Here is a 57,671-nt window from a genome sequence, read left to right as displayed (position 1 = left end):
GCGGAAAGCGGAAGTCGGCGGCCGGGAGGTCTTTTCGGTCGGCGTGCCGGCGGGAGACCGGACCGCCGCGGTCCAGCTCCCGGTAGACCAGGGCGAACCCGACGATGTTGGAGCAGTGCGATGACGGCGGGCCAGCGGTGTTCGGCCCGGGCGGCGGGTTTCTCGTCGAACGACGTCTGATGAGTCTTGGGATCCGGAGTGTCTGCGCGCGGTTGCGGCGCGTTGTTCGACGCGGGCCAGGAGCGTGTCTCCTTATTGTTGGCGGCTCCGGTCCCGAGACTTGATCGGCGGGACCGGCGCCTCCGTCGGCTTAGACCGACTGTTCCGGCCGCCACACACCGAAGCGGTTGCCCTGCGGGTCAACGAGGTGCGCGAACTCGATGGCGCCGTTGTCAACGAACGGTACGGCGACGCTCGCATCGAGCGACTCGGCTTGGTCGATCGCGGCCTTCACGTCGTCGACCTGCACGTAGAAGATCGCCCAGGCGTTTCCGCCCAGCGATGTGGTGTCCCACAGACCGCCCTTGCCGCCGTTTACCATCCGGTAGCCGGCCGGCGAGGGCTCACCAATGGTCCAGTCGAATAGTGAGCCGTAGAAGCTCCGTGCGGCATCCGGGTCTGGCGAGCCGACCTCGAAGTAGTTCACTACGGCGGCCATCGCCGTCTCCTTTCCATGTCGACCACAAGCGCTTGGCGGACCGCCCGCCGGACCCCTCGGCAGTGTCCTCGAATCGCTAGGGCAAGAGCTTGTACAGATCGATGACGGTCTCTTCCGGAGGCGATGCGAATCCGCCCTCGATGCCCTGCTGCATCCGGGGAAGGAGGATGCCGTCGCGGAATTTCTCCCAACTCTCCTTCGACTCATGGACAGCCATGATCGTCCAACCACCGGCAGAAGAGCCTGCAGCATGGAAGATCTGACCGTCGGGCAGGCGCCCATCGCCTGGGTGAACAGCGGCAATTGAGGCCTCGTATTGGTCCTTGGTGCCGTCTGGGAAGAAGTGCACGATTCCGTAGGGCGCGGCGTCCATATCTGCTCCTTGGATGGTTTGGTTTGGTTGGACATGCCAACCAATAGACCCCGCCACGCTGGATGTCAATGGCGGCCGGTGCGGTGGGCTCGCCCTAACCGCCCCAAACCGAGGACGAGCCGGAGTGCCCGGTGATGATGCTCTGGTAGATCAGGAACAGCCCAGCCAGCACGCCCGCGGTCAGGAGGGCGATCCTGATCGGTCGGGATTCCTGGAGGCCTGCGAGCGCGGGCACCCGCTCGGCCAGCGGCGCATACGTGGCTGCGAGCATCAGCACCACCACAACAAGGAAAACCACCGCGGTGTATTTGAAGATGTCACCCTGCCGGGCGTGCGCCTGGATCATTGCGGTGGCGCCCCGGGTGGCCTGCAACTGCTCGCCCGCCTGGGCCGTGATCAGGGACAGGGGAGCGAGGATCAGCGTAAGCACGCCCAGCGGCCACGCCAAATAGTTCCGGGTCCTGGCGGCTAGGCCGTAGACGACGGCGCCCAGCCCGGCAAGCGGCCCGAAGACCACCACGGCATGGACGAGAAGAATGTGGGCCGGAAGGCCGCCGATCATGATCACCGGTTGCTCCTTGCAGGACGGTTACCGCATGTCAGGACAGGTACTGCGTGCTGTCACGCTAGCACTAGCCAGAGGCCAAGGGCGCCAAGAACCACGCACGAACCTGCGGTCCACAGGATGGCGCTGATATCAGGCGCGAGATGCCCCGCCGAGATGCCGCGGACGCCGCGGCGGTACCGCACCCGCTGGGTGAAGTAGATGGCGCCGCCGGCCGCTACTGTGACGGCAAAGAGCGGCAGGACCAGCGGCCCGTGTTCCGGAATCCAGCGTAGGAAGATGGCGCTTGCGGTGACCATTGTCAGCATCGTCCGGCCCCATGCCAGCGAGGTGCGCTCCGGCTGCAGCCCCGGATCGCCGTGCAGCGGACCGTCAGGCGCGTTGTGGGTCATGTTTCAGGCCAGGACGACGACGGCGATCACCACGGCCGCTGCCACGGCGCAGCCAGCGGCGAGGAGCGGGGCTATGAGCGGCAGCGGCAAAGGACGGTTGGTGCGCAGGCTGCCTTCGACGCGCAGCCAGCGCACGGCGGCCCCGGCACTGAGGATCATGCCGAGCAGGAGCAGCAGGACCGAAAGCCCGCGGCGCACCGGCTCAAGGAAGACGTCCGAGGTGAAGGCCTCCACGGCGATGCCCCCGGCCAAGAGCGCCAGAGAGGTGCGGATCCAGGCCAGGAAGGTCCGCTCATTGGCCAACGTGAAGCGCGGGTCTGGCTCGGTTCCTCCGGGGAGGAGCTTCTCGGCGATCCTGCTTCTGTGCGGAGTGGGAGACGGTGCAGCGGCCTCCGGTGCCCGGTCCGGGGCTGAGCTTGGACCTGGGTCAGGTGGGTTTGTCGGCACGGTCAAAGTCTAGCCGGGGCGGTGTCCGTGCTTGACGCCCCTCGCGGCTTCCGCATATCCTGAACGAACGGTCGGTAATTATTTCCCAGTACGCACGTGAATGCATAGGAGCAACCATGGCATCGCAGAATCTGCAGCCAGTGCCTGAGGCACTGTCCCCGGAGGAACAGGAGCGGGCGGCACAGCTCGAGGCGGAGGGGCAGGCGTACTTTGACCGCGTCATGGCCGACGACTCCCGGATCGAGCCGAAGGACTGGATGCCGGCCGCGTACCGCAAGACCCTCCTGCGCCAGATCTCGCAGCACGCGCACTCGGAGATCATCGGCATGCAGCCGGAGGCCAACTGGATCTCCCGCGCGCCGAGCCTGAAGCGCAAGGCCATCCTCATGGCCAAGGTCCAGGACGAGGCCGGCCACGGGCTCTACCTCTACTCGGCCGCCGAGACGCTGGGCCAGAGCCGCGACAAGATGACGGACGACCTCATCGCCGGCAAGGCCCGCTACTCCTCGATCTTCAATTACCCGGCACTGACCTGGGCGGACATGGGCGCGATCGGCTGGCTGGTTGACGGCGCCGCCATCTGCAACCAGGTGCCGCTCTGCCGCGCGTCCTACGGCCCCTACGGCCGGGCCATGGTCCGCATCTGCAAGGAAGAATCCTTCCACCAGCGCCAGGGCTTTGAGATCCTGCTGGAACTCTCCAACGGAACCCCCGCGCAGAAGCAGATGGCCCAGGACGCCGTGAACCGCTGGTACGCACCGGCACTGATGATGTTCGGCCCGCCGGATGACGATTCACCCAACTCCAAGCAGTCCATGGCCTGGAACATCAAGCGCTTCAGCAACGATGAACTGCGCAGCCGCTTCGTCGGCATGATGGTGGAGCAGGTCAGGGTCCTCGGCCTCACCCTCCCGGACAGCGAAGTCCGCTTCAACGACGAGACCAGGAAGTGGGAGCACGGCCCGCTGGACTGGGAAGAGTTCAAGGAAGTCCTCGCCGGCCGCGGCCCCTGCAACGCCCAGCGGCTTGAGCGCCGCCGCGAAGCGCACGACGACGGCGCCTGGGTTCGCGAAGCAGCCGCAGCTTATGCGGCAAAACAGGCACGCAAGCACGCAGAGAAGGAATACGCAGCATGATCCCCAACGACACCCCAACCTCGCAAGTCCCCAGCCGCCCCCTAGACTCGCAAGCTCGTCCAGGGAACCCTGCGGCTGTGGGCCCACGGCCGGGGACCCCTGTCGTCGGGGCCCCCCAGGAATCAACAACCAGCGTTTGGCCGCTCTGGGAGGTCTTTGTCCGGTCCAGCCGCGGCCTCTCGCACGTCCACGCCGGCTCACTGCACGCGCCGGATGCCGCCATGGCCCTGCGCAACGCCCGCGACCTGTACACCCGCCGCAACGAGGGCGTGTCCATCTGGGTGGTCCCGGCCGACGCCATCGCCGCCAGCGATCCGGACGCGAAGGGTTCGTTCTTCGAGTCCCCGCAGGGCAAGGACTACCGGCACGCCACGTACTACACCAAGAGCGAAGGGGTGAAGCACCTGTGACCACTCCCGAAACGCACACCGCAGAAACCACCGGCCACGGCGACATCTCGGTTGGCGTCGCCGGCAGCGGCGACTCGTCCGCCAGCGCCACCCGCATCACGCCCGGCAACGCGCTCCGCCCGGAGGACATCGCCCTCGAGGTCCGCACCGGCCTGGTGAAGCCCTCCGAGGACGTGGCCGAATACGCCCTGCGCCTCGGCGACGACGCCCTCATCCTGGCCCAGCGTCTGGGCCGCTGGATCTCCCGCGCCCCGGAGCTGGAGGAGGACGTGGCCCTGGGCAACATCGCCCTGGACCAGCTGGGCCATGCCCGCTCCTTCCTCACGTACGCCGGGGGAGCGTGGGAGAAGAGCGAGGACGATCTCGCCTACTTCCGCCGCGAGCACGAGTTCCGCTCGGCCCACCTGTTCGAGCAGCCGAACGGTGACTTCGCCGTCACCATCGCGCGGCAGTTCGTGGTGAGCTACTACCAGTTCGAGCTGTACCGCCGGCTGACCCAGTCCACGGACGCCACGCTCGCCGCCATCGCCGCCAAGGCCGTGAAGGAAGTGGACTACCACCGCGACCACAGCGCCCAGTGGATCCTCCGCCTGGCCCTCGGCACCAAAGAGTCCCGAGCAAGGATGACCCACGGCCTGAAGCTGGTCTGGCCGTATGTGGGCGAGCTCTTCGTGGATGATGAGCTGACCACGCGCCTGGCTGGAGCCGGTGCCGCCGTCGAGCCTTCCAGCCTGAAGGCGGACTTTGACCGCCTTACCGGCGAGGTCCTGGCCGAAGCCGAGCTGGAGGTGCCGCAGACGCCGGTAGCGCCTGGCGGCGGACGCCGCGGCAAGCACTCCGAACACCTGGGCTACATCCTCGCCGAGATGCAGGTGCTGGCCCGGGAACATCCCGGAGCAAGCTGGTGACTGCCGTGTACGTCCAGGAATCGGGCACGCGGAGCGTGGACGCCAGCGCCGAGCAGAAGGCGCGGGCCATCGCCGCCACCGTCTGCGATCCGGAGATCCCCGTGCTCACCATCGAGGATCTGGGGATCCTCCGCAATGTGCGGCTGTTCGACGACGGCGGGCTGGTGCCTGCTGTGCAGGTCACCATCACGCCCACGTACTCGGGCTGCCCGGCGATGGACGCCATCCGGGACGACCTCAAGGCCGCCTTCCACAAGGAGGGCTACCCCAGCGTCCATGTGGAGCTGGTGCTGGCCCCGGCGTGGACCACGGACTGGATGACGGACGCGGGCAAGGCCAAGCTGCAGGAGTACGGCATCGCCCCGCCCAGCGGCAGGGCCGCCGCCGGGGGACACTCCGGCCCGGTCCGGCTCAGCCTGGCCGTGAAGTGCCCGCAGTGCTCGTCGCTGAACACCAAGGAACTCACCCGCTTCGGTTCCACCTCCTGCAAGGCGCTGTACGTGTGCCAGGACTGCAAGGAACCGTTCGACTACTTCAAAGTTTTGTAAGGAACAGGTGCTCCCATGCCCGTTGTCCGCCAGACAGCCGCCGAATCGGCGCAGGCCACCGGCCGCCGTCGTCCGTCTTTCCACAGCCTCACCGTCGCGGAGGTGCGCCGGCTCACCGAGGACGCCATCGAGGTGACCTTCGCGGTGCCGGCCGAGCTCGCCGGGCACTTCGACTACCTGCCGGGCCAGTACGTGGCCCTGCGCACCACGCTGCCGGATGAGACCGGCGAGCCGAAGGAAATCCGCCGCAGCTACTCCATCTGCGCCGAGCCGCGGAGCTTCGCGGACGGCACCAGCGAGATCCGGGTGGCCATCAAGAAGGACCTGGGCGGGCTGTTCTCCACGTGGGCAAACGCGGAGCTGAAGGCCGGGGACACCCTGGACGTCATGAGCCCCATGGGCGCGTTCGTCTCCAAGCACGGCCGGGACGGCCAGGCAGTGGACCAGAACGTCATGAACTCCATGAACAACCCGGAGGAGCTGGCCGGAAACGTTGCCGCAAGCGGGGCAGGGAACTTCGTGGCGATCGCCGCGGGCTCGGGCATCACGCCGGTGATCGCGATCGCCCGCACGCTGCTGGCCGCGAACCCGGACACCCGGTTCGACCTCATCTACGCCAACAAGGCCGCCATGGACGTGATGTTCCTGGAGGAGCTCGCGGACCTGAAGGACAGGTACCCGTCGCGCCTGGCGCTGCACCACGTGCTGTCCCGCGAGCAGCGCATCGCGCCGCTGCTGAGCGGCAGGATCGACGCCGAGAAGCTCCGGGCGCTGCTGGGCACCGCCATCCACGCGGACGACGTCGACGAGTGGTTCCTGTGCGGGCCGTTCGAACTGGTGCAGCTGTGCCGGGACACCCTGGCCGAGCGCGGCGTGAAGGCCGAGCATGTCCGCTTCGAGCTGTTCACCTCCGGCAAGCCGGACCGCCCCGAGGGCAACGCCGGCCGGCCCGTCATCGAGGACGAGTCCAAGGAGACGTTCAAGATCACGTTCAAGCTGGACGGCCTGCAGGGCGACGTCACCAGCCCCACGCACGCCCGGGAGTCCATCCTCAACGCGGCGCTGCGGGTCCGCCCGGACGTGCCGTTCGCATGCGCCGGGGGAGTGTGCGGCACGTGCCGCGCCAAGTTGGTCACCGGCACCGTGACCATGGACGAAAACTACGCGCTGGAGCAGGATGAACTGGACAAGGGCTACGTCCTGACCTGCCAGTCCCACCCGACGAGCAAGGAAGTCACAGTCGACTTCGACGTCTAGGAGCCGCCGACCCCCGCCGGTCGAGCCTGTCGAAACCCCCGCTCGTTGAGCCTGTCGAAACCGAGCATGTCGAAACCCGAAAGAAGGAACCAATGATCTCCCTCTCCATCGCCAACGGCATCGCCGAAGTCGTCCTCAACGCCCCGCACAAGCTCAACTCCCTCGACGAGCAGGCCCTCCGGGATTTAACACAGGCGTACGACGACGCCGCTGCCGCCGCCTCGCGCGGTGAGGTGCGGGCGCTGCTCCTGAGGGGAGAGGGGCGCGCCTTCTGCGCGGGCCGCGACATCGCCGGCGTGACTCCGGAGAACGACGACGCCGAGGCGTACCTGGGCGGGCTGGTGCAGCCGCTGCTGCAGAAAATGAGTGCCTTCCCGGCGCCGACGTTCGCCGCCGCTCAGGGAGCCTGCCTCGGCGTGGGTTTGGGACTGCTGCTGGCCACTGACGTGGTGTACGTGGCGGAGAACGCGAAGTTCGGCTCGCCGTTCGCCAAGCTGGGGGCGACGCTGGATTCGGGCGGGCACTGGTACTTTACCGAGCGCTTGGGCATGCACCGGACGCTGGACCTGATCTACACGGCCGAGCTCATGACGGGCGCCGAGGCAGTGGCCAAGGGTATGTTCAGCCGTGCCATCCCCGCAGACGAACTGCTGGACTCCACCCGCGCCATCGTGGCGAAGGTGGCGACCGGCGCGACGGGCGCGTTCAAGGCCAGCAAGGAGCTCGTGGCGCACATCCGCGACCAACGCCTGGGCCTGTGGACCTCAATGAAAGAAGAGAACGCCGAGCAGGCGAGACTGTGCAAGAGCGAAGACTACGCGGAGGGCTTCCGAGCATTCCAAGAAAAGCGCGAGCCCAAATTCGCCGGTAATTGAGCCCCGCTGGTTGAGGGTGGCTTCAGAGGAGTACCCGTTCCGGCCTGCTTGACGATTCCTGCCGCAAAAATGCACCCGCGCTGGGGATAACAGTCGGGGACCTTGATGCTGACAGGGCACTCTAAGTCCAACAGAACGCCGACGCGGCAGTCGGCGCAACAGCAACAAGGGATGCAAGGAAGCAGGGACGCCATGGGTCAGGCAACAACTCTGGACGAGGTCACCGCCGTTCGTACCATCACCGATCAGCAACGGGCGGACTTCTACGCACACGGACTCGCCGGCTGCATCGACAGATTGACGACCCCGCTTCGCCAGATTGGAACTTCCGTCCGGTGGGAGACACCGCACCACGGAATGGAAATACCGGCAACCGCCGCCTCGCTGCTCTACCACTCTGCGCAGGAAGTTCTCAGCAACGCGTTCAAATACTCCCAAGCCACCCAGCTGACGGTCCGTTTGGCGGCTGTCTACCATGGCATCCGACTAACCATCACGGACAACGGCATCGGCTTCGACGTCCAGTCCCTCCACGGCGCGCACCACGGGTTCGGTGTGCGCCTCATGATCATCGCCGTGCACGAAGCCGGCGGAACCATCACCATTGACTCCGGTCCAGGGAACGGCACCCGAGTGACCATCACGCTTGCCTTGGACTAGTGGCGCCAACGATCGGGGCCGTGACGAACGCTAGCTTTACGTCCGGGCGCGCCCTCGGCGGGCGACGGCGTCGATCGTCACTGCCGCAACGAGAACCAGCGCGGTGACCACGTACTTCGCCGGCGCGCTGTAGCCCTGCAGGCCCATGCCGTTGTCGATGGTCGCGATCACCAGCCCGCCGAGGACCCCGTGTAGTACCTTGCCTCGCCCTCCGAACAGGCTCGTGCCGCCGATCACCGCCGCCGCTACGGCGTAGAGCACCAGCGTGCCGCCGTCGTACGAAGTGGAGACCGAGCGGAGCCGGGACGCGTACACGATTCCGGCGATACCGGCGGTGAAGGAGGCGAGCATAAAGGCGACTGTCCGGATGCGCGCGAGGTTCACGCCGCCCCGCCGTGCGGCCTCGGCGTTGCCGCCAATAGCGTAGACGTAGCGGCCAAACCGCGTGCGGCCGAGCAGCAAAGTCCAGACGGCGAGGACTCCGAGCACCACGAGCAGCACCCACGGCAAGCCGCTGATTTCGACCAGGGTGCCGCGGTTGGTGTTGCAGAGCAAGACGACGGCCACACCGGCGGCAATCACCGCGGCGATCTTCAGGGCGCTCACGCTTGCCGGTGGAGCGACGAGTCCCGTGTTTCGCCGACGGGCGTCTCGCAGCCACGTCCAGGCGCTGAACACACCGGCGACGACGAGCATTACGATCCAGCTGGTGACCGGGCTGAGGTTGCCGCTGGCGATGGCGTTGATGACATTGTCGTTGACGGGCACCACGCCGCCGCTGCCGAGGATCATCAACATCACGCCGAGCCAGCCGAGCTGCCCGCCAAGGGTCACGACAAATGACGGCAGCCCGAGGCGGGTGATGATCGTTCCATGCAGAACTCCGATCCCTGCGCAGGTAACCAGCCCAACCGCGATCGCCGCCCACCACGGCCAGCCGGTCGACTCCTGGACGAGTTCGGCCATGATGACGCCGCCCACGCCACCGACGTACCCGATTGACAGGTCGATCTCGCCGAGCAGGAGCACGAAGACCTGGCCCATCGCCAGCAGCATGAACACGGAACCTTGAATGAGCAGGTTCACCATGTTGCCGGGGGTCAGGAAGTTCGAGTTCAGCGATTGGAACAGTACCGAGATCAGCAGCAGCCCACCGAGCACCGGCAACACTCCGCTCTCGCCGCCCCGAACCCGCGCCAGCGCCGCGCGGAAGTACTCGGGTAGCGACGTGGCGGTGATGTCGGGGTTCAGCGCCAGTGCGGCGTTTCGCGCGGCAGCCGCGGTCGTGGGCTCCTCCTGGAAGGCAGCTGCGGCGGAGGGGAGCGGCCCCTTGGCAGCGGGAATCGGGTGTTTCGACGGTGGTGACGGCGCGAGTTCCGGCCTTGTCCGATCAGAGATGCCTGTGGTCATCAGGTCGACCACGATCTGCCGGTCCATTTCCGTGATGGGCCGAACGTCCACGAGCCGCCCCAGCCTGAGCACGGCGATGCGGTCTGCGACCTGGAACACGTCGTTCATGTTGTGCGAGACGACGACGACGGCAAGGCCGCGGTCCGCGAGCTGGCGAATCAGGTTCAGGACGACCTCTGTCTGGGCGACGCCAAGCGCCGCCGTCGGCTCGTCCATTATGACGAGCTTCGAGTTCCACAGCACCGACTTCGCGACCGACACCGATTGGCGTTGCCCACCGGACAGGGACGCAACGGGCTGGCGGATGGAACGCACGCTGGTCACGGCCAGGCTCGCCAGCGTTTCCCGAGCCGTGATCTCCATGCTCTCTTCATCGAGGAGAAAATGGCGTAGGCGCTCCCGGCCGAGGAACAGGTTCTGCACGATGTCGAGGTTGTCGCACAGTGCCAGGTCCTGGTACACGGTCTCGATGCCGAGTGCTGCGGATTCGTGCGGCGAGTTCAACCGCACGGGCTTGCTTTCCCAGAACAGCTGGCCGTCGTCGGGGGTGTGAATGCCGGCCACGCATTTGATCAATACCGATTTGCCCGCCCCGTTGTCGCCCGCCAGTGCGGTCACCTTCCCGGCCGGCACCTCGAGGGTGATGTCGACCAGGGCCTGCACCGGCCCGAAGTTCTTGTCGATCCCCACCAGTCGAAGCAGTGGCCCGGCGTCAGGGAGGGGCGACGTTTCCGGCTGCGGTAGCGATTCAGGAGTCACGCCTGTTCCTTTGGTGAGCGCTGAGGGTCGGGTCGACCCGGTCATTCCCTATTCGACTTCAGGAAACGACCGGGTCGACGGTTGCGAACTACTTGATGTCCAACTAGTTCATTGTTCGAACTACTTGCTGCCGGCCCTACTTGATGCCGGCCGCCGTGCACGCGTCCTTCAGCTGCGAAATGCACAGAGCGGGGACCGTTACAGCGCCGTCCTTGACGACAGTCTCGGCCATGTTTTTCGTGGTCACCCACAACGGGGTAAGCAGGACCGATGCGACGTCGGTTTTCGCGGTGTCGTCCGTCGTCTTGCCGTTAACCAAGGTAGAGGGAACGCTCATGCCCGCCCGCAGGTAGAGCGCCACCGCTGCAGCGGCCTGGGCTTCAAAGTAGATCGGCTTGTACACCGTTCCGCACTGGTAGCCCTTCAGGATGTTCTGCAGGCCGGACAGAGAGGCGTCCTGGCCCGTGGTCGGGAAGGTCTTGGCGGGGATCTCCTTGCTCTGTAGGTACGCGATCACCGCGTTGGCGTTGTCGTCGTTTGGCGTAACGACCGCATTGATGTTCGGGTGGGCGGTGTACTGCTGGGCGAAGGTTGTCTGTGCTACTGACGGTGTCCAGGTGCCCGCGGGCTCGCCTACATTCACGTACTCGCCACTGTCGAAGTGCGGCTTGAGCACGCCCTTATAGCCTTCGGCGAACAGCTTCGCGTTGTTGTCGGTCGGGTCGCCATCCATAATCAGGATGTTCGGCTTGGTGACCTTCCAATCGGCGATGCAACTGACCTCGCCCTCGCCGATCAGCTTACCGACCTTGACGTTGTCGAAGCTGACGTAGGTGCGATCCTTCGCGCCTCCCTTGACGAGCCGGTCATAGTCGATCACTTTCACGCCGCGCGCGGTAGCGGCGGCCTCGATGGCCGCGCCCGAACCCGAGTCGAGAGCGTCGACTAGCAGCACGGATGCCCCGGCCGTGATGTCAGCCTCGGCCTGCGTCTGCATCGTGCTCGCGCTGCCCTGCGCGTTGTCGATCTTGAACTGGGTGGAGTCGAGTCCCGCCGCCTCGAACGCCTTCTTTAGGTACGGGGCGTCGAATGTGACGTACCGCGCGGAGGTCGTGGTGTCGGGCAATAGGACGCCGATCATGCCCTTGCCCTGCGAGGCGAGAGACGTGAGTTGTTTCATCGCCGAGAAGTCGGCTGTGAACGCATCCGCTGAGATCTGCGGTACGGCTCCTCCGGAGCCCGTGGCGCTTGGCGTCGGCGATGTGCTCGGGCTTGTGCAGGCGGCGAGTGCAGTGATGGCGAGGGCTGCAATGAAGGTGGTTCCGACGCCTCGTGCCGGGACCTTCATGTGCTTCGACATTTCTTTCCTTCCATTGTTTGCGATTGCAGGCGACTTGGCGGGGCCGGGCCGGGATCGGGCATTGTCGCCGGGCACAGGTCGACGCTGGATCGCGGCGATTTTCACTAACCGACGCCGATATGTCAGCACCGAGCTGACTGGAAACTCAAGGTCCAGCGACTCGAAATCACGGGTCCTTTCCGGGCGAATATGCCGGTCATTTCCTGCATGTTCGTCAACGTTGTTCTATGACTACGTTCTAGACCCGAAGCCTGCTATTCGCAAGGCGTCGGCAAGTGCGAGTTTCCGGGGTAATTCGTTTGTGGCTTGATTTGCGGTTTCAGTCCCCAGGGCCATAAGCGCCACCGTCCGTCGCAGGAACACGACGTGCAGAATAGCCACCGCCGCACAAGGATAGCCACAAGGTTTCCGCAGGATCCGCGGGAGTCGGGCGGTTCCCCGAATTCCGAAAGTAGCCTTAACAGATGGCCATTTCAGACCCCAGCCCTCGCGAAGGATCCGCTGGCTGCGTCCCGTCGCAGACGCTCTCCAGAGCAGACCCGGCGACGGTCCTCCGAAACGACGGCGACCGGCAGGCCCTCATCGATCCGGCAGTCCTTGAGGAACTGGCGGAGCAACTGCAAAGCCCGGACGTCGCACACCGGTTTGCCCGTGACTACGCCGCCCTGTGGGAACAGCGGCAACATCGTCTGACCACTGCACTAGAGGGCCAGGACCGCGCGGCGGCGCTGGATGCTGTCATCAGCCTGAAGATCTCTTCCGCCATGGTCGGAGGGAAGCGCCTGGCGGGCATCGCCGGGAAGCTGCAGAGCCTCATCCAGGCAGGCGACCTACACAGCGGACAGGCGCTCCTGCCCGTGGTGGCAGACTCCGGAAGGGCGACGGTGAACGAACTGAATCTCCGCTACATCCTCAAGAACCGCCAGTAGCCACCGCATGACCGCAGTCCGCCGTTACGCTGGCCCTTCAGGGGTGCCCTGCCCGAGCCGGTAACCTACTCCGCGAATCGTCTGCAAATAGCGGGGGCGGTCCGGATCATCCCCGAGCTTCCGGCAGAGATTGCCGATGTGCACCTCCACGGCGCGCTCATCGGCTTCACTGACATAGGCGTCGTCACGGTAGAAATCCCCGCGCTCCCGTGGCCTCTTGCCTGGGCCGGCGCATCATCGTGGCTATTCGGGCCCGCAACTCCCGGGGGCGGAACGGTTTGGTGATGTAATCGTCGACCTCGGAGTTGAAAGCAGTCACCTCGTCCAGCTCCTCCGTCCTGCCGGTGAGCATCACGACGTACGCGTTGCTGAAGGCGTTCCGCCGTTACGGCGGACATTAGCTGTACAGACCCGGTTGGTTGGTGACGCGGCTGATGCTTCTGCGGGTTCTGATGCGGGGACAGCCGCCGCGGCGCGCTCTGCCCGTTCTTCCATGGCCTCGGCAATTGCGACGGCGAGGGCTGTTGTGAGCCGTGCGGCCGATCCGGCGCCTTCCTTGGACAGTATGTAGAACGTCTCCCGGGATTGTGCGAAGTCTTTGGGGTTGGACTGGCGGCGGGGGTCCGTGGCCACGGTTGCCCCGGCAACGGGTGCCCAGCGCAGTATGTCGAAACCGTCGACACCGCCCGCTGATCATGCTTGTCGAAGCCCTCGAGACCCACCGCTGGTTGAGCTTGACGAAACGGCGGATCGAAATCAGCCTGTCGGCCCCCGCTGATTGAGCCTGTCGAAATCAGCCCGTCTCAGCCAGTCCTCCACAACACCCAAAACCCAAATCCCCAGCATCGCGCCGCTTGTATTCGCCACAATATCCATCGCGCTGGGGACCCTGTCATGCAGAAACAGCATCTGTCCCAGTTCCATCCCACAGGACATCAAGAACGCGCTGAGGACAATCCTTCCGCGGTGGGAGGCCGGGAATGCCAACGTCGCCAGGGCCCCGATGGGCGCGAACATGAGGATGTTGGACGCGAATTCCACGAAGCTGTAATTGATCAGAATCGGCAGCCCGACCTTGTGCAGTGCGAAGAGTACGGTCTGGAGCCGGCCCGCGACTGGCCGGTCTACCGGCGATGGCCAGAATGCTACTCCCGCGAGCCCCACGAGGTAGATAGCCAACAGAACGCGTGCCACGCGTTCTGTGTTTGACTGACCCCACTTACCCATATGTACGAAGCTACGCGAGCCACGGGATACCCCGAAATCTTGAGCGTGAAATTTCGCATTCTGCGAGTCAATTTATAGAGTTCGTCCATGACTACATTGGGGAAATCAGTTCGTAAAGCAGTTATTCCGGCCGCCGGTTTGGGCACGCGTTTCTTGCCAGCCACCAAGGCCATGCCGAAGGAAATGCTGCCGGTCGTGGATGCACCGGCCATTCAGTACGTGGTCGAGGAAGCCGTCAATGCCGGCCTGACCGACGTGCTGATGATCACCGGCCGCAATAAACGGGCTCTGGAGGATCACTTCGACCGTGCGCCTGCCCTCGAGCGCACCTTGGAACTCAAGGGCGACCAGGCCCGCCTGGACGCCGTCCAGCACGCCGCAGGCCTTGGACCTATCCACTACGTCCGCCAGGGCGAGCCCAAGGGCCTGGGACATGCCGTCCTGTGCGGCCGTCAGCATGTCGGGGACGAGCCCTTTGCTGTCCTGCTGGGTGATGACCTCATCGACGAGCGGGACGAGCTCCTGACGACCATGATGGACGTCCAGGCCAAGACCGGCGGTTCGGTGATCGCACTTATCGAGGTGGAGCCGTCCCAGATCAGTGCCTACGGCTGCGCTGACATCTCGGCGATCGCTGGCGAGGAATATGTCCGAGTCAATAGCCTCGTTGAGAAGCCGTCCGTCGACGAGGCGCCGTCGAACCTGGCCGTTATCGGCCGCTACGTCCTGCATCCTGCGGTGTTCGACGTCCTTGAGGAGACCGAACCTGGCCGCGGCGGCGAGATCCAGCTGACAGACGCGCTGCAGACGCTAGCCGCTGGCGAAGGTGAGGGAACCGGTGTGTACGGTGTCGTGTTCCGCGGCCGGCGCTATGACACCGGTGACAAGCTCAGCTACCTGAAGGCCGTGATTACGTTGGCGACAGAACGCGCTGAGTTCGGCGAGGACTTGAAGTCTTGGATGAAGGAATTCAACGGCTAACGCCAAACAATTGGGACGAATAATGCCCGGCGCGAATCTCGCGGCGGGCATTTTTTGGATGGTGGTTCGGATGGGGATGGAAGGAAAAACAAGAAGCGGTTGATTCTCCGTAATCCGGAAAATCAACCGCCTCTTTAGGAGCTTTTGGTACCTGGTGCTTAGGCAGAGGCCTCAGCGTTGGCACGGCGGCGAACTACTACCACCGAGGCAGCGCCGGCTACCAGTGCGCCGCCACCGACCAGTGACCACAGGATGAGGCTGGAGTCAGCACCGGTGTTTGCGAGCCCTGCTCCGGTGTTGGCCAGGCCAGCGCCAGTGTTGCCACCGGTGTTAGACAGGTCAGTGCCAGCAGCACCTGCGACGGTGACGGTCACCGGGTCGCTGGTGAACCCGGAGTTAACGCCGGTTGCAGTGATCGTGTAGGTGCCAGGTTCGCTGATGGTCAGCGGCAGTGCAACTGCACCTGCAGCGTCAGCAGTTGCATTGAGCTCCTGTGCTGCAAGGAGAACGCTGATCTTGCTGGGTACGGAGCGGCTGGCACCGCCGGCGATGCTTGCGCCAGTGGCCGCAGGAGCGGCGCCCGGCGTGACACGGATGATAAGCGGTTCGCCAGCGAAGAAGCCCCTGGCGGAGAAGGTGAAGTCTTCGCCAGGGCCAACGACGCCATCTGAAACGGCGGAGTTGGCGGGCGGAGCCGGGTAGTTGGCGGCAACAGCCGGCGCGGTGCCGGTCAGTGCGATGGTTCCTGCAAGCGCGAGCGCAGCAATAGACTTTTTCATTTGTCCCCCCTGAGACCTTTTAACACGGATGTCACATTATTGTGGAGATTCCCCATCCCCATGTGACCGTGGGGTGAATCTCGATGTCTTGCCCAAAAAGAGGCTATCACCCCTGCAAGGGTGACTCCAAAGTGAATCCAGACACTTTACATATTGTTAATGAGCTGGCTACGGAGCCGGAACGCATTTCGGCGGAATCGTGTCCAAAACCATGTCTTTCAGCGCCTGAACCGTTGGCGTTACCGCTAGTTGAGGCTCGGTGTGCTGCACTATCTTGCCGAACGTGAATTCGACCACAGTGCTTTGGCCAGGGGCAAGACGGATGGTGGCTGACCCTACTGGACGGCCGCCGTGCCTATGCGAGGCGAAGCCAGTTTTCTTTCCTGCCACGAACGCTGTTTCCACGTTCGACTGGACAGGGCCGTAGGCAATGACGTTCGTCTGAACGCTACCTGCCGGGACTCCGAAAGCGCCGCCGCCAGTCACGTATTCGGGCAGGGACGTTGCCGCGTCCTTGGGTGCCGTGTTGGTGCTAACGATGCGCACCTTGACCTCGGCGTAACCATTTGCCGGACACTCCTCGACCAATTGCACTGTTCGCTTCACGTGGTAGTCCATTTTTGCACCGGTGCCGTCGTTGAAGTAGACACCGAACTGTGCGGGGGAGATGCTGGCACCCGTAATGGCGCCACCAAGCGGGTACTGAGAAATAACAGCTTCCTCGTCGGCTTTGGCGGACCACATGAGGATTCTGCGTTCGGATGCTCCGCGAGTGAGTCCGTCGATGAGTTTCTTGGTATCGCCACTCCCTGCGGAAATCTTGGAAAACACTTCTTGGGCGACACCGGCGAAATACTCATCTTGCATGTCGGGATCGGCGATTGTCGAGTAGACATCTGAAAGCAGTGTCGGAACCACGTTCTTGGCCGTGAGTTCCAATGGCAGATCTCCGGCAATGCCTTGGAGCAGCGGCTCGCTGATGGTAACCGGACCCGTGGCACCGAGTATGTAGCTTAGTGCCACCGGGTCTATCGAAATCACGCCGTCCAGTTGCTCACCGGTCTTCCGTTCCCACATTGCCTGGGCGGTCTTGGCTGCAGTCGGGAAGTCAGGTGTGAGATTGACGTCCTGCATGAACTTGCCGAGGCGTGTGGAGTAAATCAGACTCTGATCCGCATCAACGCTCATGACCGGGCTAAAGGCGCCCATCGCAGTCGCGCTCGTCTGGGATCCTAGTGACAATTTCCCTTTGTCTACGGTCAGGACAGCAAGCGCGCCTGGGATGCCGCCAGTCGCGCGCAATTCGGCATTGTTCTGGATGAGCAGGAGGTAGCGGTGTGGAGCCTTCTCGCCCATCATTCGCGGCAAAATACTCGCCGCCCCCGCTGCAGCGTCGAGCCCATCACGGAGCAAACCGAGTTGCTCTCGGGCACGGACAAGTGGAGTTGCGATTTGAGGCATTAGGGCGTCTGCGTTGACGGCATTCAGGCGATCCGAGGACTGCCGCACAGCGTGAGCCGCAGAAGTGAGCTTTGGTTCGGCGGCAGCCAACGGTGCCAAATCCATGCCCTTGCCGTGCGGCAGTAACGACTTCCATTCGAGAGTCTTGAAGACGCTAATTAGGGGGGCGGCCCCCAACTGGACCACGTCATCTGCAGAGGTTGCGACCTCGCGGGTGGCTTGGAAGTTGGCTCCTAGCCAAGGCAGCGCCTCGGCCATTGTCCACAAGGGATCGGCGGCTGCCTCGCGTGCCGTTGCCGTATGTGCTTGTAGATCCCTAACCGTGTTTGTCGCCGCAGTTGCATTGTCCTGAAGTACGTTGTCCCGGAGTTGCGGCACCAGTTGGTTGACGGCATTCAACTCAGTGCTGATAGTTGAGGCTTTGAATCCAAGCCAGGCAGCACTGGCTATTGCCAGGCCAACTAAAGCGGCCAACGGGACGATCGCGAACAAGAACCGACGGCGGCGCCTTGCAGGTGGGCTTGTGTTCTTATCTGCGCCGGCGGAGAAATCGGACTCTACGTGCGGCCGCGGGGTCGACACCTTACGCCCGTCCGAGTCCACGATAAGTCCAACCGGCTGCACGCCACTTTCCTGGATCGAGAACGTTGCGTCCGTCGAGAATACGCGGAGAATTGACTCGGCTGACGAGTGCGTAGGGATCTAGGCTCCGGTATTGCTGCCATTCAGTCAGAACAAGCAACGCATCAGCTCGGGATATGGCGTCGTGCAACTCCGGTTCGAAATGCAGTTCCGGAAACCGCTTCGCTGCATTTGGGAGCGCTTTCGGGTCGGTCACCGTAACCACGGCACCCTGTAATTGGAGCTGGGCAGCAATGCTGAGCGCCGGGGAATCCCTAACATCGTCGCTTTCCGGCTTGAAAGCGGCACCGAGCACGGTGATTCGCTTGCCCAGGAGCGTGCCTTCGCACAGCTCACGTGTGAGTTCTACAACTCTCGTTCTGCGTCGCATGTTTATGGCGTCGACTTCACGAAGGAATGTCAGTGCTTGATCGGCACCCAACTCACCTGCCCTGGCCATGAATGCGCGTATGTCTTTCGGGAGACAGCCACCACCAAATCCGATTCCGGCGTTGAGGAACTTTCTGCCGATGCGGTCGTCCATGCCGATAGCGTCCGCAAGTCTAGTTACGTCCGCACCCGCGGCCTCGCAAACTTCTGCCATGGCGTTGATGAATGAGATCTTTGTTGCGAGAAATGAGTTGGCGGCGGCCTTGACCAGTTCGGCTGTCGGATGGTCAGTTATGAGCCGTGGAGTGCCGGAGGCTAGCGGCGTTGCATACACGTCATCGAGCACGGTTATGGCGGGATGGTCCTCCGAGCCATCCTCGACCCCATAGACGAATCGGTCGGGCTGAAGAGTGTCTGACACGGCGTGACCTTCACGCAGGAATTCCGGATTCCATACTAAGTGAGCCGTCGGTTCCTGGTCTTGCACTAGCTTTGCCAGACGTGCGGCAGTCCCCACGGGAACCGTGGATTTACCTACCACCACATCGCCAGCGGCCAGGTACGGCAACAGCCCCATGGTAGCGGCGTCAACATAAGTCATGTCGGCGCCGTTTTCCCCCTTCTTCTGTGGCGTACCCACACAAATGAAGTGGACATCGCTGCCAGCCGCAGCAGACATGTCGGTTGTAAATGATAGACGGCCTGTTTCCTGTACGTCGCGAAGAAGTTCCTCCAGTCCCGGTTCATAGAACGGCGCCCTGGCTGACGAGAGCTCGAAGATCTTTCGCTCGTCCACGTCGATGCCGACAACTTCATGTCCTAGTTTTGCCATGCAGGCGGCGTGCACAGCACCTAGGTACCCACAACCAATGACCGAAATGCGCATATTGATGTTTCCTTCCCCGAGAGGGCCGTCGTCCGCGTACGAACGTGTTCTAGTAGGCGCCAGTGCTGTGAAAGACAGCGCGGACGGTCCGGAGGATAATGACGACGTCGCCAGCGAGCGACCAGTTTTCGACATAGTACAAATCGAGACGTACGGAATCTTGCCACGATAAATTGGATCGACCGCTAACTTGCCAAAGACCGGTGAGACCTGGCTTGACCAGCAATCGTCGCCGAACATCGTGCTCATAAGCCTCCACCTCTCTTGGCAAAGGCGGTCGTGGTCCGACCAGACTCATGGATCCGGCGAAGATATTGAAGAGTTGAGGCAGTTCATCAAGACTGTATTTCCGAAGGACCCCGCCCACACGTGTGACTCTGGGGTCGTTCCTAATCTTGAATAGCACGCCATTGCCTTCATTGCGGTGCTCAAGATCCGCGAGCCGCGCTTCAGCGTCGACCACCATTGACCGGAATTTGAGCATGTTAAAGGGGGCGCCCTCAATGCCCACTCTCTCCTGCTTGAAAAGCACCGGACCGCGGCTGTCTATTTTTATTAGGATGGTCAAGAGGACCATAATGGGTGCCGCGATCAGGATGAGTGCGCCGGAAACAACGACGTCGAACAACCGCTTGGCAACTCGCTGGCCGCCTTCGAGAGAGGGCGTCGTTACATGGATAAGGGGTAGCCCAGCCACCTGTTGGGTGTGGATACGTGGACCGGCAATGTCGGTGAGTGCGGGGGCCATGATGAGCCCCACATTGCGAGACGCTAGCTCCCACCCAAGATGCCTAAGGGTCTGGGGATGCAGCTGCACACCAGCCGAGACAGCAACAGCGTCGGCTCTGCACGCATCAATGGCGTAGAGGATCGAGTTTATATCGGCATCGTGGCCGAGGATCGGAAGACCAGAAATCGGCTCGAATGAATGCTTCTCGGACGAACCGGGCGTATAGGCAGCTATGGGAAGGTAGCCCGCGTGTTTGGCGCCGACGAGTGTACTCGCGAGATGCGCCACGGCACTGGGTCCACCCAAAACGAGAAGACGGGACATGCTGTTGCCACCCTGACGGCGGACGTTCAAGTGCTGACGAAGCAGCCAACGGGCAAGGATCAGTCCAACTACCCCGACCGGTAGGGCAATTCCGACATAGCCTCGGGCGGTGTCAATACGAAGAACGTAAGAAAATATAGCGACGAGGCCAAACAACCAAAGCGAAGCCGCGGCAACTCGTTTGTATTCGTCAGGTCCTGATCCCAGGACGCGACTTTGTCTGCTGTTCCATGCTCCCAGCATCAGCCACCAGGCCACGATCAGAGCTATGGAAAGCCACGCGTAAGTAATTTCCTGACCATGAACGACGAAGCTTGGCTCAAAACCAAACCTCACGATATATGCGCCAGCAATCGCCCAAGTAATCACAAATGCGTCAACGACACGCAACGTGCGGGACGTCCGCACGCGCCAATCTGGCATCGTCCCCAATTAGCATCCCCAAAATTAGTAAGTCAAAGTTCCGCGGGCGATTCACCCGTCAGACTATAGCGTGGTGCCGTTCCTCCTTAATGTTTCCCAGGCAGGGGCACAACCTCGGGTCTCTAGCGACGGTTGACGTAATCCTGTAGCCGGCTTTCGGCGAGCGGCACGATGAACCCCGTGCTCTTGATCTTCGAAAGATCCAGAACACTATTCAGCGGCCGCGGTGAGACGGCCTTGCCCTTGAAGTACTCCTCCGTGCTGACACCCGTGACGGCGTCGCGCGGCTTGCTGGAAAGCTCATAGACGTCCGCGGCGATGTCCGCCCACGACTGCTGGTCGCCGTCGTTGCTCAGGTTGTAGACGCCGTAGTCCGCGCCGCTCGCCAGCAGGTGCCGGATGCCGGCGGCGATGTCCTCCGTGAAGGTCAGCCGCCCGATCTGGTCATCGACGACGGACGGTTCGATGCCGCGCTCCGCGAGCGACGCCATGGTCCGGACGAAGTTGTTGCCCTCGCCGATAACCCAGCTCGTGCGCACGATGTAGTGCCGGGGAACAACGCTGACGACGGCGTCTCCCGCGGCCTTGGTCTGCCCGTATACGCCCAGCGGTGCCACAGGTTCGGCCTCGCCGTGCGTCGTGCGGGTCCCGTCGAAGACGTAGTCCGAGGAGACGTGGACGAGGGTCAGATCTTGCTCGACGGCAGTGCGGGCCAGCCGCGCCACGGCCGTGACGTTGACGGCCCAGGCAGCGGCCCGGCCCTCGGGCGTCTCCGCCGCGTCCACGGCAGTGTAGGCTGCCGCGTTGATGACCGTGGAGTAGTTCTTCCAGTTCCGGTCCGTGAAGGAATCTTCGCTGCCCAGGTCGAAGTCACTCCGGCCGGCAAATTCGACCGACGCGTCGCCGTCGTACAGTTTCCGCAGGGCCTTGCCGAGCTGGCCGTCCGCGCCGACCACGAGCATCTTCTTGGCCGGCATCGGCACCACGTCCGCGAGGCGGGGGTGTGCCTTGTCCTTGTCGGATAGTTCGGCCTTCTCCAAGGGGATGGGCCAAGTGATAGCGGCAGTCTCGTCGGCCAAGTTCAGGAAGGTGTACTGGCCCTGCGCATCCGCGGACCAGTGGTCGTTGACGAGGTAGGTGTAGGCGGTGTTGTCCTCCAGGGTCTGGAAGGCGTTGCCTACGCCCCGGGGGATGAAGATGGCCTGGCTGGGCTCCAGCTCCGCGGTGAAGACCGCGCCGAACGAGGGTCCCTCACGCAGGTCCACCCAGGCACCGAAAATCCGACCCGTGGCCACCGAAATGAACTTGTCCCACGGCTCTGCGTGGATCCCGCGGGTGGTCCCGGCCTTTTCGTTGAACGAGATATTGTTCTGCACCGGGCGGAAGTCCGGCAGGCCGAGGGCCACCATCTTTTCCCGCTGCCAGTTCTCCTTGAACCAGCCCCGGTTGTCTCCGTGGACCGGAAGGTCGTACAGGACGACGCCGGGAATCGGGGTTTCGTGTGCTGTGAGCTTTTTCGAGAACTCGGTCGCCATGGTCTACTGGCCCTGTTCCTTGTACTTGGCTTCCGTGGCCGCCTTTTGCGGGCGCCACCAGTCCTCGTTGTTCCGATACCAGGCGATGGTGTCCTCGATGCCGGCGTCGAAGTTGGAGAAGCGCGGCTCCCAGCCGAGTTCCTCGCGGAGCTTCGTAGAGTCGATCGCGTAGCGCAAGTCGTGGCCGGGCCGATCTACGACGTGGTCGTACGCATCGGGGGCCTGGCCCGTGTGCTTGAGGATCAGTTCGACGACGTCCTTATTGTTCTTCTCGCCGTCGGCCCCGATCAAGTATGTCTCGCCGATCCGGCCCTTTTCGATTATCGCCAGGACGGCGGAAGAGTGGTCGTTCGCGTGGATCCAGTCACGGACGTTCTCGCCCTTGCCATAAAGCTTGGGGCGGACACCGTCGATCACGTTGGTGATCTGGCGCGGGATGAACTTCTCCACGTGCTGGTAGGGACCGTAGTTGTTCGAGCAGTTGCTGATTGTCGCCTGCAGGCCGAAGGACCGCACCCAAGCGCGCACCAGCAGGTCCGAGCCGGCCTTGGTGGATGAATACGGGCTGGACGGGTTGTACGGGGTGTCCTCCGTGAAGCGCTCCGGATCGTCCAGTTCGAGATCGCCGTAAACCTCGTCGGTGGAGATGTGGTGGAACCGCTTGTTGTGCTTGCGGGCAGCCTCGACGAGCGTGTAGGTGCCGATGATGTTTGTGTCCAGGAACGGGCGGGGATCGTGCAGCGAGTTGTCGTTGTGCGATTCCGCTGCGTAGTGGACCACCACGTCCGCGTCGGCGACGAGTCCGTCGACGACGCCGGCATCGCAGATGTCGCCATGGACCAGCCGGAAACGGTCCTCGGGAAGGCCGGCCAAAGACTCGATATTGCCGGCGTAAGTGAGCTTGTCTATGACCGTGATCTGGTCGCTTGTGTTTTCCAGCACGTAGCGGACGAAATTTGAACCTATGAAACCGGCGCCACCGGTTACGAGAAGATGCCCCATGAAGTATGACCTTACCGGTTTGCGGAAGTGTTACGAACACGAAATGATTTGGCCCATGCGAGGAATAATCTTAGCTGGGGGAACTGGATCGCGACTGCACCCGATTACCCTCGGCATCAGCAAGCAACTTGTACCGGTCTACGACAAGCCCATGATCTATTACCCTCTATCCACCCTAATATTGGCTGGAATCCAGGACATCCTGATCATCACTACACCGCACGATGCTGAGCAGTTTCAGCGACTACTTGGGGACGGCTCGCAGTTCGGCGTAAACCTCACGTACGTTCAGCAGCCCTCGCCCGACGGGCTAGCCCAGGCATTCACCCTCGGTGCAGACCACATTGGCGATGATTCCGTTGCCTTGGTGCTCGGTGACAACATCTTTTACGGACATGGCTTAGGAACGCAGCTGCGCCGCTACTCAGACATTGAGGGAGGCGCCGTATTCGGATATTGGGTGCAGGATCCGAAAGCCTATGGAGTAGTGGAGTTTGACGACCACGGACGCGCGATCTCCCTTGAGGAAAAACCGGAAAATCCCAAGAGTCACTATGCGGTCCCCGGCCTCTATTTCTACGATAACGACGTAGTGGACATAGCAAAGAATCTCCGTCCGTCGGCGCGCGGCGAACTCGAGATTACGGACGTCAATCAGACTTACTTGGACCGCGGAAAACTTCAGGTCGAAGTGCTCCAGCGGGGTACGGCATGGCTAGACACAGGGACGTTCAACGACCTGAATGACGCGTCCAACTTCATTAAAACCTTGGAGAACCGGCAGGGTCTCAAAGTCGGCGCACCTGAAGAAACTGCCTGGCGTCAGGGTTTCCTTACCGACGACGAGTTACGCCAACGAGCCGAGCCGCTTGTAAAGAGCGGCTATGGTGCCTACCTCCTCAGCCTTCTTGTCTGAGCATTGAAGCGTTTACCCAACCAAGCGACCGTGCAGAATCAACCGGTTGAATCTGTGTCGAAACTGCGTGCAGGCTAGCACCATCAAATAGCGCTACTGACTTGCCAGTTGACACTGAGAGATCCTGGCCACCCAGCAAAATGTGGCTGAAGGTTAGCCAAACAACAAAGTGCGACGAAGGCCAATCACGCCAACGCTGAGAAGCTAGCAATATTGAGACAAGGAACCAAAAAATGTCGAAGTCTGTGTCAATCATAGGAACGCGGGGCTATCCAAGCTATTACGGAGGCTTTGAGACTGCCGTAAGAAAACTTGCTCCATTCTTCGTCGCCGGTGGTTGGACTGTGACGGTCTACGGCCGCAAAGGTGCTACGAAGATTGATGATTCGTCGAGAGATCAGCGAGTTCGTTCAGTCGAAACCTGGGGCCTCGAGAACAAGTCCTTGAGCACTTTGACTTTTGGACTCACTTCTGTACTGCACTCCTTGGTGGCGAAGCCGGACGTCGCCTTGGTCATGAACGTTGCAAATGGATTTTGGCTCCCTCTGCTCAAGCTGCGTGGCATTCCTACTGTTGTGAATGTTGACGGAATTGAATGGGAGCGAGCGAAATGGGGCAGGCTGGCAAAGTTTGTCTTCAAATTGGGCGCACGATTTACTGCACGATTCGGCTCCGTGCTGGTTAGCGACTCCGTAGAGATTCAGCGCCGATGGAAAGAAGAATTTGGCCGTGAGAGCGTTTTTATTCCCTATGGTGGCGACGTATTAGAGCCTCTGGGTGTCGTTCCCGGCTTGGAGCCCGGTAAGTATGTTTTGATGGTGGCGCGCTTTGTACCTGAAAATACTGTTGCCGAGTTTTTTAGTGCCGCGAGGCGCATCGCAGTCGATCATCCGGTTGTTATCGTCGGATCGGCGGGGTATGGCGGCGAACTTGACGATACTGCGAAGCGCCTTAGCGACGAATTTCCGAATGTAACTTGGTTGGGACACGTCAGCGACGATCAAAAACTCATGTCTCTCTGGCAGCATGCCGGCGCATACTTTCATGGGCACAGCGTCGGGGGGACCAACCCCGCCCTGGTACAGGCCATGGCCTGCGGCGCCCCCGTAGTAGCGCGCCGCACGGTTTACAACCTCGAGGTTTTGGGCCTCGAGGATCATCTTGTCGCTCCTGAGTCAGACGCAATAGAACGGGCTATCCGGGACATGCTGGGCAACCCGGACCTTCGCGGGGCCGCCAGTTCGTTCAACATGAATCGAGCCAAGGAAAAGTACAACTGGGCCGATGTCTGTGGCGCTTACGAGAGAACAATCCGTGAAGCCGCCGGTTCTGACGTGAAGAAAACCTCGGCATCCGTCGAATCTCGAATGACTTCCGGTCCCGATACACTGAATATGAATGTAGATCAGTAGCTGGCGACTAGGACTATGAAAAGTGAACGAGCCTCGGTTGATATGTCTTCTTCGTATTCAAGTATTCGGATCCGCCCTGAGCTGAGGGCAGCGCAGGTTGAGCGGGCTCGGCGGATGACTCCTGCTTTAACTTTGTATTTTGACGAGAAATATGATCTTGGAAAAACCGTGATCCCTTCGTCTTTCCGCAAGGTTAGTCTCTTTGAATGCATTCGGATTCTCGCCTCCACGGAGGCTGACGTGTTGGAAATCCCCGAACCGCTCTGGCTTCGCTTTGCCGCAAAGAATCTACTGTTGTCTGGGGCCTGGAAACTTTTTGGACTCATGGGGCGACGACGGCGAATTTCGGTAGCTTACGCCATAGAAAACAACGATTTGAGAAATCTCATATCACCCACCGGAGCCTGTCATCCTCTCGTGGAAAGAGCCGCACGTGCAGCTGCGGGCCTTTTCGTTCGGTTGACAGTTGATCGTTTTGTATTCGGTAGTGCGGCTTCTAAGGTTCTGTACCACTCGCTAGACGGCGTGAGCAAGATTCCACACAGGCTAATCGAGGAGTTACCGGCCAGGAGCACTCGTCCGGTTCCTTTGGACTCCACTGCTGAGAGTCGTCTTCGCGCAATATTTGTGGGTGAGCTAGACGATCGGAAGGGCATCCTCGATCTGACGGAGGCCTGGACATCCGTGGAACGGGCCGTTCCGCAAGCGTCGTTGACCGTCGTCGGCGGGGGAAAGTATGCCACCGCAGTCTCACAGTGGTGTGCGGAAATGCCCGACAGCCGCACCTACGCTGGTTTTGTTCAGCATGATGAAACTGCTCGCATCATTTCGGCCTCAGACGTACTGGTGGCGCCTTCTAGGCGCGCCGGCCGATGGAGGGAGCAGATTGGTTTACCGATCGTGGAAGGACTTTCCGCTGGAGTGACCATCGTTACTACTGACGAGACCGGACTCGCCACCTGGTTGCGCGATAACGGGCATGTCGTCATATCAGAGAAATCTGTCAGGCGAGACTTGCCGGCCGCGATAATTGGCGCCCTCAAAACACCGCTCGGGCGCGAGTCCGTGTTGGCAACCCTTCCGGAAACACCTGGCAGAGTTGCTTCTGATTCATGGCTGCATACGCTTGTCCTACCTACCTCCAGTGAGGATCGCAAAAGTTGAACGCTTCAAGAATTGCGGCTGTAGTTGTACACCACCGCAGCTACGACACACTGCCAGCAACGATTGCCAGCCTGCTCACAGAGGGGCTTTCCCCGTCAATGCTGCTCGTAGTGGACAACAGCGAGCAGCCCTCTCACGCCGAGCAGTTGAAGTCCTCCTTGCCGGAAGGTGTCGAGTTGCTGTTCTGCTCCAACGACGGATACGGGGCGGCAGTTAACCTGGGCGTGGCATGGCACGCCCAGAACTCGAAGGACGCCCAATATTTGTTGGTGTCTACGCACGAGGCTCTACCCGAACCGGGGGCGCTTCGAAAATTGGAGTCCACGCTGGCGAGCCGTGATAAGGCAGCCGTGGTTGGCCCGGCCCTGGTCACAGGAGTGGATTCCGAACTCGTGTGGTCCCTCGGAGGCTACTTTTCGCGGATTCTTGGGCTGCCGCGACATCATGGCCACAAGTCACCAAGGAGTATTCTCAACGGCGCTGAGTCTCATGCCGTGTCTTGGCTAGACGGTGCGTTCCTGCTGTTCCGCAAATCGGTTATCGAGTGGCACTCGATTGACGAAGCATTCTTCCTCTACATGGAAGAGACCGACCATCAGCAGTCGTTGCGAAGACTTGGATGGGAAGTGATCCTAGAGCCGCGAGCCGTGGTCTGGCAGAGCTCAGGAGGAACCCCCGCGTTCTATCAGACACGCAATATCCAACTGTTCCAAGCCAAAAATGGGACTGGACTGCAGAGAATCGCGTCAGCCCCCTACGTGGTAGCAACTTCAATTGCACGAGACATGATCAAGAGGCGGGGGACGTCGCAGTGGGCGCCACTTGTAGCCGGTTGGAGGGCGGGAATGTCACTCAGGCCGGCTCCCCAAGCTGATGGGCAGCCCAAGATTGTCCTCATAAATCCGTTAGGTGCGGCCCTTGCCCACTACACGGACGCTTTGGCAGAAATGCTCAGGGCCTCTGGTTCGGACGTGGAAGTTCAATCGATCAATGAACCGTCCGTCGCCGGATCCAGCCGTTGGCGATGGGTCTTTGATTACCTGAGACTGCTGAGTAACGCGTCGCAAAGTCGCCCGGGCTACAGAACTTCCCAAACCCTCGTGACATGGCCGGTGGCCGGCTTTCTAGACCTCGCTGTCGCCAAGCTGATTTGCGGTCGTTCGACGGCAATCGTCTATCACGACCCCAAGCCGTTAGTTCGTTCAATTGGCAGCGGGAGACTCATCGCGCGAATGGTTTCCGCGATTCCAAACCGGCCTCGCATAATCGTTCACAGTTTGGCCGCAGCAGAGGCCATGCGGGAATTTGGGCTTGGTCAGTCACTGGAAGTCTTGGCCCATCCAATGCTTCGACCTAATGGTCGCAACGGGACAGGCGGTCACCCTCAGAAGGAACGCCCTGTTGTACGTGTGCTGGGTCAGTTCAAACAAGACAGGGACTTTGATGCCCTGAAGGCCATCGCTACTGAACTCGATGACTGCGCGCTAGAAATAGTCGGTCGAGGGTGGCCAACCGTGGCGGGATGGAGCGTGGATGCACGCTTCGTATCCGAACAGGAAATGGACGACCTGGTTCGTTCCAGCGACGTGATCGTCATTCCCTACAAGCGCTTCTATCAAAGTGGCATCGCGATCCGGGCACTGGAGGCAGGCACGCCAATCGTGGGACGCGCGGCTTCGAGCTTGGCGGACATGTACGGCGCCGACTCAAGTCTATTGGTGCCGGAATCCAATAACGCCGAATCCGCTGAACCAAACCCTTGGACGAGCGCCGTCAGGCACGCGATACGAAATGGCGCTCCAGAAGCTCAAGCTGCCGCAAACAAGTTCTTTGATGCGGCGGTTTCAGACTGGCGGACTTGGATTTCCGAGACAGTTGCACATACAAAAAGGAGCCTGCGGTGAAACCCTATACGTTTCTGGCGATTGGCCCAGCGAACCCGGAGGCAGATCAAGCCTGGCTAGCGAGTCCCTATGTAGACCGAGTGTGTAGGCAGCAAATGGCCGCAACCAACGGAAAGCGTCTTGGATCCCGGATCTTTGGTATCGGCCTAGACTCATTCGCCCTCGCACTGCGGACACTGCTGCCCAGCGTCCCCGGTCCGTATTTGGCCAACAATCCATGGATTGGCGCTGCACTGCGCCTCACGGGGCGCAGGAATTTTGTCGTGACTGGTGTCTATGCTGAGCCGGCGAGCCGAAGTTGGAAGATCTTGCGACGCCTCATCGGTGAAGCCGCTGTGGTCACACTCTCTGAGTCCGAAGCGGGTCCTTGGAACGCTGCCGGTGGACGGGCGTCGGCGGTTCTGTACGGAAACACGTTCGATTATCCCGAGAGACAGCCATCCTCGGAATTGCACATATTTGTAGGCGGGACGTCTGACCGCGACCGACAGATGATTGAGGCCCTTGAGGCGGAAGTATTGGCAAGCGACGAGCCCGTCCGGCTCACCTTAGCCACGGGAGAGTCTGCCGGTGAGACCGTTTCAAACGGAAACGTTGTGAGCAGGCCAGGCCGGCTGAGTCCGTCCGAGTTCGGCGCTCTATTGAGTACTGCCACGGTGGCGTTTCTGCCTCTGCGCGATGGAACTCGGGCAGCTGGGCATATGGTTCTTGTCGGGGCGCTGGAAAGCGGCCTTCCGGTTGGAGTAACTCCCAGTAGGGGCATGACTGAGTACACCAAAGGACCGGCTATAAAAGTCTGCGCCCCGGACAAGCCGCTCCTGCCCCAGCTGCGGAGAATAGCCGAGTGGGCCGACGGGCAAGATGAATCTATCCGGAGTTTTTGGCGTGAAGTTTTTAGCCGCGAGGCATATATCGATCGTGTCGGCAGGGCCCTGGACAGTGCTCGGCTCTAAAATTTGCTGCTTGATCGCGTAAGGACTGGCACTGTGTTGGGCACATGACGTGACGACAACCCTGCCGGAAGCAGCCGAGGATCTCGGTGTAAGCGGCCCGCCCCTAGATTCGAACATGACAGTGCTCGTGGCCCGCGGGCCTGACTCTGACGGACCAGACTAAGTTGGGGAACGGGCGCCATGACAATCGTGACTTCAGTTCAGAGTCCGATCGTCACGGGAACCGCGAAATACTCATGCGCCTGACCGGGCTGCTGCGTCTCGCAAAATATCCAACGCTCTTTCGTCATAGGTATTGGCGATCTGTTTGTCGTTGGCCGCCAGCCCAACGTTTTCCACCTGGAGTGAAGTTTTTTGCCCAAAAGGAAGAATTTTGAATTCCAAATCCAGCGGAATTGGATGAACCTGGCGTATTTTGTTGCCATTTGAGATGGCGACATAGTGAAGCCAAACATCATCCGCTCTTGGGGCGCAGGCCTCGAAGGCCGTCCCGTAGGACTTAATGGCAAGTTGAACCGAAGGAGGATAAAGGACCCCGCCTACGCCGGTCGCAAAAGTTTGGAAGCTCGGTCGATCCGACCGACAAGACGGCCACTGAGAATAGGGCCTAGCGGTATCGTCGATCTGAAACTCGTGCGCCCGCGTGCAACTGACAGAATCTGGGTACTCCGAGTACGAGTCGAGAAGGCTTTGAAGCCAGTCATGGGGATAGATGAAGTCGTCGTCGACGATAACCAAAGGCTCCGGCAGACGCTCTGAGGTTAGTGCCTCCACGTAGGGATAGTACTTCTTATGGGGACCGTAGTTGGAGCACTGCTTGATCTCCAACCCCCTCCTTGCCAGACGAAGCAACGCCTTCGGAGGATTTGCTATAGCGTCAGCTTCGTCTAGCCACAAAATAATTCTGCCCGGGCGCACTGTGCCTCGAACAATACTCTCAACGGCTAAGTGAACGAATTCTGTGCGGGGCCCGTAGGTAGTGAGGGATACGACGACGACCCCATCCCCTGTCACCGGCTCCGAGGAAAAGACATTCTGGGCTTGGAGCGAGGCGATATGTAGCCAGCGGCGGAAATGTGGATAGAGTCTACGTGCTTTTCGCATAAAGTTGATCACTTCAATGTCCTTTTACCTTCGAGGCCCACTATTTCTTGCCGACTCTTTTTATAAGGCGCAAAATTGCGCGGAAATCACTGGGACGAATTAGATAGAAGCCCATCATGGGGACCGAATAAATTCGCTTCAGAACAATAATATTCAGGTTGGACGCGATGACATTTCCTGCGAGGGTCGCGACGGCGGCTCCGATGGCACCGAGAGGAGGGACTAGTGCAATGACTGCAAGAACGTTTACGGCGGCCGCTAAAATCAGCGACGTGCTCACGGCTCCGGGCCGGCCTCGGCCGACCAGTCCTGCTCCGGCGACGGAGCCGGGGATGCCAATGACCGCTGCCAGAGTGAGAATTATGACGACCGGAATGGCCGGTGCAAAATCTTGGCCGAACAATAGCGGAAACCAAAAGTGAATCGGAAGAATAATAACCGACGACATGGCCAACCCCGCCAGAAAAGATATGCGAGCGCTTCGTTGCAGGACAGACGGATCCGATCCGGAAGATTGAGCGGAAAAACTGATATCACGAACGGCATTGTTGATGACGAGCACCGCGTCACCAACTGAAGCCGCAGCCGCGTAGTACCCTAGCTGCCTGGCATCTGATAAGGGCAGCATGATGGCCTGGTCAATTTTCCCCAATATGATTCCGGACACGGATCCAAGCCAGACTACCAAGCTAAAGGACGTTATTTCCCTTAGACCCACAGGCCGCGAACTCGTTTTGCTTCTCAGTCTTAGGAGGGGCCGCAGGAAAGCGAATCCGCCGATGACGGGGGCCATCGAGAGGACAAGCACAGCTCCTAAAGGTGAAAGCGCGCCGATTGAGAAGGCGCCGAAGAGGAAAATCAGGCGGGTTGCCGATGTGATGTATTTTTCCAGATTGACGTAATGCCACTCGTGCAGCCCCCGCGGCAGGGCTCTGATTCCCGAAACGAGTGTTGTCGGGAGCACGAAGAGTGCGGCTATCCGAATGAGCTCTTCGGCCCTCGGATTGTTGCCGGAGAGCGGTCCGGCCAGCAGGAGTACTGCCCCCGTCGCCACCAGACCGGCCGCGACAAGCAGCAGCAAACCCTTTTTGAGAGCCTGTCGTGCGTTCGATGGATCCCTGGCTATGAGATAGGTAACTGCTTCTGGAATGCCGAACATCGCCAAGGTCGTCATCAGAAGCAGAGGTGCCGTCGCGGCTGCCACGATCCCACGTTGTTCTGCGCCCAGAGCTTGGGCCAAGACGGGAGCCACGGCAAAACCGGCGGCCGGAGGAGCCAGGTTTGCCACCGCAGATAGCACCATTTGCTTGGCGAGTCGCTGTGTCGACGGGGCGACGGCCGTCGCGGGCTGAACGTCGTTTGTGTCCGTCATTGACCGTCCCAAATCTCGGTAAGCCGCGTTGAGCTTGACGCTCTGTCAAATCCCTTTTCTGACATGTAAGTCTCTTTCACAGACGGTCGGGGGCCGCAGAGTCAGGCGGACCATTGAGTTAATTCAAGAGAACTGGCACTTGAGCAGCGTCATTGAGTCCACACAACGTGGGCCACGTGCCTGTCTGCGACAGGACTGTGGCCCACGACGGCTATGAGCGGTGGATTCGGGATGAAGGAAAGAGAGTCGCAGCCCTATCGCTGCTGGTCTCCTCATCGGAGCTTGGCGAGGAGCCCTGTGCAGCAGAGTTGTCCCTGGAACCCCGGAGCGATGCTCGAAGCTTATTCGGCGTCTGGCTCGCCTGCTGCTGATCGTGGCTGTGGTAGCTGTAACTGTAGGCATCCTGACCCTTGATCGGGAGCTTGTTTAGTACGACCCCAAGCAGGTTGGCTTCGACCAACTCGAGTGCCTCCAACGACTTCTCCAGATCCTGCCGCTTGAGCTTTTGAGATCCGACGACGAGAACGACACCGCCGACGTGCTGGGATAGGACCGCCGCGTCCGTTACTGGAAGAAGAGGCGGCGCGTCCACCACGACGGTGTCAAAAGCGTGTTCCAGCCGCGTTATCAAGTGCTTCATTTCGTCCGATCCAAGCAGTTCGCTTGGATTCGGCGGAACCTGACCTGACGTCAGAACGAACAAGTTGTCTTCTCCCCAGGGTTGCAGGAGATCGTTTACGTCGGCCGCGCCAAGCAACGCCGTGGTGAGCCCGGCGTTCCTCTCCAGACCGAGGTAGTCACTCACCATCGGGCGGCGGAGGTCAGCATCAATGAGGCACACTGCCTGGCCGGCCTGCGCAAGCGCGATTGCAAGGTTTGTTGCGGTCGTTGTTTTCCCTTCGCCTGGGAGGGAAGACGTTACTAGAACAGTCCTTGCTTGCCCGGAAACGTTTGCAAACTGCAGGTTTGTTCTGAGCCGGCGGAAGGCCTCTGCACGCGGGCTCTGGGGAGGGGCCTGCGTGAGAAGCGGCTTCTTCATCGCATCCGGTTCAAAGGAGACACCACCGAGCAAAGGCGCGTCCGTCACACGCCTCAGGTCAGCTTCGCCCCGAATTCTGTTGTCGAGCGTTCCTCGTAATAGCGCACTACCGATGCCCAAACCGAGGCCTGCTATCAGACCCAACAAAAGATTGAGGCGAGTGTTGGGTGCTGACGGGGTCAGCGGGGCCGTGGCCGGTTTGATAATCGACAAGCTCACCGGAGAGGCGCCGCCAGTCTTCGGCTTCTCAAGCGAATCCACGGCCTTAATCAAGCTATCTGCGACTGCTTGAGCGATGGCGGCCGCCTGAACCGGCGAGTGATCGGACACGGCGATCGAGATCAAGACAGTGTCCACGTCCGTGGTGGCCTTCACCTGACCGGCGAGTTCGTCGGCCGTGACGTCTAGACCCAATGAATCGATTGCCGGCTGCAGTACGACAGGCGTGCCGATCGTCTTCACATACGACTGGACCCGAGCCTGTCCAAAATTGTTGCCCTGCTGGAGCTCTTGTATGGAGCCCGATCCCTGAATTGCCACAAAGAGTTGGGTTTCCGCCGTGTAAGTCGGCTTAGTCAACATTGAAAATGCACCACCGAGAAGGAGGCCCACCAAACTTACGGCGGCTATTAAGATCCAATTCCGGCGAAGTATGCGAATCGTGTCGCGTAAGTCCAAGGCCAGTCCCCCTGTCGATGGCTGGAGGCTGCTCATTAGAGCATGCCAACAGGGCAGCAAGGTGTGAGCCGCCGAGACGATTCTACCCGGAGGGATCTTCAGAGAATTAACCGTGAAGTTGCAGAGAAACGTGATCTACATTGGGACGTGCCGTATTGTCTTTTGTTCGCTAGGACACAAAGGAAGGACCATCGCTGAAGGTTCGTGGTCTCCGAAGCGTTGTGTTGATCACTAGGGTGGCAGCTGGAGATGACAGCTACCGCGTATCCACATCCTCAAAAACCAAAAACGTCTGCGTGTCCAGCACTCCAGGCATGGACTGCAGCTGATCAAAAATCACCCTCCGCAGGTCCACGTTATCCACTGCCCGCACCAGCAGGATGACGTCGAAATCCCCGCCTACCAGCGCAATGTGGTGCACTTCGGGGATCGCCCGCAGCAGTTCCCGGAGCTCGCGCCAGGAATGCTGCCGCACCTTCAGCGTCACGTAGGCGGATGATTTCAGCCCTGCCTTAATCGGGTCCACGAGGGCGGTGAACTTGGTCAGCACGCCCTCGCCGGTCAGCCGGGCGATCCGCGTGTAGGCATGCGCGCGCGAGATGTGGACGTTCTCGGCCACCTGCGTCACGGACATCCGCCCGTCCCGTGTCAGCTCGGCGATGATGTTGCGGTCCACGTCGTCCAGCGGCACCGCCACCTGCTCAGGCTCCGCTCCAGCCATTTGTCTACAACCCCTGTCGGTAATCCAGCTCATAGTTACGATTTGTCTTTCAGAATAGGGGAACCTGCCGTACTTCTCCACGATTCGCAGCGGGGCTGGATACGAAACATCGTCCGGGACCATACTTAAAGTGAATAGTGGCTACAGAAGGACGGACCAATGACGATCTCCGCGGACCACGCTGCGCCCGGTCAGACGGCGCAGGGCCGGCAGTCGCCGGACCCCATCGAGGAGCCCCGCACCGAAGGCCCCGTTGCCGAGGCGGTGCGCAAATTCGGCATAACGGCTGAGGACTACATGCTGCCCGCCCGCCACCAGATCCAGATGGTGGACCAGGACGGCAACCTGAAGCCGCACTCCGAACAGGGTGCCGAGCCAGGACACGAGTACCCGGTGCCCGGCGACGAGGAACTGCTCGCCGCCTACGAGCAGCTGGTCGTCGGCCGGCGTGTCAATGACCAGAATTCCGCCCTGGTTCGGCAGGGCCGCATGGCCGTCTACCCCTCCAGCCACGGCCAGGAGGCCTGCCAGGTCGCGGCGGCCCTCTGCCTTTCGGAGGGCGATTGGCTGTTCCCCACCTACCGGGACTCCGTGGCCGTCATGACCCGCGGCGTTGACCCGGTGCAGACCATGACCCTCTTCCGCGGCGACTGGCACAGCGGCTATGACCCAGCCAAACACAAGGTCGGCATCCAGTGCACGCCGCTCACCACCCAGCTGCTCCACGCCGTCGGCGTCGCCCACGCCGCCAAGCTGCGCGGCGAGGACACCGTCGTCCTGGCCATGTGCGGCGACGGCGCCACCAGCGAAGGCGACTTCCACGAGGCCCTGAACTTCGCCGCCGTCTTCCACCTGCCCGTCGTCTTCTTCGTGCAGAACAACCAGTACGCCATCTCGGTGCCGCTGGCCCACCAGTCCGTGGCGCCGTCGCTCGCCCACAAGGCTGTGGGATACGGCATGGCCGGCGAACGCGTGGACGGCAACGACGTCGTCGCGCTTCTCGCCGTGCTGGACCGCGCCGTCAAGCTCGCCCGCGAGGGCTCCGGCCCGCTCCTGGTCGAGGCCCACACCTACCGCATGCAGGCGCACACCAACGCGGACGACGCCACCCGCTACCGCCAGGACAGCGAAGTGGCCCAATGGGTGGCCCGGGATCCGCTGACGCGGATGAGGACCTACCTGACGGACAAGGGGCTGCTGGACGGCGACGGCGAGTCCCGGATCGCGGAGAAGGCGGAAGCAGTTGCCACGCAGCTGCGCAACGGCCTCAACGAGGACGTCCCGGTGGACCCGCAGGATCTCTTCCGGTATGTCTTCTCCACCCCCACCCCGCAGCTCAAGGAACAGTCCGCCCTGCTGGCCGACGAACTGGCCCGCGACGCCAGCGCCGGCGCTTCAACCAACCCGGAGTCCGCAAAATGAGCACCGCCACGTCAGCAGTCAACGGCAACGTCAGTTCCGCCACAGCCCGGGCAGCCGCCACGGCCGCGGCCGCCGCGGAAGCGACCGGACCGCAGCCCGTCACCATGGCCAAGGCCCTGAACACCGCCATGGCCGACGCCATGCACGCCGACAAATCCGTCCTGGTCTTCGGCGAGGACGTCGGCATGCTGGGCGGCGTCTTCCGCATCACCGACGGACTGACCAAGACCTTCGGCGAGCAGCGCTGCTTCGACACGCCGCTGGCCGAGTCCGGCATCGTAGGGATGGCCGTCGGCATGGCCATGAACGGCATGCGCCCGGTCATCGAGATGCAGTTCGACGCCTTCGCCTACCCGGCCTTCCAGCAGATCGTCAGCCACGTGGCCAAGATGCACAACCGCACCAAGGGCGCCCTCAAGCTGCCCATGGTCATTCGCGTTCCCTACGCCGGCGGCATCGGGGGAGTGGAGCACCACTGCGATTCCTCCGAGTCCTACTACGCCCACACCGCGGGCCTGAAGGTCTACGCCCCGGCCACCGTGGCCGACGCATACCGGATGCTCCGCGAGGCCATCGACTCGGATGATCCCGTCATGTTCATGGAACCCAAGAAGCTCTACTGGTCCAAGGACATGGTGGACCTCGAAGCCCTCCGCGACCAGCACGCCGCGAACGCCAAATCCGGGACTTCCACTGAAGGCCGCGCCGCCGTCGCCCGCCCCGGCACCGACGCCACGCTAATCGCCTACGGGCCGTCTGTCCCGACGGCGCTCGCCGCGGCGGCCGCTGCGGCCGAAGAAGGGCGCTCCTTGGAAGTCATCGATGTCCGGTCGATCGTGCCCTTTGACGACGAAACTGTGTGCGCGTCCGTCCGAAAGACCGGCCGCGCCGTGGTGATCGCCGAGGCGCACGGATTTGCGTCCGTGTCCTCCGAGATAGTGGCGCGGGTTCAGGAACGCTGCTTCCACTACCTGGCTGCGCCCATCCGCCGCGTCACGGGCTTCGACGTCCCGTACCCGGCACCGAAGCTCGAGCACTACTACCTGCCCGGCGTGGACCGCATCCTGGACGCCGTAGACGACCTCCAGTGGGAAGACTGATCAGATGAGCGAAACGAAAGTGTTCCTGCTGCCGGACCTGGGCGAAGGCCTCACCGAAGCCGAGCTCGTCAACTGGCTCGTTGCCGTGGGCGATGAAATCCGCGTGGACCAGCCCATCGCCGAAGTGGAGACGGCCAAATCCATGGTGGAAGTCCCGTCCCCGTACGCGGGCACGGTCGCCGTGCTGCATGGCCAGCCCGGCCAGACCCTGGACGTCGGCAAGCCCCTGATCTCGGTGACGCCGCTGGTCGAGCTTGTCGAGACCCAAGGCGTCGAAACCGAGCCTGTCGAAACCAGCACCCCGCCGGTCGAGCCTGTCGAGACCGCCGCCCAAACCTACCGCGAAGAAGAAAAGGCCGGCTCCGGCAACGTCCTGATCGGCTACGGAACCCCCGGAGGGACGGCAACCGTCCGCCGAACCCGCCCCCGGCGCGCAACATCGCTGGTTGAGCATGTCGAAACCGAGCCTGTCGAAACTCGCACTCTGCCGGTCGAGCTTGTCGAGGCCAAGGGCTCGGAACCCAAACTCACCACCTCCGCAGACGATCTCCTTCTCCTGCGCACTCGCGTCCCGGGCAAGCTAGGCGCGGTGATCTCACCGCTTGTGCGTCGCATGGCCAAGGAGCATGGCGTCGACCTCGGGCACCTCCAGGGCTCAGGGGACAGCGGGCTGATCATGCGCCGCGACGTCGAAGCAGCAATCAAGCCGCTTGTTCAGCCAGCCGGCTCCGCGCTGGTTGAGCCTGTCGAAACCCCGCCGCGGTCGCAGGTTGAGCGCGTCGGAACCAGGCCGCGTCCGTTGGCTGAGCCAAGTCCGCTGGTTGAGCCTGTCGAAACCCGCGCTCGCCCCGTCGACCCTCGCACCGGCCTCGGTATCGCCAGCCGCACGCCTGTCCGCGGCGTCCGCAAGGCCGTCGCCACCAACATGGCGCGAAGCCGCGCCGAAATTCCGGAAGCTACGGTATGGGTAGACGTTGACGCGACTGCCCTGGTGGAGCTCCGTGCTGGACTTAAGAAAGCCGACCCCCACGGCACGCCAGGCCTGTTGGCGTTCATCGCGCGTTTTGTCACGGCTGGGTTAAGGAAGTATCCAGAGCTGAACACACGGATCATCACCACCGAGGACACCGCGGGAGGCGAACAGCAAGAGATCGTGGCTTTTGACGGCGTCAACCTTGGGTTCGCCGCGCAGACGGACCGCGGCCTCGTGGTCCCGTCCGTCCGCAACGCGGAAAAACTCAGCGCCCGCGAACTGGATACGGAGATACGCCGGCTAACTGCCCTCGCGCGAGACGGCAAGGCGACCCCCGCGGAACTGGGCGGCGGCACCTTCACGCTGAACAACTACGGCGTGTTCGGCGTCGACGGTTCCGCAGCGATCATCAACTACCCCGAAGTGGCGATCCTGGGCGTGGGCCGGATCATCGACAAGCCCTGGGTAGTGAACGGCGGACTCGCAGTACGCAAGGTCACCGAGCTAACCCTGACGTTCGACCACCGCGTCTGCGATGGAGGAACGGCGGGCGGATTCCTTCGCTACGTTGCTGACGCCATCGAGAATCCGGGTTACTTGCTCATAGACATTTGATTCGCCAGCCGCGAAGAAATCGACGTCGTAGAAGAGACCCGCCGTCGAGATCTGAACTGCGGCCGCGGTCATTCAAGGACTTGCGCCGCGGACCGCAATCAATCGCTTTCGTCGCTGTCCTGTGCAGCTGGTGAAGGGCATTTAGCTGTACTGACCCGATTGGTTGGTGACGCGGCTGATGGGTGAGGCGCCTTTGAATGTGGGGCCTGTGGTGATTGTAGTTGTCGATGAAGTCCAGGTAACAGGCCTGGCGTTCGGTCTCTGAGGTGTAGGGGCGGGTAGGCCCATTCCTCCAGGAGGATGCGGTTGAAGCGTTCGACCTTGCGGTTGGTCTGAGGCCGGTAGGGTCTGGTGCGTTTGTGGCTGATGCCGACTTCGGCCAGGAACGCGGCGAATGCCCGGGAACGGTAGCATGCTCCGTTGTCGGTCAAAACCCTGCGGATTTCAACTCCGTGGGCGGCGAAAGCGGTGATGGCGTTGCGCATGAATGCCGCGGCGGTCTCTTTGGTTTCATCCGGCAGGATCTCGGAGTAGACGTACCGGGAATGATCGTCGACGGCGTGGTGGATGAAGGAGTAGCCCCTGATCTGCCCTCGGTCCGTGCGGCGGCCTTCGGCCAGGTTCCTGGAGCGGGAGTTCGCTTTACCCAGCACCCGTCCCTGGACCCGGTGACCGCCTCCGTTGGGGATTCGCCCGAGTTTCTTGACATCGACGTGGACCATTTCTCCGGGCCAGGCGTATTCATACCGGCGGGCCCGGTCCCGGCCGCGGATTCTGGTCCCGGTAGCCGGGTCCGGGAACCGCAGCGGCGGGCACAGGTAGCGGGTCAGGATCCAGTGGACCGTGGAGATGTTCAGATGCAGGTGGTAAGCGATTCGGGCCGGCCCCCATCGCCTGCTCACGCGCAGACCCCACCGTTCTGTCCGCACTGGGCTCCGGTGCGGGCACGTCGCCGGCCTCCTTGTGCGGTCCTCCAGCCCCGCTTCGCCCGATTCCCGATACCGCCGCGACCAGCGCGCAGCCGTCGGTACAGAGACGCTGAACCGTTCAGAGGCCCGGCGCAACGGCCACCCGCCAACCACAACGCACCGGGCCAGCTGCAGACGCCCCGAAAAGGCCAAAAAAGCGTTACGGTGAGACACGAGGACCTCCTGGATTGTGTTTGCTCTCGACAAGCACCGCACAACACCCGGAGGTCCTCCTATTGCGTCAAATCCATCCCCGTGTCACTAAGGTGCCGGGTTAGTACATTTAGCCGTGCGTTAGGCGCCGCCGGACTTAGGGCTGCGGGCAACTAGAAACAATGAGCAATTTCCGAGATTTCGGCGATACAGCCGCACAGCCAAGAAAGATCGAGGCCAGCGAACTCACCGACGACGATTTGGGTTAGGGACTTAACCGGTTTTTTTGGCCCTGTAGAATCGGCTTGCATCTTTAAGTCTCATATGGGGGAATCATGGCGCAATCGACGCTGACCACTCGGCATGTCTCGGATCCGGCGTTGAAGCCCTCATCTGGCGGTGGCTCAGGAAAGCGTGCTGATATCCAGGGGCTTCGAGCCCTGGCAGTAGTTGCGGTCTTTTTTGACCACCTCCTGCACTGGCCCAGCGGCGGTTTCGTGGGCGTGGATGTGTTCTTTGTGATCTCGGGCTTCCTCATTACAGGGTTGCTGCTGCGCGAGCACGACCGAACGGGAACGATCTCCTTCAACGGCTTTTACCGGCGTAGGATCCGGCGCATTATGCCAGCCGCGGCAACAGTTCTAGCCGCTACCGCGGCCGTCGCCTTCGCCCTATTCACAATGAACCGGGCCAGCCAGACAGCGTGGGATGCACTCTGGGCGTTCGTATTCTCCGCCAACTGGCACTTCGCATCCATCGGCACGGATTACTTCCAGGCTGGCGGACCCGTGTCGCCGCTCCAGCACTTCTGGTCACTCGCAGTGGAGGAACAGTTCTACTTCGTTTGGCCTTGGCTCATCCTGCTGATTTTCACGCTCGGCGGCAAGTCCACCAAATGGGACCAGAAGAAAGCCCACCGAGCGGTTGCAATCGCGATGGTCATTATCGTCGCGGCCTCATTTGTTTGGGCTGTCCTTGAAACGAAGACGAGCCCAACGGTCGCCTACTTCTCCACCTTTTCGCGGGCATGGGAACTGGGTATCGGCGCCCTGATCGCGGTCTTCGCAGGGGCCTTTAGCCGTATTCCCTCGCGCCTCCGTCCTGCCCTCGGCTGGGTTGGCATGGCCGGGATTGTCTGGTCGATGATGACCATCAATGCCGATATGGCCTTTCCTGCACCTTGGGCAGCCGCTCCCGTCCTCGCCACTGCTCTGGTGATTCTGGCCGGCACTGGAGGGCGGCAGCGTTTCATGTGGCCCCTCACTAACAAGGGGACGGGGTACGTCGGTGCGATCTCATATTCGCTGTACTTGTGGCATTTCCCGGTCATCGTGCTGTTGGGCGCCGTGATCGATCCGTCTTCCCCGTTGTATTTCGCCGCCGCCATTTTCCTTACCGTTGCGTTGGCCTCTGCCGCTTACCACCTAGTTGAAAAACCTGTGCTCGACTCGGGCTGGCTCGAGAGCGCGGATGCGGCCCGACGAAACCGTGAGCAACGACGTAGTTCGCCTTTCGGATCTGGCCGCTTGCAGTACACAGCGCTGGGCATTTTGGCGGTAGCGACTGCGGGCGTTGTCGCCGCGTCTCTCTTCCAGTACTCGGGCTCCGCACGAGCCGGGGTGACGGCTGCTGCCAGCGCACCAAAGCCGGGCGCCTCCCTCGCGGCTACCGCAAAAGGCCCGGGAGAAGTTCTCTCCGGCAAGGTCTCTGCAGCACTGTCCGCCACAGCGTGGCCGGAACTGACACCCACTCTCGATGGGCTCGGGGAATCGTCTTGGGCCCCTGAAATCGTCAAGGACGGATGTCTTTCCGTCAGCGACGACAACTTCGGCAATTGCGCCTACGGACCCCTGAAGGCAAAAAAGACGGCAGCGGTCGTCGGAGACAGCATCGCGGCCAGCTGGATGCCCGCGATCCGGGCCGCCCTCGAACCCAAGGGCTATCGTATCCAGATGCTGACCCTGAGCGGATGCCCAGCCTTCGTGACAGAGCTGAGGAGCGAGCACGCGGCAGACTGCAACTCTCACCGCGCCTGGACCAAAGACAAGCTCGCCAGCCTGCAACCTGACCTAATCATCATGGCCAACGCATTCGAGGACATCGCCGGACTGGAGGGCAAATCCCCCCAAGAGGTGGCAACGGCTTGGAAAAGCGGCGGAACCCTGTTTTTGAATGAATTGCCAGCTGCTTCGTCGTTCGTCATGCTTTCCGCGCCACAGGGTGGAAAGAGCCTGACCGAGTGTGCCACTAAGTTGAGCTCACCGGCAGACTGCGTCAGCACAGTGGGCGATTTCCGAAAGATGATTGACCGGGCTGCAACGGAGGCGGTGACAGCTGCTTCCAGTGCCAGGATGGCTTACGTGGATACCACGAGCTGGTTCTGTGTGGCGGACAAATGCCCTAGCTTCATCGGGAACAACCCAGTGCGCATTGACGCGAGCCACTTGACCGGCGTGTTCGCGAAATCCTTGGGTCCGGTCCTGGCGGACGCCTTGGAGTCGAAGCTCCCGTCTTCGTAGTCCGTGTAAGCGCGCAGTTACCGTTAGGGCATGGGGAACTTGATTGCACCGTCTCAGCCCGTCGCCGCCGAACTGATGAACGGTCCGGCTGTTTGCCCGGCGCGCTCCCACCCGAATGACTCCGCCAAGCGCAGCCGGTGAGACAAGACGCCTGGCAAGTCCCGGCTGCGGTGCAGGCATGAGACGCTTGAGCAGGACGCCCTTGCGGACACCTGGGACGTGTGTGCCTGCACCTACGCCTGGCACCAGTGACCTACCGGCCTTTTACGGGCCCTTATGATAGGGGGCATGAGGGCTGGGGGGAACAAGAACGAGGACACGACGTTTGCGGTGCCGTCGCCGCTGGGCGGGGGCACTGGTCGGGGCGTTCTGCTGCTTCTGCTTCCTGAACTTCCTCGGCCCAGTTCTTGCCATTGCGGCGGCGCTAGTAGGCGGGGTGCTTGGCGCGATCGCGGAGCTGCTTTATCTGCGGCTCGACCGCTGGCGCATCGGTCCGGTCCCAAGCAGCACTGAACGCGAGCGCAACGAGTAGCCACGTGATCGGCTGGAAGGTCGCATTGGAGAACAGGCTGTTCAGCAGGACCACTACCAGCAACTGACCAGCGATGGTCCTGCATGTCAGTACCGCCAGTGCTATCAGCAGGATGATGAACGGCAGCGCCATGAGCTTGCCGTCCACCCAGAGTGCCAGGAGCCAGTTGCTGCTGACGGCGTTTACCGTGTCGGCGGCGTCTCCGGAGTTGTAGCTTCCCCAGATGCCGACGCGACCGTTGGCGCTGAGCCCATCCCCGTTCCATGGAGCCGCGTTGGCCATCTTCCAGAGGCGGTCGATCTGGCGGACTCGGGCCTGCCCTGAGATGTCATGACTGCCCACGGAGAACGTCCCCTGCAGGCGTCGGATGAAGTCTTCGGCGAACAGCGGGTTGCCGACAAGGAAGGCGAGCCCGGCCGCCACGACCAGAAGAACGGCCGGCCATTTGCCTCGCACCTTAGACTTGGCCTCTTCCTTGGCCTTCCTCCGGAATAGGCTCGTCACGATGATCAGTGCGACCGCCGCTCCGACAGCGATCCAGGCGGCTCTCGCGAACGCGAATACGAAGGCTGCTGCGTTGACCGAGATGCAGAAAGTTCTGAGCCCAGCGGGCAGGGGTAGGCGCCACGCCAGGATCAGACCGAGTCCGGCGAAGAGGCCCAACCAGTCTGGTTCCGAGTACAGGCCGATGGGTCTGCCAACGGAGCTGACGTGCACGTGCCAAATCTCAATGGGAACGATCTTGGCAACCTGGAGCATGCCGAGCGAGCTACTGACCGTGACCACCGCGAGTAGGCCGTAGAGCATGTCTTTGCGGTCGCGTTCGGTGCCCTTCGCGATGATCATGCACGCGGAGGCGGTGAGGCCCAATAGCTGCAGGGCAAGGGTGGGGCTGGTAACCAGGTCGCCATACAGAGCGGTTACCGCCAGTAGCCCGGACGTAACCACCAGTGCGGTGATTCGTTTACCGCTTCCGCGGTTCAGGTGGCCGCTGGGCATGACGCACCAGAGCAGCACGAGGATGGTGAAGACGTGCACACGAAGGACTTGAACGCCGACCAATCCAGCGGAGATGCCCACGAGAACGGCCATCGCCCGATCCCTGTGCTGGTACTGCGCCAGGAACACGCCGGCGGCGAAGAGCAGGCCAAGGACGGCGGCTATTTCAGGGATCCCCATGAGTTCAGGATAACGGGTTCGCTCCGACCCGCCCTTTTCATATCTCGCACGATCCCTAAGCTTGCCGCATGGGGAAACTACTTGAGGCTCGCGCCGGAGGCTAGTACTGCACGGACGCCGTGCTTCGTGGCCGTCGAGTTGAACGCATCTGTTGTCGTAGCCACCTGGACGCCGTTGACGAAGGCCGTCACTGTTGACCTGACGAGAGTCACTTCCAAAACGTCGTTGAGCGCGGCGTTCTTCGACGTCGTGGTTACGGTGACGTAGGCCCCGGCGACGAACTTCATCGGCTTGTAGGGGTTACCCAGGGCAGGGCTGCCCGTCCACAGCATCCAGAAGTTGTTGCCGTCCGCGATGCGGAACGCGAGTCCCGTGTCACCGGCTGATGCCAGTTTGACCTCGATCGGGCCGTCAGCGTGCGTGTCATCCACGTACATCAGACCTTCGGTGGTGCCAGACGTGAACGCTGCTTTCAGGGCGTTGCCGAGGATGGACCACGTCGGCGCGGTGTAGGTCTTCACCGCGAGGCTGGTCCACGCGTATCCGCCTGTGGGCGTGTTGCCGATGGTGGATGAGTCGGCGCGGGTGAAGCTGTCCGAGGCGTACGTCGTGATGACGATTAGCGTCACGGACGGGGTTGCGGAGAGCGCGCCGGTTCCGACGGCGTTCTTCGCGGACACAGGCACTGTGTAGGTGCCTGCTGCGAGGTCCGGTGTGAGGATCGTCGTTGGTGTGCTGGCCGAGTGGGCGACCGCCGTCCATGCCCCAGAGGTTTCCTTGTACTCAATGACGTAGTCGTGATGAGCGAGCCGCCGTTGGACGGTGCCACCCAGTTGATCCGAATCCCGTTGCCCTCATGGGTGGCTGTGACGTCCAGAGGCTTGCCGGGAACCGTCGCCGCTCCGGGGACGTAGGCGGGGGCTACGAAGGCCGCGCCGCGCGGGTTGAGCCCTTCCATCCCGGCCGGCCGAGGGCCCTGAGCGCTTCACGGGCGTAGCTGGCACTGCCCTTGGCGTTCGGGTGCAGCTTGTCGGGGCCGGACATGCTGACGGAGTCCCAGTCTGCCGGGCCTGCGTTGCAGGTGAGGATGGCGTTCGGGAACTCGGCCACCTCTGAGTCAAGGGCAGGGCCGAAGACTGTGGTCAGTTTCGTATTGCCCGTGGGGACGTCGGTGACGAAGGGGCCTGACAGGAATCCCTGGACCGGTCCCTCGCGGGCGATGAGGATGACGGGCGGGTTCGGGTTGGGCACTAGGGTGTGTTGCTAAAGCTGGCTTTTAGCCAGACGAGTGATGCGGCGAGCTGAACGGCGGCCAGGTAGTTGCGTGCGGTCTTGTCGGATCTCATGGCGAGTCCCCGCCAGTTTTTGAGCCGGTTGAATCCCCGCTCGACGACGTTGCGGCCCTTGTAGGCCTCGCTGTCGAACGCTGGCGGGCGCCCGCCAGCGGAGCCTTTTCTCTTCCGGTTTGCTTCCTGGTCAGACTTCTCCGGGATGGTGGCCTTGATGCCGCGGTCAGCGAGCCAGATGCGGTTGGCCCTGGAGGTGTAGCCCTTATCTGCCAGGACGCGATCCGGTCGGGTGCGCGGCCTTCCCCTTCCCTTGCGTGGAACTCTGATCTGTTCCAGGGTGGCGGCCATCATGGTCGTGTCGTTGATGTTGCCGGCTGTAAGGACGGCTGAGAGCATCCGCCCTTTGCCGTCGGTGGCCATATGAAGCTTGGAAGTCAGCCCGCCGCGGGAGCGTCCGATCGCGTGGTCAGGCGGTTCGTTGCCGAGTTTCATGTAATTCGACGGCTCCCCCTGTGTGGCGGGGAAGGGTCGCACCATGCTGGTGGACGCGCACGATCGTGGAATCGATTGACGCGACCCAGTCCAGATCGCCAAGGGTCTCGGCGCGGGTCTGGACATGTTCGAGTACTTTCGTCCAGGTGCCGTCCTTGGCCCAGCGGTCAAAGTTCTTGAACACTGTGTTCCAGTTCCCGAAGCGCTCCGGAAGGTCCCGCCAAGGTGCCCCGGTCCGGAACTTCCATGCCGTCCCCTCCACGACGAGGCGACGGTCCGCGACCGGGCGCCCGTTGCCCTTCCATGCGGGAAACAGCGGCCCGATCTCGGCCCACACCTCGTCAGATACCAGAAAGCGATTGCCCATCACACCAGCCAACCGCAACCGAACACCATATGGGTTTAGCAACACACCCTAGGACGGCGTCGAAGGTGAAGCCACTGCCGGCGGTCAGGGTGAGCCGCACTGAGTGGTCGCAGGTCTACCGTGCGGATGACGTTCTGCATGCCGGAGGCGGTGACTGTGACGGTGCCTTCGGTGGCGCTGGTCCCGAAGGCAGTGCGGATGCTGACGCTGTCGCCGTTGAACCCGACGTAGTCGCCAATGGTGGTGGTGCGGCGGGCCTTGCCCCCTACATAGGTGCCGATGACGGAGGCCCACGAGTCGCTTATTGAATCCGACGTTGCTGGATGTCTCGCTGAGCGAGGCCCCGGCGCTGAGGTAGGCGAGGATGGTCCGCATGTTGTCCTGCGTGAGTGACGGCCAGGCCGTTGAACTGCACGTCGTTCATGAGCAGCATGAGCGCCACGAGGCCACGAGGCCACGAGTGCCGGGCGTCCAAGATGAGAGCACGCGGGCCGCGATGACTGCCGAGGTGGAGCCGTTCTGGGCGTTGTTCACCTGCGGCAGGGTGCGAAGCCAGGACTGCATACGGTCCACCCACCGCGAGCCCACCACCTCGCCGTCGCCAGCCACAAAGCTGTGCCCGAACGTGTAAAACGGCACCGATTCCAGCTCCGGAATGTAGGGAAGGAACGTGGCATTTTGTACCTCTCTACGCGCGTGACCGGAAGGCGCAGGTAGACGGCCAGGAGTTCCGGTCGGTATGCGGCCGTACGTCATCAGCCTGTTCGCTTTTGGCACACGTGTTTGCTGCCATTCGGCGATGAAACAGATGTGTGGCCCCGCGTGGCGCTGCTCCTGACTACTAGCCAGCCAGATCCGAGTGCTCTGAGCAATTGACCTTAGCCACCAGTCCGCTGCCCTCTTGGCTGTAAGACGTGACGTGGATGGTCGTCGTGTTGCACTCACCGCAGAAGTGCCGCTGTTGTTTGGTTCCCATGGCCCAGATCATACGCAACCGGACATTTCGACTGAGTTACTTTGACGCAAAGAGCATGAGTCAAAGCGGCTGCGCCTAGGTCTTAGCAGAGGGCAGGACATCGCGCTCACTCCGTCCGCCAGGCGCTCGGCACCGAGGGGCTCTGGGGTGGCATCCTACGGCAGGTCTTGTGGGTGGGGCCGCGGATATGCCGGACCGGTAGACAGTTCCCTGATAATCCCCAGCTTGATGGGTAGAATCGAGGCCTGAACAACGCAAGTGCTCCCCGGAATTACGGAGAAGAAATGTCACGATGGCTCGAAGTCGGCGCGGACAACTATGTGCTGGTGACCGAAGGGTCGAAGCTCAATACAGGCCTGATCGTGGGAACCGAACGGGCCATGGTGGTCGATACCGGCTGCGGCCCGCGGCAGGGTCGGGAAATCCTGAACGCCGTGCGTGAAATAACGCCTCTCCCTCTGGTGGTTGCGAACACGCACGCGCACTACGACCACTTCTTCGGCAACGCTGTGTTCGCGGAACACGGCGCCACCGAGTTCTGGGCTCACGAGAACTGCGCCGAGGAGATCGGCGAAAACGGCGACGCGCAGCGCGCCGCCGTTGCTGATCTCGAGCCGGAGATGGCCGCCGGCGAAGGCGACAACGTGGAACTCGTCGTGCCCAACGCGATCGTCCGGGACCAGCCCGTCCTGGTGGACCTCGGCGCCCAGACTGTGACCCTGTTTTACCTCGGCCGAGGGCACACCGACGGCGACCTCCTTGTGGGCACCTCCACCACCCTGTACGCGGGCGACCTCGTGGAGCAGGGCTCCCACCCGTCCTTCGAGGACTCCTACCCGGAAGAATGGGCAGACGCGCTCCGGCACCTGTCCGCGCTCCGACACCGCTACGAGTTCCTGGTGCCCGGGCACGGCGAGCCGTGCAGCGACCGGTTCGTGAAGACCATGGCTGACACCATGACCACCGCGGTGCGCCAGGCCCGGCAGTCCATCCGTGACACCCCTACCGACGCCACCAAGGCGATCCCCGTCCTGCCCTACGGGCCGGAACAGTCGCGCTGGTTCATCAAGCGCCTCCAAGAGACGCGTCCGCAGCACTAGATCCAAGTAGTCCGGGTCCGTAGCCGCCTGAAAAAACAGGTAGTGACTACTCTGGGGGCGGCATACAGCCCACCCTAGGTTTGGGTCATGAAGACGGGTATCAGCGCAGCCATCCGACGCTTTATCGAGCAGCACATCGTCGCCGACGATCCCAACCCCGAGCGGTCCTGGCTCGACCGGCAGGACATGCCGCGCCAGCAGCTGGCGTCACCTGTGGCGGTGGCCGGCCTCCCCGTGGCTTCGCTCCCGCCGCTGCCGCAGCGATTCGGCCACGGCCGCGACCGGCGAATCTTTGGCCGTGTCCTGGGACACCGCCGCATACCGGCGAACCAACACGACGGCGGACCGTCAGCGGGGAGCGGGCTGCTCTGACCATGGCCTCCGGGCGTCACAAACCGCATGACTTGATTTTCCTGTAACACTGCGCATGTACCATCACCGCCATGGGGAACTATTCAGGCGGGCAACTAACTAGGGAATCGCGGCGGGAGTCCCGCCGTCGTCAGCTTCGGATCTGGGCATACGTGGGACTGGGGGCGCTGGCAGTGGCCACGGCTGTCGTGGTGGTGATGGCGCTCAGGCGCTAGCAGCGCTACGAGTGCGAGCCGGCTCTGTTGCGGATCGCGAAAGACTAGCGGAATTTGTTGAAAGCGGCCACTGCTGGGTAGGGTCTGTGTAGATCTGACTTGGGGGATCCTACTACCAGCTACTGTCGCCGCGGCCAGGGCAAGAGTGCCCCTGCGCGTCGAGAGTGTTACCGCTTTCCGGAGGTTCTTCCGTGGCTCTCACCGACTTTGTCCTCGCCTTATCCGGCCTGCTCGGCAGCCTGCTGCTTCCGTTTGCGGGGCTCTACTGGATGCTCCGGCTCAAGCGCCGCCCAGTGGCACCCGTTGCCGCCGCCGCATCAGGACCGGTGAAGTAGCATGCCGTACGTCGACATCAACCCGCACCGCAACCGGCCCAAATGGTGGAGCTACGTTGTACTGGGCATCCTCCTCGTGGCCACCGTCGCCGTGGTGGCGGCGGCCCTGATGCGCGGCTGAAATCGGTCATCGGGCCCCCAACGCCTAGAATTGCTGTTTGAACCAAACCAATCGACAAGAGCAGCGGGACATTGCTGCGAGTCCTGGGGGAACGAACATGCCCAAACCAGCGGATAACCAACTGGCCGATGCCGGCACCGACGCGGAGCAGCCCGAGCTCCGCCGCCGCCGCTCCCGCCGTCGCGATGGCGACGCTTCCGACGACTGGACAGGAATGTTTCCCGCCGTGACACCCGACACCAGTTCCGTCCCCGTGCTCCCGGTCCGAAGCTCCTCGTGGGCAGAGGCCGCAGCCGTCGCGGACGCCGTCTCCGACGCGCCGCCGGCTCCGGCCCGTAGGCCGGCGGGAGCACCGCCGTCGTACGCTCCGGAACCTGCGCCCGAACCTGAAGCGCCGATGGCGGACCTCACGGCACTGCCGACGTCGTTTGTCCGCGAACAGAAGCCGCGGCCCAAAGGCGGCTTCCGCGGCTTCCTGTACCGGGCGACCGGCGGAGCCTGGAACCTGGGCCCCAGCGCGCAGGAGCGCGCGGAGGACGAGCTGGCCCGGCGCATCTCCCGCCAGCTGCAGGGCAGCTTCAACACTGCCGTGCTGAGCCTCAAGGGCGGCATCGGCAAGACCTCCACGACTGTGGGCGTGGGCCTCACCCTCGCCGAGTTCCGCGGCGACCCGCCGTGCGCCATCGACGCCAACCCGGACTCCGGTGACCTCGTGGAACGCGCCCTGGGCGAGGGCATCTACCAGCAGGCCACGCCGCGGACCATCACCGACCTGCTCAAGAACATCGACTCGATCGACTCGCTGACCGGTCTGTCCCGCTACATGCACCATTCTGGCCGCCTGCACCTCATCGCCGGCGAGCAGGACCCCGAGGTCTCCGACTCGCTGACGGCCGAGGAATACCTGCGGATCCGCAAGGTCATCTCCGCCTACTACTCCGTGGCCCTGACGGACTGCGGCACCGGCGTGACGCACAACGCGATGAGCGGGATCCTGCAGTCGGCGGACAACCTGATCATTGCCGCTGGCTACGCGGTGAGCGGCGCCAAACGCGCCCGCAGCACCCTGCAGTGGCTGGCCAGCCACGGGTACGAGGACCTGGCCCGCAACGCGATCGTGGTGATCACGGACAAGGATGAGGTGTCCACGCGCGTGGACAAGGACGCGATCGAGGAGCACCTCGCCGGGATGTGCCGGCAGCTGATCGCCGTGCCGCACGACAGGGGAGTGGCGGACGGCGACCTGGTCACCCTCGACGTGCTGAAGCCGGAGACACGGCGGGCGTACAAGGAGATTGCAGCTGCGATTGTGGACGGGTACCGGTAACGGTTTCTGGACGGAAGTTTGGCCGGTTGCTAATCTTCGCCTGCTGTGCCGCGGTCAGACCATGCCGCTGGCTACAAATCGCCCCCAACCTCTCTGAGGGTAAGGGCATTTAACCGGTCTTTCGGGCCGTGTCCTAATCGTGAGCATTTCACCCGGCGATCCTCCGCCAATGCCACGCTTGGACGCGTAGCTTCAGTGCACCACTAGATGGAAGGTGCACGGCTATGACTATCACTGAATACATCTCAGGCGTTGCCATTATGTTCGGATCCCTGGTCGCCGCCTTGGGTCTTTCTGCCGCGATCGTCCGCGCCAGGTCCCGCCACTAAGGGTGTGCCACCCTGCCAGTTGCAAATGGACGGTGGCACCTTTGGTAAAGAAGACCTCCGGTCTTACCTAGCCCGCACCGGTAGGAATTAACGGTGCATATGTGGCTAACGGTGGGCTAGCCTCTTGCCATGACTGACGACGAATTCAAGAGGCTCTTAGACCACGTGGATGCGCTGTACCGTGAAGTCGTTGCGCTGCGGGAAGGCGCCAAGCGTGGCGGCCACCCGGGCAAAGAAGAGGAGCTCGTCATAGCTGAACTGCGGCTGGATAACGCGTGGCGTGAGATGTACGAGTTCATGGACCTTCCCCTTTCCCGCGAGAGTGGAACAGGCGCCGGCACCGAGTGACTGTGCGGCGGTAGGAACCGCGCGAGATAAATGCGGCTCTGACCCCGTTGACCGGTGCCGCGGCGACGCCGGTGAATTCTTGATGAAACCTTGACGGATTCCGGCATGCAGTCCTGAGCCAGCAGCGGCATTGTTCTTGTAACAGACCCGGGGGGAGAGCCGAAGTCTTGCGGCTTCGAAGTCCGGTGATCTTCCTCGGCTCCAGCCACTGTGAGGGGACACGCCGTGAGCATCGCGATTCCACAAGTTTTCCGGCAGCTGCGCGGGGTAGCCGGTGGCTGAACCGAAAGTTGCGCCGCCCGCCGGGGACTCCTTCACGCCGAAGGCCGCAGGAAGTTCGCGGCCGCGCCCGCAGTTCAGCATGGATACCGGCGGTCAACGCGGCAGTCGCCGCCCCTCCGAGGCCGCCGAGAGACATGGCGGGCCCGGGTTAGGTGCAGCCGGCGGCGTCGCCAGCCTGCTGCTGATGGTCCTGGTCTTTGCCGCCCTTGCCCTGGTCATCGTGCCCCAGGCCACTGGGTACCGGACGTACACCGTGGCAACGAACTCCATGGCGCCGAAGTACCCGGCGGGAACCTTTCTGGCAGTGAAACCGGTGGCGTTCAGCGAACTGAAATCCGGCGACATTGTCACGTTCCAGCCCAATCCGGAACGGCCGCAGGTCGAGACACAGCGGGTCGTCGGGTTCGGCATCACACAGTCCGGCGAAAAGACCCTGATCACCAAGGGCGACAACAACGGCGTCACCTCCCCGGCGCCCGTCCACGCAACCCAGATCAGGGGAAGGCTTTTCTACGAGGTGCCTTTTGTCGGCTCCGTCGCCGACGCACTTGGGAACGCGGACCGCGGCCTCTGGACGTCGGTTGCTGCTGCCGGCCTGATCGGCTTCGGTGCGCTGTTCACCGTCCGGGCTCTCCGCCGCCGTCGCCGGGCCGGAGGCTGACCACCCGACTCCCGGCCCGCCGTCGTCGTCCATCTTTTTGAAACGCTCACAGCCCGCTCACAGCAGCACAACAGGCGCACAATAGTCCCGCGTTCAAATATTGGGTCATAGCCTCCGAGCAGTCGGAGCGGAACCCAAGGAGCACGATAATGAACGCCAGTGCAGGCACGGAGAGCCAGACGGCCGGGACCCCGAATACCGGCCGGAAGGCTGGGAAACGGGTTGGGCCGGTGGTCTTTGTCACGAGTCTGGCGGCCGCGGGTCTCCTGGGCGGGGGCGCCGCAGCCGGGGCGGCAACCCTGTGGGGCACGCCGACGCAGACGACCTCTAGCGCGCAGACTGCCCAGTACACCCCGGTGATCGTCAACAACACCTCCAGCGTCAACGCGGTAACGGCCGCCGCCCTGAAGGCCTCGCCCAGCGTGGTGACCATCAGCGCGAGCTCCGACAGTTCCGGCGGCACCGGCTCCGGCATCATTCTGGACGCGGACGGCCACATCCTGACCAACACGCACGTGGTCACCCTGGACGGGCAGGCCGAGGCGGCAGCCATCGAAGTCCGCACCAGCGACGGAAAAGTCTATGCGGCGACCGTCGTCGGAACGGATCCGCTCTCGGACCTGGCCATCATCAAAATCACCGCCCCCGGCCTGGTCCCGGCGACCCTGGGCGACTCCAGCGCCGTCAAGGTTGGGGACACCGCCATAGCCATCGGCGCGCCACTTGGACTCAGCGGGACCGTCACGGACGGCATCGTCTCGGCCGCGGACCGGACCATTGAGACGGCGTCATCGGCCGTCACCAGCTCCGATTCCTCCAGCGCGGCGCAGGGGTCCATCAGCATCAACGTCATCCAGACGGACGCGGCCATCAACCCCGGAAATTCCGGCGGTGCGCTGACCAACACCCAGGGAGAGATCATCGGCGTCAACGTTGCCATCGCCTCGGCCGGTTCATCCTCCTCCGCCCAGTCCGGCAACATCGGCGTCGGTTTCTCCATCCCGATCAACGTGGCCAAGCGCGTTGCACAGGAGATCATCGCCACGGGCGCGGCGACGCACGGCCAGCTGGGCCTGTCGGTCCGGGACAAGGCGTCCGGAACGTCATCCGAGTTCACCACCGGGGCCGAAGTGGCCGCCGTGACGCCGGGGTCTGCGGCAGCTACGGCGGGGCTGAAAGCCGGGGACGTGGTCACGGAACTGGCCGGCCACACCGTGACTGACGCATCCGAGCTGACGGCGGCTGCCCGGGAACAGGCAGCCGGGACCACCGTGAAGATCACCTTCCAGCGGGACGGACAGGATCAGGCAGCCGACATCACGCTCGGTGCGGCCACGGCGGGCTGACGCAGCAGGGACTAGTTAGTCGACGCCGGCCCGCTGCGTGAGGCGGCGGAAGTCCCTGGACAGGTACAGGGCGATGGCAGCGGAGTTGGCGCTGTGGACGGTGACGGCAACGGTCCTGTGTCCCAACGTGTGCAGGACATTCATGGCAGAGCGCAGGAGGTCCTCGGCGAGGCCCTGCCTGCGGTGGTCAGGATGGGTGAAAAGCTCGGCGATGTAGGCCGTTCCCGGGTTGGCGCTGCCGACATTGCGGTCCGTGACAAGGATGGCCGCGGTGATCTGGCCGACCGCGTTGACGATGGCGAGGGAGGCCTGGGGGATGGGGGTCCCGTGCGTCCCGGCGAAGATCCGGCCGATCCTGCCGGCTGCCTTTTCGGCGTCCAGACGGTCCGCTTCGGGATGATAGGACCGGAGATACAGGTCCGTCAGTTCCGTCAGGTCTGCGTGTTCCACGGGACGGGGGATGCTTGCGCCGGACTTGTGTTCCTGCGGGCCGATGAGAGCCGCCAGGGAGATGAGAGGGGCCATGGTTGATCTGCCTTCCGCCTGTGGGGGAATGACTCTTGCGCTAAGTGTGCGGCATTCCGGACTCCGGGGGAAGACCCGGGCGAGGTGCTTGTCCCTATGCTTTGGGTGAAGCGGTCTCGACTGACTGATCGGCCTGCGCTGCATCACAAAAAGTCGCGCCCACCGGTTAGACTCTGTTTGGACGCGGCCGGGGGCCGCGCCTCGTTTCTGCGTCCCAGCCATCAGCGGTCAGGGCGCCGCACAGGATGGTCTCAATGTCTCAGACGCGCCGCATTTGCTTGTCATCTTTCCTGACCTCGGCCGGCGTTGCCGCCTTGGTCGCGGGCGCACTGATCGCGCCGCCGGCCTCGGCCGCAGACGATCCGGCAGTGCCGCCCGCGGCGCCGCGCCGGGCATCGTCCACCGCCCCGGCGCCCACGGACCAGTTCATCGTGAAATTCAAGGACCCCGCCGCAGGTGTCCCCGCGGAGCGGGCCAGGGCCTACGGCCGCGCCGCGGCCAAGCTGGGCGCCGCCGTCAAGGACGTCCGTGCCACCTCGAGCGGAGCCCGCGTGCTGCGGACCGACAAGACGCTGGGCGCCGACGACGCGGCGAAGCTCCTGGCCTCGCTGCGGGCCGATCCCGCCGTGGCCTATGCCGAACCTGACGCCCTGCTGCAGGCCAAGGCTGCCGACCCGAACGATACATACTTCCAATTCCAGTGGAACCTGTCCGAGCAGCCGGGCGGCATGCGGGTCACCCGGGCCTGGGACGTCACCCGGGGCAGCGGCCAGGTGGTGGCGGTGGTGGACACCGGCATCACCAGCCACATTGACCTGAACGCCAATGTGCTGCCGGGCTACGACATGATCGCGGATCCCGACAATTCCCGCGACGGCGACGGGCGCGACCCCAGTCCCGCGGACGAAGGCGACTGGACCGACATCGGTCAGTGCGCTCCGGGCACGCCCGTAATGGATTCGTCCTGGCACGGCACTCACGTGGCGGGCATCATCGCCGCCGTCGCCGGCAACTCAGAAGGCATCGCCGGGATTGCACCGCAGGCCAAGATCCTGCCGGTGCGGGTTCTGGGCCCCTGCGGCGGACGCACCTCTGACATTGCGGACGCGATCGTCTGGGCATCCGGTGCCCCCGTGGCGGGCGTGCCGGACAATGCCAATCCGGCGCGGGTCATCAACCTCAGCCTCGGCGGCACGTCACCACAGTGCTCGCCGGCCTTCCAGGACGCCATCAACACCGCCACCGGCAGGGGAGCGGTGGTGGTGACGGCCGCCGGCAACGAAAGCCAACCAGCCGCGTCCTCCAGCCCCGGCAACTGCCAGAACGTCATCAACGTTGCCGCCAGTGGCCCCAGCGGTGCGCTTGCGCCCTACTCGAACTTCGGGTCTGCCGTCGATGTCACAGCACCGGGCGGCGACATGACACCCCTCCCCGGCGGCAGCGCCGACAGCGGCGTTCCGGGCGGCATCCTGTCCACCCTGAACGACGGCCCCACCACGGCGGGGCCGGAGGCCTACTACTTCGCCCAGGGCACGTCCGCGGCGGCTCCGCACGTTTCCGCCGCAGCCGCACTGCTCATGGCCCAGATGGGCCCGGGCGCCACGCCCGCCGCCGTCGAGGCACGCCTGAAGAGCGCAGCCCGGCCCGTGCCCGGAGGCTGCCCGCCAGGATGCGGGGCCGGCCTGGCGGATGCCGCGGCCGCGGTGCTGCACATCACCATGGTTGTTGCCTCCGGTGACCTGAGCGGCGACGGCAAGGCCGATGTCCTGGCCCGCGACAACGGCGGAGTGCTGTGGCTGTACCAGGGCAACGGCCGCGGCGGCTGGCTCGGACGGGTGAAGGCGGGGTCCGGCTGGAACGGCATGACATCGATCGTGGGCCCCGGGGACATGAACGGCGACGGCCGGAACGACGTGCTGGCCACTGACGGGTCCGGCGCCCTGTGGCTCTACCCGGGCAACGGCCGCGGCGGCTGGCTGGGGCGGATCCAGGCGGGCAACGGCTGGAACGCCATGACCGCGATTGCCGGCCCCGGCGACATGGACGGCGACGGCCGGAACGACGTGCTGGCCCGCGATACCTCCGGTGTGCTGTGGCTCTACCCGGGCAACGGCCGGGGCGGCTGGCTGGCCCGCGTGAAGGCGGGATCCGGCTGGAACGCGATGACCGCCGTCGTGGGTCCCGGCGACATGAACGGCGACCGGAAAAACGATGTCCTGGCCCGCGATACCTCCGGTGTGCTGTGGCTCTACCCGGGCAACGGCCGCGGCGGCTGGCTGGCACGCGTGCAGGCCGGCATCGGCTGGAACACCATGACCACCATCACCGGCCGCGGCGACTTCAACGGCGACGCCAGGAACGACGTCCTCGCCGTGGACACCGCCGGCGCGCTCTGGCTCTACAAGGGCAGCGGCACCGGCGGCTGGCTCGGCCGCGTCCAGGCGGGATCGGGCTGGAATTAGGCGCGCAGCGGCCGTCCGCGTTTTCGGAGCTCGAGCCGCGGCCTGTTGGGGACGGCGGTGCGTTTGGTGATGGGTGCGCGCTGGGGTGGCCATGGGGAAAATGCGGCATTGGGACTTGCCGGTTTCCAAGGATTCTTAAACCCCTGAAACTGGGGCCGGTTCAAGAAATCCCAACCTTTTTACAAGTTGTTCAGTCGAACATGGGCCGAGGGGGAGTGCACGCAAGTTGCCAGGACCGTGGTGAGGCTAGTGACCAACCCTATACAGGCATGACGTTCAACTCCGGGGAGCAACGATGCTGGACTATGCATTTGCCTACACGGGCGGGCGTGGTAGAGGTCGCAGGACTTCCTGGCTTGGCGTAAGGCGGGGAGGTCGTCGCCCGGCTGGTCTTCGTCCACGCGGGTCGCGGAATCTGCGGCTCCATGGACTGCTGGCAGCGCTGCTGCTTGCGCTGGGTGTTCTGGTGGTGCCGGTTGCGGCGTCGGCTGCCGAGGGTGATGTTGGGGTTGAGGGTCCGTCGCATTCGGGGACGGGGACGCCGACGGGTACGAAGCGGGCGACGAGTGCGTTGTGGTTCAACGACGGCCTCTGGTGGGGGAACCTGTGGGACACTGCTAGCTCGGATTTTCATATCTTCCGGTTCAATGCCGCGACGAGCTCGTGGGTCGATACGGGTGTGGCGACGGACCCGCGCGCGAACACTCATCATGACGTGTTGTGGGACGGGACGACGTTGTATGTGGCGAGCTATCGGTTCGTCAACGACGGTCTGCCGGCTGAGCCGAACTACCCGACGACGATGCGGCGTTTCAGCTACGACTCGAGTAACAAGACGTACTCGCAGCAGAGTTCTACAAACATCAATAACTACCGCGTTGAGACCCTGACCATCGATAAGGACTCGACTGGTCGGGTGTGGGCCACGTGGCAGCAGGGGAAGCAGATCTACCTGAACGTCACTGACACGGATGGCACGACGTGGGGGACGCCGTTCCCGCATCCTGCGTCGTTGAGCAACGTGTCTGTGGACGACACGGCGGCTGTGATCGCGTTCGGACCCGGCAAGATCGGTGTGATGTGGAGCCGGCAGGTCGGTGACTCCACCGACGGCATGTACTGGAGCTATCACGTCGACGGAACGTCGAACACCGACTGGACCGCTCCTGTGGCGGCGCTGTCGGGGCAGCGCAGCAGTGATGACCATATGAACTTGAAGTGGCTGGACTCCTCGGGCGGTCGGGTTTTCGCCGCTGTTAAGACGTCGTTCACGTCGGCGTCTCAGCCGCTGATCCAGCTGTTGGCATTGAGTGGTACGACGTGGTCGGCGCACACGATCGCGACTGTGTCGGAG

50 protein-coding genes and 4 pseudogenes are annotated in these 57,671 nt (G+C 62.8%); 27 read left to right on the top strand and 27 right to left on the bottom strand.

What is annotated here, in order from left to right:
- Positions 1–310: 310 nt before the first annotated feature.
- The 5 genes from ASG92_RS23590 to ASG92_RS23570 form a co-directional block, all read right to left on the bottom strand.
- A complete protein-coding gene (locus ASG92_RS23590) occupies positions 311–658 on the bottom strand; it encodes a glyoxalase/bleomycin resistance/extradiol dioxygenase family protein (RefSeq protein WP_056634266.1) in 348 nt (115 codons plus the stop codon).
- Positions 659–734: 76 nt separating this feature from the next.
- Positions 735–1,031, bottom strand: coding sequence for a hypothetical protein (locus ASG92_RS23585; RefSeq protein ID WP_056634263.1), 297 nt, complete (start codon positions 1,029–1,031; stop codon positions 735–737).
- A 94-nt stretch (positions 1,032–1,125) separates the two neighbouring features.
- Positions 1,126–1,593, bottom strand: a complete 468-nt coding sequence (locus ASG92_RS23580; protein WP_346763007.1) for a hypothetical protein — start codon at positions 1,591–1,593, stop codon at positions 1,126–1,128.
- A gap of 59 nt (positions 1,594–1,652) precedes the next feature.
- A complete protein-coding gene (locus tag ASG92_RS23575; protein ID WP_056634261.1) occupies positions 1,653–1,988 on the bottom strand; it encodes a DUF202 domain-containing protein in 336 nt (111 codons plus the stop codon).
- Positions 1,989–1,991: 3 nt separating this feature from the next.
- Positions 1,992–2,342 carry a DUF202 domain-containing protein gene (locus tag ASG92_RS23570; protein ID WP_200952079.1) on the bottom strand — a complete coding sequence of 117 codons (351 nt, stop codon included), beginning with the start codon at positions 2,340–2,342 and terminating at the stop codon, positions 1,992–1,994.
- A 209-nt stretch (positions 2,343–2,551) separates the two neighbouring features.
- Between ASG92_RS23570 and paaA the strand changes: the two genes are divergently transcribed.
- The 7 genes from paaA (at position 2,552) to ASG92_RS23535 (ending at position 8,229) form a co-directional block, all read left to right on the top strand.
- The gene (paaA, locus tag ASG92_RS23565) at positions 2,552–3,571 is read left to right on the top strand and encodes a 1,2-phenylacetyl-CoA epoxidase subunit PaaA (RefSeq protein ID WP_056634260.1); all 1,020 of its coding nucleotides are present in this window, start codon (positions 2,552–2,554) and stop codon (positions 3,569–3,571) included.
- Positions 3,568–3,981, top strand: a complete 414-nt coding sequence (gene paaB, locus ASG92_RS23560) for a 1,2-phenylacetyl-CoA epoxidase subunit PaaB (protein WP_082579696.1) — start codon at positions 3,568–3,570, stop codon at positions 3,979–3,981. The genes paaA and paaB overlap by 4 nt, the downstream gene beginning before the upstream one ends.
- Entirely contained in the window at positions 3,978–4,889 is a 912-nt protein-coding gene (gene paaC, locus ASG92_RS23555) for a 1,2-phenylacetyl-CoA epoxidase subunit PaaC (RefSeq protein ID WP_056634253.1), read from the top strand. Before paaB ends, paaC begins: the two co-directional genes overlap by 4 nt.
- Entirely contained in the window at positions 4,886–5,437 is a 552-nt protein-coding gene (paaD, locus tag ASG92_RS23550) for a 1,2-phenylacetyl-CoA epoxidase subunit PaaD (protein ID WP_056634250.1), read from the top strand. Before paaC ends, paaD begins: the two co-directional genes overlap by 4 nt.
- Positions 5,438–5,452: 15 nt before the next feature.
- Positions 5,453–6,694, top strand: a complete 1,242-nt coding sequence (paaE, locus tag ASG92_RS23545) for a 1,2-phenylacetyl-CoA epoxidase subunit PaaE (RefSeq protein WP_056634247.1) — start codon at positions 5,453–5,455, stop codon at positions 6,692–6,694.
- Between the two features lie 92 nt (positions 6,695–6,786).
- Positions 6,787–7,569, top strand: coding sequence for an enoyl-CoA hydratase/isomerase family protein (locus tag ASG92_RS23540; RefSeq protein ID WP_056634245.1), 783 nt, complete (start codon positions 6,787–6,789; stop codon positions 7,567–7,569).
- A gap of 192 nt (positions 7,570–7,761) precedes the next feature.
- Positions 7,762–8,229 carry an ATP-binding protein gene (locus ASG92_RS23535; protein WP_056634243.1) on the top strand — a complete coding sequence of 156 codons (468 nt, stop codon included), beginning with the start codon at positions 7,762–7,764 and terminating at the stop codon, positions 8,227–8,229.
- A 36-nt stretch (positions 8,230–8,265) separates the two neighbouring features.
- Here ASG92_RS23535 and ASG92_RS29075 read toward each other — a convergent pair whose 3' ends face one another.
- Positions 8,266–10,302, bottom strand: coding sequence for an ATP-binding cassette domain-containing protein (locus tag ASG92_RS29075; RefSeq protein WP_240987274.1), 2,037 nt, complete (start codon positions 10,300–10,302; stop codon positions 8,266–8,268).
- A 232-nt stretch (positions 10,303–10,534) separates the two neighbouring features.
- Positions 10,535–11,758, bottom strand: coding sequence for a substrate-binding domain-containing protein (locus tag ASG92_RS23525; protein WP_056634239.1), 1,224 nt, complete (start codon positions 11,756–11,758; stop codon positions 10,535–10,537).
- Positions 11,759–12,222: 464 nt separating this feature from the next.
- On the opposite strand from ASG92_RS23525, the gene ASG92_RS23520 reads away from it, so the two are divergent.
- Positions 12,223–12,687 carry an Hpt domain-containing protein gene (locus ASG92_RS23520; RefSeq protein ID WP_200952070.1) on the top strand — a complete coding sequence of 155 codons (465 nt, stop codon included), beginning with the start codon at positions 12,223–12,225 and terminating at the stop codon, positions 12,685–12,687.
- 24 nt (positions 12,688–12,711) lie between these two features.
- Here ASG92_RS23520 and ASG92_RS27815 read toward each other — a convergent pair.
- From ASG92_RS27815 to ASG92_RS23515, 3 genes and pseudogenes are all read right to left on the bottom strand, one after another.
- Positions 12,712–13,060: pseudogene (locus ASG92_RS27815) on the bottom strand (winged helix-turn-helix domain-containing protein); the annotation flags it as partial.
- Complete coding sequence (locus ASG92_RS27810; protein ID WP_240987273.1) at positions 13,039–13,320, bottom strand: hypothetical protein; 282 nt, start codon at positions 13,318–13,320, stop codon at positions 13,039–13,041. The pseudogene ASG92_RS27815 and the gene ASG92_RS27810, both read right to left, overlap by 22 nt.
- A 123-nt stretch (positions 13,321–13,443) precedes the next feature.
- Positions 13,444–13,881, bottom strand: a complete 438-nt coding sequence (locus tag ASG92_RS23515) for a VanZ family protein (RefSeq protein ID WP_056634238.1) — start codon at positions 13,879–13,881, stop codon at positions 13,444–13,446.
- A gap of 120 nt (positions 13,882–14,001) precedes the next feature.
- Here ASG92_RS23515 and galU point away from each other — a divergent pair, with 120 nt between their 5' ends.
- Positions 14,002–14,895 carry a UTP--glucose-1-phosphate uridylyltransferase GalU gene (galU, locus tag ASG92_RS23510; protein ID WP_056634237.1) on the top strand — a complete coding sequence of 298 codons (894 nt, stop codon included), beginning with the start codon at positions 14,002–14,004 and terminating at the stop codon, positions 14,893–14,895.
- 158 nt (positions 14,896–15,053) lie between these two features.
- Here the strand turns inward: galU and ASG92_RS23505 are convergent, their stop codons facing one another.
- From ASG92_RS23505 to rfbB, 6 genes are all read right to left on the bottom strand, one after another.
- Positions 15,054–15,674: an LPXTG cell wall anchor domain-containing protein gene (locus ASG92_RS23505; protein ID WP_056634235.1), complete on the bottom strand. Its 621-nt coding sequence runs from the start codon at positions 15,672–15,674 to the stop codon at positions 15,054–15,056.
- 168 nt (positions 15,675–15,842) lie between these two features.
- Positions 15,843–17,627, bottom strand: a complete 1,785-nt coding sequence (locus tag ASG92_RS23500; protein ID WP_056634758.1) for a DUF4012 domain-containing protein — start codon at positions 17,625–17,627, stop codon at positions 15,843–15,845.
- 91 nt (positions 17,628–17,718) lie between these two features.
- Positions 17,719–19,032: a UDP-glucose/GDP-mannose dehydrogenase family protein gene (locus tag ASG92_RS23495; protein ID WP_056634232.1), complete on the bottom strand. Its 1,314-nt coding sequence runs from the start codon at positions 19,030–19,032 to the stop codon at positions 17,719–17,721.
- A 49-nt stretch (positions 19,033–19,081) separates the two neighbouring features.
- Positions 19,082–20,509, bottom strand: coding sequence for a sugar transferase (locus ASG92_RS23490; protein WP_056634757.1), 1,428 nt, complete (start codon positions 20,507–20,509; stop codon positions 19,082–19,084).
- A gap of 122 nt (positions 20,510–20,631) precedes the next feature.
- The gene (locus ASG92_RS23485; RefSeq protein WP_056634229.1) at positions 20,632–22,044 is read right to left on the bottom strand and encodes a bifunctional dTDP-4-dehydrorhamnose 3,5-epimerase family protein/NAD(P)-dependent oxidoreductase; all 1,413 of its coding nucleotides are present in this window, start codon (positions 22,042–22,044) and stop codon (positions 20,632–20,634) included.
- Between the two features lie 3 nt (positions 22,045–22,047).
- Positions 22,048–23,046: a dTDP-glucose 4,6-dehydratase gene (rfbB, locus tag ASG92_RS23480; RefSeq protein ID WP_056634226.1), complete on the bottom strand. Its 999-nt coding sequence runs from the start codon at positions 23,044–23,046 to the stop codon at positions 22,048–22,050.
- Positions 23,047–23,101: 55 nt separating this feature from the next.
- On the opposite strand from rfbB, the gene rfbA reads away from it, so the two are divergent.
- The 4 genes from rfbA (at position 23,102) to ASG92_RS23465 (ending at position 28,442) form a co-directional block, all read left to right on the top strand.
- Positions 23,102–23,962 (top strand): glucose-1-phosphate thymidylyltransferase RfbA, encoded by an 861-nt coding sequence (gene rfbA, locus ASG92_RS23475; protein WP_056634754.1) that lies wholly within the window; start codon positions 23,102–23,104, stop codon positions 23,960–23,962.
- Positions 23,963–24,195: 233 nt separating this feature from the next.
- Complete coding sequence (locus ASG92_RS27805) at positions 24,196–25,374, top strand: glycosyltransferase (RefSeq protein WP_082579694.1); 1,179 nt, start codon at positions 24,196–24,198, stop codon at positions 25,372–25,374.
- A 15-nt stretch (positions 25,375–25,389) separates the two neighbouring features.
- Complete coding sequence (locus ASG92_RS27800; protein WP_082579693.1) at positions 25,390–26,538, top strand: glycosyltransferase family 4 protein; 1,149 nt, start codon at positions 25,390–25,392, stop codon at positions 26,536–26,538.
- The gene (locus ASG92_RS23465; RefSeq protein ID WP_082579692.1) at positions 26,535–28,442 is read left to right on the top strand and encodes a glycosyltransferase; all 1,908 of its coding nucleotides are present in this window, start codon (positions 26,535–26,537) and stop codon (positions 28,440–28,442) included. The genes ASG92_RS27800 and ASG92_RS23465 overlap by 4 nt, the downstream gene beginning before the upstream one ends.
- A gap of 1,187 nt (positions 28,443–29,629) precedes the next feature.
- On the opposite strand, the gene ASG92_RS23455 is transcribed toward ASG92_RS23465, so the two are convergent.
- From ASG92_RS23455 to ASG92_RS23440, 4 genes are all read right to left on the bottom strand, one after another.
- Complete coding sequence (locus tag ASG92_RS23455; protein WP_056634214.1) at positions 29,630–30,223, bottom strand: hypothetical protein; 594 nt, start codon at positions 30,221–30,223, stop codon at positions 29,630–29,632.
- 316 nt (positions 30,224–30,539) lie between these two features.
- A complete protein-coding gene (locus tag ASG92_RS23450; protein WP_056634211.1) occupies positions 30,540–31,871 on the bottom strand; it encodes an oligosaccharide flippase family protein in 1,332 nt (443 codons plus the stop codon).
- Between the two features lie 211 nt (positions 31,872–32,082).
- Entirely contained in the window at positions 32,083–33,624 is a 1,542-nt protein-coding gene (locus ASG92_RS23445; RefSeq protein ID WP_240987272.1) for a polysaccharide biosynthesis tyrosine autokinase, read from the bottom strand.
- A 220-nt stretch (positions 33,625–33,844) separates the two neighbouring features.
- Positions 33,845–34,309: an Lrp/AsnC family transcriptional regulator gene (locus ASG92_RS23440; protein ID WP_056634206.1), complete on the bottom strand. Its 465-nt coding sequence runs from the start codon at positions 34,307–34,309 to the stop codon at positions 33,845–33,847.
- A gap of 159 nt (positions 34,310–34,468) precedes the next feature.
- Between ASG92_RS23440 and pdhA the strand changes: the two genes are divergently transcribed.
- The 3 genes from pdhA to ASG92_RS23425 are packed head-to-tail and all read left to right on the top strand — an operon-like array spanning position 34,469 to position 38,419.
- Positions 34,469–35,731 (top strand): pyruvate dehydrogenase (acetyl-transferring) E1 component subunit alpha, encoded by a 1,263-nt coding sequence (gene pdhA, locus ASG92_RS23435; RefSeq protein WP_056634203.1) that lies wholly within the window; start codon positions 34,469–34,471, stop codon positions 35,729–35,731.
- On the top strand, positions 35,728–36,831 hold the full coding sequence (locus tag ASG92_RS23430) for an alpha-ketoacid dehydrogenase subunit beta (protein ID WP_056634199.1): 1,104 nt from the start codon (positions 35,728–35,730) through the stop codon (positions 36,829–36,831). Before pdhA ends, ASG92_RS23430 begins: the two co-directional genes overlap by 4 nt.
- Positions 36,832–36,835: 4 nt before the next feature.
- On the top strand, positions 36,836–38,419 hold the full coding sequence (locus ASG92_RS23425) for a dihydrolipoamide acetyltransferase family protein (RefSeq protein WP_056634196.1): 1,584 nt from the start codon (positions 36,836–36,838) through the stop codon (positions 38,417–38,419).
- A 141-nt stretch (positions 38,420–38,560) separates the two neighbouring features.
- Here the strand turns inward: ASG92_RS23425 and ASG92_RS23420 are convergent.
- Positions 38,561–39,561: pseudogene (locus ASG92_RS23420) on the bottom strand (IS481 family transposase).
- Positions 39,562–39,875: 314 nt separating this feature from the next.
- Here ASG92_RS23420 and ASG92_RS23415 point away from each other — a divergent pair.
- Positions 39,876–42,059, top strand: a complete 2,184-nt coding sequence (locus tag ASG92_RS23415) for an acyltransferase family protein (RefSeq protein WP_056634194.1) — start codon at positions 39,876–39,878, stop codon at positions 42,057–42,059.
- 424 nt (positions 42,060–42,483) lie between these two features.
- Here the strand turns inward: ASG92_RS23415 and ASG92_RS23410 are convergent, their stop codons facing one another.
- The 5 genes and pseudogenes from ASG92_RS23410 to ASG92_RS28720 form a co-directional block, all read right to left on the bottom strand.
- The gene (locus tag ASG92_RS23410; protein WP_056634191.1) at positions 42,484–43,770 is read right to left on the bottom strand and encodes an O-antigen ligase family protein; all 1,287 of its coding nucleotides are present in this window, start codon (positions 43,768–43,770) and stop codon (positions 42,484–42,486) included.
- Positions 43,771–43,847: 77 nt separating this feature from the next.
- A complete protein-coding gene (locus ASG92_RS23405) occupies positions 43,848–44,450 on the bottom strand; it encodes a hypothetical protein (protein WP_056634188.1) in 603 nt (200 codons plus the stop codon).
- Between the two features lie 241 nt (positions 44,451–44,691).
- Entirely contained in the window at positions 44,692–45,021 is a 330-nt protein-coding gene (locus ASG92_RS23400; protein WP_056634185.1) for a hypothetical protein, read from the bottom strand.
- Positions 45,021–45,918, bottom strand: a pseudogene (locus ASG92_RS27795) (IS5 family transposase). Before ASG92_RS27795 ends, ASG92_RS23400 begins: the two are co-directional and overlap by 1 nt.
- Before the next feature lie 420 nt (positions 45,919–46,338).
- Positions 46,339–46,557: a hypothetical protein gene (locus ASG92_RS28720; RefSeq protein WP_157372453.1), complete on the bottom strand. Its 219-nt coding sequence runs from the start codon at positions 46,555–46,557 to the stop codon at positions 46,339–46,341.
- A 621-nt stretch (positions 46,558–47,178) separates the two neighbouring features.
- Here ASG92_RS28720 and ASG92_RS23380 point away from each other — a divergent pair.
- From ASG92_RS23380 to ASG92_RS23355, 8 genes are all read left to right on the top strand, one after another.
- Positions 47,179–47,994: an MBL fold metallo-hydrolase gene (locus tag ASG92_RS23380; RefSeq protein WP_056634173.1), complete on the top strand. Its 816-nt coding sequence runs from the start codon at positions 47,179–47,181 to the stop codon at positions 47,992–47,994.
- Between the two features lie 87 nt (positions 47,995–48,081).
- A complete protein-coding gene (locus ASG92_RS23375; protein ID WP_056634170.1) occupies positions 48,082–48,366 on the top strand; it encodes a hypothetical protein in 285 nt (94 codons plus the stop codon).
- A 71-nt stretch (positions 48,367–48,437) separates the two neighbouring features.
- Complete coding sequence (locus ASG92_RS28715) at positions 48,438–48,581, top strand: hypothetical protein (protein ID WP_157372451.1); 144 nt, start codon at positions 48,438–48,440, stop codon at positions 48,579–48,581.
- Between the two features lie 191 nt (positions 48,582–48,772).
- Complete coding sequence (locus ASG92_RS28710) at positions 48,773–48,916, top strand: hypothetical protein (protein ID WP_157372450.1); 144 nt, start codon at positions 48,773–48,775, stop codon at positions 48,914–48,916.
- 218 nt (positions 48,917–49,134) lie between these two features.
- On the top strand, positions 49,135–50,364 hold the full coding sequence (locus ASG92_RS23370) for a MinD/ParA family protein (RefSeq protein WP_056634167.1): 1,230 nt from the start codon (positions 49,135–49,137) through the stop codon (positions 50,362–50,364).
- 458 nt (positions 50,365–50,822) lie between these two features.
- Positions 50,823–51,041: a hypothetical protein gene (locus ASG92_RS23365; protein WP_056634164.1), complete on the top strand. Its 219-nt coding sequence runs from the start codon at positions 50,823–50,825 to the stop codon at positions 51,039–51,041.
- 274 nt (positions 51,042–51,315) lie between these two features.
- Entirely contained in the window at positions 51,316–51,984 is a 669-nt protein-coding gene (locus ASG92_RS23360; RefSeq protein WP_240987271.1) for a signal peptidase I, read from the top strand.
- Positions 51,985–52,133: 149 nt separating this feature from the next.
- Entirely contained in the window at positions 52,134–53,330 is a 1,197-nt protein-coding gene (locus tag ASG92_RS23355) for a trypsin-like peptidase domain-containing protein (protein ID WP_082579691.1), read from the top strand.
- Between the two features lie 15 nt (positions 53,331–53,345).
- Here the strand turns inward: ASG92_RS23355 and ASG92_RS23350 are convergent, their stop codons facing one another.
- Positions 53,346–53,855 (bottom strand): GNAT family N-acetyltransferase, encoded by a 510-nt coding sequence (locus ASG92_RS23350; protein WP_056634160.1) that lies wholly within the window; start codon positions 53,853–53,855, stop codon positions 53,346–53,348.
- 254 nt (positions 53,856–54,109) lie between these two features.
- Between ASG92_RS23350 and ASG92_RS23345 the strand changes: the two genes are divergently transcribed.
- On the top strand, positions 54,110–56,317 hold the full coding sequence (locus ASG92_RS23345; protein ID WP_082579689.1) for a S8 family serine peptidase: 2,208 nt from the start codon (positions 54,110–54,112) through the stop codon (positions 56,315–56,317).
- Between the two features lie 295 nt (positions 56,318–56,612).
- Positions 56,613–57,671, top strand: a pseudogene (locus tag ASG92_RS29070) (hypothetical protein); the annotation flags it as partial.

The organism is Arthrobacter sp. Soil736, assembly GCF_001428005.1.
Lineage (GTDB): Bacteria > Actinomycetota > Actinomycetes > Actinomycetales > Micrococcaceae > Arthrobacter.
Note: the sequence above shows the minus strand (reverse complement) of the source record. Positions and strands in the feature narration are given on the sequence as shown.

What these genes read in the sequence shown, in the direction of transcription:
- ASG92_RS23490 (WP_056634757.1), bottom strand. Translation starts at nt 20,509, where the DNA reads ATGCCAGATTGGCGCGTGCGGACGTCCCGCACGTTGCGTGTCGTTGAC.
- pdhA (WP_056634203.1), top strand. Translation starts at nt 34,469, where the DNA reads ATGACGATCTCCGCGGACCACGCTGCGCCCGGTCAGACGGCGCAGGGC.
- ASG92_RS23425 (WP_056634196.1), top strand. Translation starts at nt 36,836, where the DNA reads ATGAGCGAAACGAAAGTGTTCCTGCTGCCGGACCTGGGCGAAGGCCTC.
- ASG92_RS23355 (WP_082579691.1), top strand. Translation starts at nt 52,134, where the DNA reads ATGAACGCCAGTGCAGGCACGGAGAGCCAGACGGCCGGGACCCCGAAT.
- ASG92_RS23540 (WP_056634245.1), top strand. Translation starts at nt 6,787, where the DNA reads ATGATCTCCCTCTCCATCGCCAACGGCATCGCCGAAGTCGTCCTCAAC.
- ASG92_RS27800 (WP_082579693.1), top strand. Translation starts at nt 25,390, where the DNA reads ATGAAAAGTGAACGAGCCTCGGTTGATATGTCTTCTTCGTATTCAAGT.
- galU (WP_056634237.1), top strand. Translation starts at nt 14,002, where the DNA reads ATGACTACATTGGGGAAATCAGTTCGTAAAGCAGTTATTCCGGCCGCC.
- ASG92_RS23575 (WP_056634261.1), bottom strand. Translation starts at nt 1,988, where the DNA reads ATGACCCACAACGCGCCTGACGGTCCGCTGCACGGCGATCCGGGGCTG.
- ASG92_RS23410 (WP_056634191.1), bottom strand. Translation starts at nt 43,770, where the DNA reads ATGGGGATCCCTGAAATAGCCGCCGTCCTTGGCCTGCTCTTCGCCGCC.
- ASG92_RS23430 (WP_056634199.1), top strand. Translation starts at nt 35,728, where the DNA reads ATGAGCACCGCCACGTCAGCAGTCAACGGCAACGTCAGTTCCGCCACA.
- rfbB (WP_056634226.1), bottom strand. Translation starts at nt 23,046, where the DNA reads ATGGGGCATCTTCTCGTAACCGGTGGCGCCGGTTTCATAGGTTCAAAT.
- ASG92_RS23580 (WP_346763007.1), bottom strand. Translation starts at nt 1,593, where the DNA reads ATGATCGGCGGCCTTCCGGCCCACATTCTTCTCGTCCATGCCGTGGTG.
- ASG92_RS28715 (WP_157372451.1), top strand. Translation starts at nt 48,438, where the DNA reads ATGGGGAACTATTCAGGCGGGCAACTAACTAGGGAATCGCGGCGGGAG.
- ASG92_RS23345 (WP_082579689.1), top strand. Translation starts at nt 54,110, where the DNA reads ATGTCTCAGACGCGCCGCATTTGCTTGTCATCTTTCCTGACCTCGGCC.
- ASG92_RS23350 (WP_056634160.1), bottom strand. Translation starts at nt 53,855, where the DNA reads ATGGCCCCTCTCATCTCCCTGGCGGCTCTCATCGGCCCGCAGGAACAC.
- ASG92_RS23520 (WP_200952070.1), top strand. Translation starts at nt 12,223, where the DNA reads ATGGCCATTTCAGACCCCAGCCCTCGCGAAGGATCCGCTGGCTGCGTC.
- paaB (WP_082579696.1), top strand. Translation starts at nt 3,568, where the DNA reads ATGATCCCCAACGACACCCCAACCTCGCAAGTCCCCAGCCGCCCCCTA.
- ASG92_RS23375 (WP_056634170.1), top strand. Translation starts at nt 48,082, where the DNA reads ATGAAGACGGGTATCAGCGCAGCCATCCGACGCTTTATCGAGCAGCAC.
- ASG92_RS27805 (WP_082579694.1), top strand. Translation starts at nt 24,196, where the DNA reads ATGTCGAAGTCTGTGTCAATCATAGGAACGCGGGGCTATCCAAGCTAT.
- ASG92_RS23380 (WP_056634173.1), top strand. Translation starts at nt 47,179, where the DNA reads ATGTCACGATGGCTCGAAGTCGGCGCGGACAACTATGTGCTGGTGACC.
- ASG92_RS23365 (WP_056634164.1), top strand. Translation starts at nt 50,823, where the DNA reads ATGACTGACGACGAATTCAAGAGGCTCTTAGACCACGTGGATGCGCTG.
- ASG92_RS23485 (WP_056634229.1), bottom strand. Translation starts at nt 22,044, where the DNA reads ATGGCGACCGAGTTCTCGAAAAAGCTCACAGCACACGAAACCCCGATT.
- paaA (WP_056634260.1), top strand. Translation starts at nt 2,552, where the DNA reads ATGGCATCGCAGAATCTGCAGCCAGTGCCTGAGGCACTGTCCCCGGAG.
- paaE (WP_056634247.1), top strand. Translation starts at nt 5,453, where the DNA reads ATGCCCGTTGTCCGCCAGACAGCCGCCGAATCGGCGCAGGCCACCGGC.
- ASG92_RS23370 (WP_056634167.1), top strand. Translation starts at nt 49,135, where the DNA reads ATGCCCAAACCAGCGGATAACCAACTGGCCGATGCCGGCACCGACGCG.
- ASG92_RS23450 (WP_056634211.1), bottom strand. Translation starts at nt 31,871, where the DNA reads ATGACGGACACAAACGACGTTCAGCCCGCGACGGCCGTCGCCCCGTCG.
- ASG92_RS23590 (WP_056634266.1), bottom strand. Translation starts at nt 658, where the DNA reads ATGGCCGCCGTAGTGAACTACTTCGAGGTCGGCTCGCCAGACCCGGAT.
- ASG92_RS23440 (WP_056634206.1), bottom strand. Translation starts at nt 34,309, where the DNA reads ATGGCTGGAGCGGAGCCTGAGCAGGTGGCGGTGCCGCTGGACGACGTG.
- ASG92_RS23415 (WP_056634194.1), top strand. Translation starts at nt 39,876, where the DNA reads ATGGCGCAATCGACGCTGACCACTCGGCATGTCTCGGATCCGGCGTTG.
- ASG92_RS23535 (WP_056634243.1), top strand. Translation starts at nt 7,762, where the DNA reads ATGGGTCAGGCAACAACTCTGGACGAGGTCACCGCCGTTCGTACCATC.
- ASG92_RS23445 (WP_240987272.1), bottom strand. Translation starts at nt 33,624, where the DNA reads ATGAGCAGCCTCCAGCCATCGACAGGGGGACTGGCCTTGGACTTACGC.
- rfbA (WP_056634754.1), top strand. Translation starts at nt 23,102, where the DNA reads ATGCGAGGAATAATCTTAGCTGGGGGAACTGGATCGCGACTGCACCCG.
- ASG92_RS23525 (WP_056634239.1), bottom strand. Translation starts at nt 11,758, where the DNA reads ATGTCGAAGCACATGAAGGTCCCGGCACGAGGCGTCGGAACCACCTTC.
- ASG92_RS23505 (WP_056634235.1), bottom strand. Translation starts at nt 15,674, where the DNA reads ATGAAAAAGTCTATTGCTGCGCTCGCGCTTGCAGGAACCATCGCACTG.
- ASG92_RS23585 (WP_056634263.1), bottom strand. Translation starts at nt 1,031, where the DNA reads ATGGACGCCGCGCCCTACGGAATCGTGCACTTCTTCCCAGACGGCACC.
- ASG92_RS23495 (WP_056634232.1), bottom strand. Translation starts at nt 19,032, where the DNA reads ATGCGCATTTCGGTCATTGGTTGTGGGTACCTAGGTGCTGTGCACGCC.